54 protein-coding genes are annotated in these 56,481 nt (G+C 63.1%); 18 read left to right on the top strand and 36 right to left on the bottom strand.

What is annotated here, in order from left to right:
* The first annotated feature begins 8 nt into the window (after positions 1–8).
* Positions 9–2,414: a methyl-accepting chemotaxis protein gene (locus MKZ91_RS22170; protein WP_336173197.1), complete on the top strand. Its 2,406-nt coding sequence runs from the start codon at positions 9–11 to the stop codon at positions 2,412–2,414.
* 70 nt (positions 2,415–2,484) lie between these two features.
* Here the strand turns inward: MKZ91_RS22170 and MKZ91_RS22165 are convergent, their stop codons facing one another.
* A complete protein-coding gene (locus MKZ91_RS22165) occupies positions 2,485–3,429 on the bottom strand; it encodes a nucleoside hydrolase (protein ID WP_336173196.1) in 945 nt (314 codons plus the stop codon).
* Positions 3,430–3,692: 263 nt separating this feature from the next.
* On the opposite strand from MKZ91_RS22165, the gene MKZ91_RS22160 reads away from it, so the two are divergent.
* Positions 3,693–4,124, top strand: coding sequence for an Hsp20 family protein (locus MKZ91_RS22160; protein WP_336173195.1), 432 nt, complete (start codon positions 3,693–3,695; stop codon positions 4,122–4,124).
* A gap of 47 nt (positions 4,125–4,171) precedes the next feature.
* Complete coding sequence (locus MKZ91_RS22155) at positions 4,172–4,429, top strand: DUF1150 family protein (protein ID WP_336173194.1); 258 nt, start codon at positions 4,172–4,174, stop codon at positions 4,427–4,429.
* A gap of 165 nt (positions 4,430–4,594) precedes the next feature.
* Here the strand turns inward: MKZ91_RS22155 and trmB are convergent, their stop codons facing one another.
* The 18 genes from trmB to mutS form a co-directional block, all read right to left on the bottom strand.
* On the bottom strand, positions 4,595–5,293 hold the full coding sequence (trmB, locus tag MKZ91_RS22150; protein ID WP_336173193.1) for a tRNA (guanosine(46)-N7)-methyltransferase TrmB: 699 nt from the start codon (positions 5,291–5,293) through the stop codon (positions 4,595–4,597).
* A 261-nt stretch (positions 5,294–5,554) separates the two neighbouring features.
* On the bottom strand, positions 5,555–6,826 hold the full coding sequence (metK, locus tag MKZ91_RS22145) for a methionine adenosyltransferase (RefSeq protein ID WP_336173192.1): 1,272 nt from the start codon (positions 6,824–6,826) through the stop codon (positions 5,555–5,557).
* A 199-nt stretch (positions 6,827–7,025) separates the two neighbouring features.
* Complete coding sequence (locus MKZ91_RS22140) at positions 7,026–7,442, bottom strand: helix-turn-helix domain-containing protein (protein WP_336173191.1); 417 nt, start codon at positions 7,440–7,442, stop codon at positions 7,026–7,028.
* Between the two features lie 144 nt (positions 7,443–7,586).
* Positions 7,587–9,182: an apolipoprotein N-acyltransferase gene (gene lnt / locus MKZ91_RS22135; RefSeq protein ID WP_336173190.1), complete on the bottom strand. Its 1,596-nt coding sequence runs from the start codon at positions 9,180–9,182 to the stop codon at positions 7,587–7,589.
* 248 nt (positions 9,183–9,430) lie between these two features.
* Positions 9,431–10,594: a hemolysin family protein gene (locus tag MKZ91_RS22130; protein WP_336173189.1), complete on the bottom strand. Its 1,164-nt coding sequence runs from the start codon at positions 10,592–10,594 to the stop codon at positions 9,431–9,433.
* A 12-nt stretch (positions 10,595–10,606) separates the two neighbouring features.
* Complete coding sequence (gene ybeY, locus MKZ91_RS22125; RefSeq protein ID WP_336173188.1) at positions 10,607–11,113, bottom strand: rRNA maturation RNase YbeY; 507 nt, start codon at positions 11,111–11,113, stop codon at positions 10,607–10,609.
* Positions 11,114–11,131: 18 nt separating this feature from the next.
* Positions 11,132–12,187, bottom strand: a complete 1,056-nt coding sequence (locus tag MKZ91_RS22120) for a PhoH family protein (protein WP_336173187.1) — start codon at positions 12,185–12,187, stop codon at positions 11,132–11,134.
* 27 nt (positions 12,188–12,214) lie between these two features.
* A complete protein-coding gene (gene miaB / locus MKZ91_RS22115; RefSeq protein WP_336173186.1) occupies positions 12,215–13,615 on the bottom strand; it encodes a tRNA (N6-isopentenyl adenosine(37)-C2)-methylthiotransferase MiaB in 1,401 nt (466 codons plus the stop codon).
* A gap of 72 nt (positions 13,616–13,687) precedes the next feature.
* Positions 13,688–14,479 (bottom strand): lysophospholipid acyltransferase family protein, encoded by a 792-nt coding sequence (locus MKZ91_RS22110; RefSeq protein WP_336173185.1) that lies wholly within the window; start codon positions 14,477–14,479, stop codon positions 13,688–13,690.
* A 42-nt stretch (positions 14,480–14,521) separates the two neighbouring features.
* Entirely contained in the window at positions 14,522–15,019 is a 498-nt protein-coding gene (locus MKZ91_RS22105; RefSeq protein WP_336173184.1) for an N-acetyltransferase, read from the bottom strand.
* Between the two features lie 6 nt (positions 15,020–15,025).
* Positions 15,026–15,685, bottom strand: coding sequence for a tRNA (adenosine(37)-N6)-threonylcarbamoyltransferase complex dimerization subunit type 1 TsaB (tsaB, locus tag MKZ91_RS22100; protein WP_336173183.1), 660 nt, complete (start codon positions 15,683–15,685; stop codon positions 15,026–15,028).
* 125 nt (positions 15,686–15,810) lie between these two features.
* Positions 15,811–16,377, bottom strand: coding sequence for a NifU family protein (locus tag MKZ91_RS22095; RefSeq protein WP_336173182.1), 567 nt, complete (start codon positions 16,375–16,377; stop codon positions 15,811–15,813).
* A 106-nt stretch (positions 16,378–16,483) separates the two neighbouring features.
* Positions 16,484–16,975 carry a universal stress protein gene (locus MKZ91_RS22090; RefSeq protein ID WP_057248011.1) on the bottom strand — a complete coding sequence of 164 codons (492 nt, stop codon included), beginning with the start codon at positions 16,973–16,975 and terminating at the stop codon, positions 16,484–16,486.
* Positions 16,976–17,095: 120 nt separating this feature from the next.
* Positions 17,096–18,160: a tryptophan--tRNA ligase gene (gene trpS, locus MKZ91_RS22085; protein ID WP_336173181.1), complete on the bottom strand. Its 1,065-nt coding sequence runs from the start codon at positions 18,158–18,160 to the stop codon at positions 17,096–17,098.
* Between the two features lie 111 nt (positions 18,161–18,271).
* A complete protein-coding gene (locus tag MKZ91_RS22080) occupies positions 18,272–18,664 on the bottom strand; it encodes a VOC family protein (RefSeq protein ID WP_336173180.1) in 393 nt (130 codons plus the stop codon).
* On the bottom strand, positions 18,664–20,268 hold the full coding sequence (gene murJ, locus MKZ91_RS22075) for a murein biosynthesis integral membrane protein MurJ (protein ID WP_336173179.1): 1,605 nt from the start codon (positions 20,266–20,268) through the stop codon (positions 18,664–18,666). Before murJ ends, MKZ91_RS22080 begins: the two co-directional genes overlap by 1 nt.
* Positions 20,265–23,108 (bottom strand): [protein-PII] uridylyltransferase, encoded by a 2,844-nt coding sequence (locus MKZ91_RS22070; RefSeq protein WP_336173178.1) that lies wholly within the window; start codon positions 23,106–23,108, stop codon positions 20,265–20,267. Before MKZ91_RS22070 ends, murJ begins: the two co-directional genes overlap by 4 nt.
* Before the next feature lie 202 nt (positions 23,109–23,310).
* Entirely contained in the window at positions 23,311–26,055 is a 2,745-nt protein-coding gene (gene mutS / locus MKZ91_RS22065) for a DNA mismatch repair protein MutS (protein WP_336173177.1), read from the bottom strand.
* Positions 26,056–26,158: 103 nt separating this feature from the next.
* Here mutS and MKZ91_RS22060 point away from each other — a divergent pair, with 103 nt between their 5' ends.
* Positions 26,159–28,444, top strand: coding sequence for an NADP-dependent malic enzyme (locus MKZ91_RS22060; protein ID WP_336173176.1), 2,286 nt, complete (start codon positions 26,159–26,161; stop codon positions 28,442–28,444).
* Between the two features lie 338 nt (positions 28,445–28,782).
* On the opposite strand, the gene MKZ91_RS22055 is transcribed toward MKZ91_RS22060, so the two are convergent.
* The 5 genes from MKZ91_RS22055 to MKZ91_RS22035 form a co-directional block, all read right to left on the bottom strand.
* Complete coding sequence (locus MKZ91_RS22055) at positions 28,783–29,673, bottom strand: GNAT family N-acetyltransferase (protein ID WP_336173175.1); 891 nt, start codon at positions 29,671–29,673, stop codon at positions 28,783–28,785.
* 121 nt (positions 29,674–29,794) lie between these two features.
* Positions 29,795–32,068 carry a hybrid sensor histidine kinase/response regulator gene (locus tag MKZ91_RS22050; protein WP_336173174.1) on the bottom strand — a complete coding sequence of 758 codons (2,274 nt, stop codon included), beginning with the start codon at positions 32,066–32,068 and terminating at the stop codon, positions 29,795–29,797.
* Positions 32,069–32,123: 55 nt separating this feature from the next.
* Positions 32,124–32,615: a signal peptidase II gene (gene lspA, locus MKZ91_RS22045; RefSeq protein WP_336173173.1), complete on the bottom strand. Its 492-nt coding sequence runs from the start codon at positions 32,613–32,615 to the stop codon at positions 32,124–32,126.
* Positions 32,612–33,472 carry a TrmH family RNA methyltransferase gene (locus MKZ91_RS22040; RefSeq protein WP_336173172.1) on the bottom strand — a complete coding sequence of 287 codons (861 nt, stop codon included), beginning with the start codon at positions 33,470–33,472 and terminating at the stop codon, positions 32,612–32,614. The genes lspA and MKZ91_RS22040 overlap by 4 nt, the downstream gene beginning before the upstream one ends.
* Positions 33,469–34,623, bottom strand: coding sequence for a class I SAM-dependent rRNA methyltransferase (locus tag MKZ91_RS22035; RefSeq protein WP_336173171.1), 1,155 nt, complete (start codon positions 34,621–34,623; stop codon positions 33,469–33,471). The genes MKZ91_RS22040 and MKZ91_RS22035 overlap by 4 nt, the downstream gene beginning before the upstream one ends.
* A gap of 207 nt (positions 34,624–34,830) precedes the next feature.
* Between MKZ91_RS22035 and MKZ91_RS22030 the strand changes: the two genes are divergently transcribed.
* Entirely contained in the window at positions 34,831–35,289 is a 459-nt protein-coding gene (locus MKZ91_RS22030; RefSeq protein WP_336173170.1) for an SRPBCC family protein, read from the top strand.
* Between the two features lie 50 nt (positions 35,290–35,339).
* Here MKZ91_RS22030 and MKZ91_RS22025 read toward each other — a convergent pair whose 3' ends face one another.
* The 3 genes from MKZ91_RS22025 to sppA all read right to left on the bottom strand — a co-directional run bounded on the left by MKZ91_RS22025 (position 35,340) and on the right by sppA (position 37,170).
* Complete coding sequence (locus MKZ91_RS22025) at positions 35,340–35,684, bottom strand: DUF1049 domain-containing protein (protein ID WP_336173169.1); 345 nt, start codon at positions 35,682–35,684, stop codon at positions 35,340–35,342.
* Positions 35,685–35,777: 93 nt separating this feature from the next.
* Positions 35,778–36,080 carry an integration host factor subunit beta gene (locus tag MKZ91_RS22020; protein ID WP_057247998.1) on the bottom strand — a complete coding sequence of 101 codons (303 nt, stop codon included), beginning with the start codon at positions 36,078–36,080 and terminating at the stop codon, positions 35,778–35,780.
* Between the two features lie 130 nt (positions 36,081–36,210).
* Complete coding sequence (gene sppA / locus MKZ91_RS22015; protein WP_336173168.1) at positions 36,211–37,170, bottom strand: signal peptide peptidase SppA; 960 nt, start codon at positions 37,168–37,170, stop codon at positions 36,211–36,213.
* A 263-nt stretch (positions 37,171–37,433) separates the two neighbouring features.
* Between sppA and lptC the strand changes: the two genes are divergently transcribed.
* The 6 genes from lptC (at position 37,434) to ptsN (ending at position 42,642) form a co-directional block, all read left to right on the top strand.
* Positions 37,434–38,102, top strand: coding sequence for an LPS export ABC transporter periplasmic protein LptC (lptC, locus tag MKZ91_RS22010; protein ID WP_336173286.1), 669 nt, complete (start codon positions 37,434–37,436; stop codon positions 38,100–38,102).
* Between the two features lie 15 nt (positions 38,103–38,117).
* Entirely contained in the window at positions 38,118–38,678 is a 561-nt protein-coding gene (locus MKZ91_RS22005; protein WP_336173167.1) for an LptA/OstA family protein, read from the top strand.
* A 12-nt stretch (positions 38,679–38,690) separates the two neighbouring features.
* Entirely contained in the window at positions 38,691–39,509 is an 819-nt protein-coding gene (lptB, locus tag MKZ91_RS22000) for an LPS export ABC transporter ATP-binding protein (protein WP_336173166.1), read from the top strand.
* Positions 39,510–39,653: 144 nt separating this feature from the next.
* Complete coding sequence (gene rpoN / locus MKZ91_RS21995; RefSeq protein ID WP_336173165.1) at positions 39,654–41,195, top strand: RNA polymerase factor sigma-54; 1,542 nt, start codon at positions 39,654–39,656, stop codon at positions 41,193–41,195.
* Positions 41,196–41,432: 237 nt separating this feature from the next.
* The gene (gene hpf, locus MKZ91_RS21990; protein ID WP_336173164.1) at positions 41,433–42,005 is read left to right on the top strand and encodes a ribosome hibernation-promoting factor, HPF/YfiA family; all 573 of its coding nucleotides are present in this window, start codon (positions 41,433–41,435) and stop codon (positions 42,003–42,005) included.
* A 172-nt stretch (positions 42,006–42,177) separates the two neighbouring features.
* Positions 42,178–42,642, top strand: a complete 465-nt coding sequence (ptsN, locus tag MKZ91_RS21985; protein WP_336173163.1) for a PTS IIA-like nitrogen regulatory protein PtsN — start codon at positions 42,178–42,180, stop codon at positions 42,640–42,642.
* A gap of 51 nt (positions 42,643–42,693) precedes the next feature.
* On the opposite strand, the gene MKZ91_RS21980 is transcribed toward ptsN, so the two are convergent.
* A complete protein-coding gene (locus tag MKZ91_RS21980) occupies positions 42,694–43,506 on the bottom strand; it encodes a helix-turn-helix transcriptional regulator (protein WP_336173162.1) in 813 nt (270 codons plus the stop codon).
* A gap of 152 nt (positions 43,507–43,658) precedes the next feature.
* Between MKZ91_RS21980 and MKZ91_RS21975 the strand changes: the two genes are divergently transcribed.
* Both MKZ91_RS21975 and MKZ91_RS21970 read left to right on the top strand, forming a co-directional pair.
* A complete protein-coding gene (locus tag MKZ91_RS21975) occupies positions 43,659–44,426 on the top strand; it encodes an SDR family NAD(P)-dependent oxidoreductase (RefSeq protein WP_336173161.1) in 768 nt (255 codons plus the stop codon).
* Between the two features lie 11 nt (positions 44,427–44,437).
* Complete coding sequence (locus MKZ91_RS21970) at positions 44,438–45,673, top strand: D-arabinono-1,4-lactone oxidase (protein ID WP_336173160.1); 1,236 nt, start codon at positions 44,438–44,440, stop codon at positions 45,671–45,673.
* Positions 45,674–45,774: 101 nt separating this feature from the next.
* On the opposite strand, the gene grpE is transcribed toward MKZ91_RS21970, so the two are convergent.
* Both grpE and hrcA read right to left on the bottom strand, forming a co-directional pair.
* Positions 45,775–46,392, bottom strand: a complete 618-nt coding sequence (gene grpE, locus MKZ91_RS21965; RefSeq protein WP_336173159.1) for a nucleotide exchange factor GrpE — start codon at positions 46,390–46,392, stop codon at positions 45,775–45,777.
* Between the two features lie 176 nt (positions 46,393–46,568).
* The gene (hrcA, locus tag MKZ91_RS21960; RefSeq protein WP_336173158.1) at positions 46,569–47,648 is read right to left on the bottom strand and encodes a heat-inducible transcriptional repressor HrcA; all 1,080 of its coding nucleotides are present in this window, start codon (positions 47,646–47,648) and stop codon (positions 46,569–46,571) included.
* A gap of 161 nt (positions 47,649–47,809) precedes the next feature.
* Between hrcA and rph the strand changes: the two genes are divergently transcribed.
* From rph to hemW, 4 genes are all read left to right on the top strand, one after another.
* On the top strand, positions 47,810–48,529 hold the full coding sequence (rph, locus tag MKZ91_RS21955; RefSeq protein ID WP_336173157.1) for a ribonuclease PH: 720 nt from the start codon (positions 47,810–47,812) through the stop codon (positions 48,527–48,529).
* A gap of 15 nt (positions 48,530–48,544) precedes the next feature.
* The gene (locus MKZ91_RS21950) at positions 48,545–48,964 is read left to right on the top strand and encodes a VOC family protein (RefSeq protein WP_336173156.1); all 420 of its coding nucleotides are present in this window, start codon (positions 48,545–48,547) and stop codon (positions 48,962–48,964) included.
* 17 nt (positions 48,965–48,981) lie between these two features.
* Complete coding sequence (rdgB, locus tag MKZ91_RS21945) at positions 48,982–49,626, top strand: RdgB/HAM1 family non-canonical purine NTP pyrophosphatase (RefSeq protein ID WP_336173284.1); 645 nt, start codon at positions 48,982–48,984, stop codon at positions 49,624–49,626.
* A gap of 82 nt (positions 49,627–49,708) precedes the next feature.
* Positions 49,709–50,893 (top strand): radical SAM family heme chaperone HemW, encoded by a 1,185-nt coding sequence (gene hemW / locus MKZ91_RS21940; protein WP_336173155.1) that lies wholly within the window; start codon positions 49,709–49,711, stop codon positions 50,891–50,893.
* Positions 50,894–50,955: 62 nt separating this feature from the next.
* Here the strand turns inward: hemW and MKZ91_RS21935 are convergent, their stop codons facing one another.
* The 6 genes from MKZ91_RS21935 to MKZ91_RS21910 form a co-directional block, all read right to left on the bottom strand.
* Entirely contained in the window at positions 50,956–51,570 is a 615-nt protein-coding gene (locus tag MKZ91_RS21935) for a glutathione S-transferase family protein (protein WP_336173154.1), read from the bottom strand.
* Between the two features lie 112 nt (positions 51,571–51,682).
* Positions 51,683–52,048 carry a DUF1801 domain-containing protein gene (locus tag MKZ91_RS21930; protein ID WP_336173153.1) on the bottom strand — a complete coding sequence of 122 codons (366 nt, stop codon included), beginning with the start codon at positions 52,046–52,048 and terminating at the stop codon, positions 51,683–51,685.
* 30 nt (positions 52,049–52,078) lie between these two features.
* Complete coding sequence (locus MKZ91_RS21925; RefSeq protein ID WP_336173152.1) at positions 52,079–52,492, bottom strand: DoxX family protein; 414 nt, start codon at positions 52,490–52,492, stop codon at positions 52,079–52,081.
* 76 nt (positions 52,493–52,568) lie between these two features.
* Positions 52,569–53,843 carry an RNA polymerase sigma factor gene (locus tag MKZ91_RS21920; RefSeq protein ID WP_336173151.1) on the bottom strand — a complete coding sequence of 425 codons (1,275 nt, stop codon included), beginning with the start codon at positions 53,841–53,843 and terminating at the stop codon, positions 52,569–52,571.
* Positions 53,840–54,214 (bottom strand): YciI family protein, encoded by a 375-nt coding sequence (locus MKZ91_RS21915; RefSeq protein ID WP_336173150.1) that lies wholly within the window; start codon positions 54,212–54,214, stop codon positions 53,840–53,842. Before MKZ91_RS21915 ends, MKZ91_RS21920 begins: the two co-directional genes overlap by 4 nt.
* A 122-nt stretch (positions 54,215–54,336) precedes the next feature.
* Positions 54,337–55,296, bottom strand: coding sequence for a DMT family transporter (locus tag MKZ91_RS21910; RefSeq protein WP_336173149.1), 960 nt, complete (start codon positions 55,294–55,296; stop codon positions 54,337–54,339).
* A gap of 131 nt (positions 55,297–55,427) precedes the next feature.
* Here MKZ91_RS21910 and gcvA point away from each other — a divergent pair, with 131 nt between their 5' ends.
* Entirely contained in the window at positions 55,428–56,372 is a 945-nt protein-coding gene (gene gcvA / locus MKZ91_RS21905) for a transcriptional regulator GcvA (protein ID WP_336173148.1), read from the top strand.
* The last annotated feature ends 109 nt before the right edge of the window (positions 56,373–56,481 follow it).

The raw sequence follows: 56,481 nt of genomic DNA, 5'->3' as shown, positions 1-56,481 counted from the left end.
AGGATTTCATGTTCAAGTTCCAAGCCAAATCGCTGGCGACCAAATTGATCGCGGTGACAGGCGGCACGATTGCGCTTGTGCTGCTCGCCTCGAATTTCGTTCTCATCTCCCAGACCCAGGATCGCGTCGAAACGCTGGTCCTCGAACAGGCCAACGGCGAAGCCCGTGCGATCGCCTCCGACATCGCCGGAGACGTCGGCGAGCTTGCGAGTGCCGCCCGCTCGATGGCCGGCGTCATCGGCCGGGCGCACGCCGAAAAGTCGATGGAGCGCACCGGGGTGATCAACGTTCTCAGGGCGAACCTGGAGCAGAACCCCTTCGCCTTCGGCAGCTGGTTCGCCGAAGAGCCCAAGGCCTTCGACGGTCGCAAGGACGATGTGATCAACAACAAGGAACTGGGCGGCAACGAAGAGGGTGTCTTCACACCCTACTGGTCGAAGACCCGCAACAACGACATCCAGTACTCCACCTTCCGTGCCGATTATCCGGCCGAGTGGTATGCGCTCGCAGCAAAGAGCGGCAAGGGCGCGATCACCCAGCCCTATACCGCTGAAGGCACCGACGTTCCGACCGCAATGAGCTCGATCGCCTATCCGGTCATGTCGGGCGGCAAGCTGATCGGCGTCTCTGGTGTCGACATTTCGCTCGCGTCGCTCGCCGAAGGCCTTTCGAAGCTGAAGCCGTTCGAGACCGGCCGCGTCTACCTGCTGTCGCAGAGCGGCAAGTGGCTGGTCGCGCCGATCCCGGAACTTTTGCTCAAGGACTATGACGGCATCGGCAACGAGGTCATCAAGGACGCGCTCTCCTCCGGCAAGCCCGGCATCATTTCCAACCTTTCCTATGACGGCAACGAGCCCTTCGACCGCCTCGTCTATCCCTTCGCGCTTTCGGGTGTGAACACGAGCTGGATCGTGCTGGTCGACGTGCCGCGCACGGCGATCAATGCGCCGGTCAAGGACCAGACCTATATGATGATCATCGGCGGCCTCGTGGTGCTCGCCGCTGTGCTGATCGGCCTTTACCTCGCCGTCCGCCGCTTCGTTCAGAAGCCGCTCGCCGCTCTCGTCAAGGACGTCAACAACCTCAGCCAGGGCGACTACACCAACGCGATCACGGGCCAGGAGCGCTCCGACGAAACCGGTGAAGTCGCCAAGGCGCTTGAAGGCTTCCGCCACCAGCTGGCCGACACCAAGCGGCTGGAAGGCGAAGCCCGCCATGAGCGCGAACAGGCCGAACGCGAACGCGGTCGCTCGGAAACCGAACGCGCCGAATCCAGCGCGCTGCAGCGCGACATCGTCGCGCGGCTCGGCAAGGGCCTGTCGCACCTGTCGTCCGGCGACCTTGCCTACCGCATCACCGACGAGTTCCCGGGCGAATACGCCCAGCTGAAGCGCGACTTCAACGCGACGATGGAAAGCCTCGAAGAGACGATCCGCACCGTCAACCACTCGGTCGTCAACATCGGCAACGGCACCAGCGAAATCAGCAGTGCCGCCAACGACCTGTCGCACCGGACCGAACAGCAGGCCGCAAGCCTCGAGGAAACGGCTGCAGCACTCGACGAGCTGACCTCGCAGGTCAACGCCAGCGCCGAAAACGCCAAGGTTGCCGCCAAGTCGGTGGAAGTGGCCAGCAGCGATGCCGGGCAGTCGGGTGAAGTGGTGCAGAAGGCAATTGCCGCGATGAAGGGCATCGAGCAGTCCTCGCACGAGGTCAGCCGCATCATCGGCGTCATCGACGAGATCGCCTTCCAGACCAACCTCTTGGCGCTCAACGCCGGCGTCGAGGCGGCGCGTGCCGGTGATGCCGGCAAGGGCTTCGCCGTCGTCGCCCAGGAAGTGCGCGAACTTGCCCAGCGCTCCGCCAATGCCGCCAAGGAGATCAAGACGCTGATCAACACCTCGGCAGGCCAGGTGCGCGAAGGCGTCGATCTCGTCGGCAAGGCTGGCGGTGCTCTCGAAAAGATCGCCGAGCAGGTGGTGCAGATCAACGGCCTCATCCGCCAGATCTCGAGTTCGGCCTCCGAACAGGCGGTCGGCCTCAAGGAGATCAACTCGGCCGTCAACCAGATGGACCAGGTGACCCAGCAGAACGCCGCGATGGTCGAAGAGACGACGGCTGCCGGCATGGCGCTCAACGAAGAGGCGCGTACGCTCAGCACGCTCGTCTCGCGCTTCCGCGTGGCCCAGGCTTCCGGCACGGCCAAGCCGTCCTCGGCGGACATGCTGCGCGGCACGGCGGAGCGGATGCGCGCCGCAGAGCGCCCGGCCCCTCAGCCGGCGCCCGCCCGCGACGTACGCCCCGCTCCGGCAGCAAGCCCAGCGCGCGCCGGCTACTCCGCCTCGACGCAGCGGGTTCTCGCCCAGACCTCCGGCGCCAATGCGCTCGCCCAGGACAACTGGGAAGAGTTCTGATCGCAGCTTGACCCAATAGAAACGGCGCCTTTCGAGGCGCCGTTTTTTGTTTGTCGCTTCAGCCGAATGGTCAGATGCGCGCCAGGCGCTCCGTCAGGAGATCAAAGAAGCCCTGGTCATCGATGAAGCGCATGACCTTGGCGTTGTGCGGCCGGCCGGTAACCTGCCACCAGTCGACCACCGTCATTCCGGCCGTAAGCTCCGACTTGGTTTCGATCTCGACATTGCAGTCGCGTCCGGTGAAAAGCTCCGGGCGCAAGAGATAGGCAATGACCGTCGGGTCGTGCAGCGGGCCACCGTCGGTGCCGTATTTCTCGATGTCGAAGCGCTCGAAGAACTCTAGCATCTCGGCCATGGCGATCGCCGGGCGGCTGCCGATCTCGCGGATTTTCTGCACACGCGCCTTGTGCGTGAGTACCCGATGGGTGACGTCGAGGGGCATCATGACGATCGGGATGCCCGAACGGAAGACGACATCGGCAGCCTCCGGATCGACATAGACGTTGAACTCGGCCGCCGGCGTGATGTTGCCGCCCTCGAAGAAGCCACCGCCCATCATCACCAGTTCCTTGACGCGCGGCGCGATGTCGGGCGCCTTCTCAAGTGCAAGGGCGATGTTGGTGAGCGGGCCGAGCGTGCAGAGCGTCACCGTTCCTGCCGCTTCATGGCGCAGGGTTTCGACGATGAAATCGACCGCGTGCTGCGCTTCGAGCTGCATCTTCGGCTCATCGAGCGCGGGACCGTCAAGGCCGGTCTTGCCGTGCACATGTTCGGCGGTCACGAGCGCGCGGGCGATCGGCTTGTCGGCGCCGGCGAAGACCCGGACCTTCGGCCGGTCGCAAAGCTCGCAGAGGATGCGGGCATTGCGCGCGGTGAGCGCCAGCGGCACATTGCCGGCGACAGCGGTGATGCCGAGAACATCGATCTCTTCGGGGCTACCGAAGGCAAGCATGATGGCGGCGGCATCGTCCTGCCCGGGATCGGTGTCTATGATTATCTTTCTCGGCGCGGGCACTCTCTCGTCCTCCCTGGATCACGGTGATCTGGACCGATCCGACCCCATCCCGGGCGTGATCGTTTCCAATGCGCTGGAGCAGGTACGGCGAAGGTTTGCTACCTTTTCTCGTCCCGTTCTCGGATTCTGCGCTGCGGACTATGATTTGCGTGCACGCCAGAGGCAAGCCGCTTGCACTCATTGCGCACAGCTACCATATTGAAAAATGGATGCTGCGTGGCAGGTCCGCACAACGGTCGCTTGATCTCACAAGGACTTGATGAATGAGCCGAATTACGCCTTTTACGAGCCCGCTTCTGCTGGGTTTCGACACGATGGAAAAGACCCTTGAGCGCATTGCCAAGGGCAATGACGGATACCCGCCCTACAATATCGAACGCGTGCGCGGCGACGCCTCGACGGATGAACCGGAGCGGCTGCGGATAACGCTGGCGGTCGCCGGCTTTTCCGAAGAAGACCTCGAAGTCACCACGGAAGAAAACCAGCTCGTCATTCGCGGCCGGCAGGTCGAAACCGGTGATCGCGATTATTTGCACCGCGGCATCGCCGCACGCCAGTTCCAGCGTACTTTCGTTCTTGCCGACGGCATGAAGGTGCTGGGTGCGGAATTGCGCAACGGCCTTTTGTCCGTCGATCTCGTACGCCCCGAACCGGTGCGCATGGTAAAGAAAATTAACATTTCAGTCCCAGAGTAGGATAACCGGCGGGATTCTCCCCTTGCCGGCGACCACGGAGTATCACCATGGGACTGAAAGCCATCAGCTCGTCACTGTCGAAGAACGACCTTGCTCATCTGGGCGAAGGCGAAATCGGCTATATCCGGAAGATGCGTTCGGAGGAAGTGTCCCGCTGCTTCCCGGAAGCGCCGGAGATGGGTCCGGGCATCGATCTGTGGGCACTGTTCGGCGCCGACGGCACACCGATCCTTCTGACCGACAACCGTTCGAGCACCTTCTTCAAGGCAGCAGAAGACGACCTGAAGACGGTCACCCTGCATTGATCAGGCTGCCGCCGCTGGCGGCGGCAGCGTGATGTCGCACTGAAGCCGCTGCGGTCTTGGCCGACGCAATTCCGGACGGAAAACCGCTTCGCACTTTTCCTGGAATTGAGTTTGTGGATCGCAATTCCGGACGGAAAACCGCTTCGCACTTTTCCTGGAATTGCTTTAGACGCGGCGAAAGATGAGATAGGCGGAACTGCGTCCTTCACGGCGTGCCTTGGCCTCGTAGCGTGTGCTCGGCCAGCCTTCATAGGGCGTCAGCCAATCGGCGGCATTCTTGGCCGTCCACTCGAAGGCCGCGTGATCGCGGCAATGCAACAGCGTCCAGTTGACATAGGTGTCGATATCCGAGGCGAAGCAGAACAGCCCGCCCGGCTTCAGCACGCGCGCGAAACGGTCGAGATTGACCTTGGAGACGAAGCGACGCTTCCAGTGTTTGCGCTTCGGCCACGGGTCCGGATAAAGCAGGTCGATCTGATCGACGGAGGCGGCCGGCAGCCAGTCGAGAACCTGGGTTGCGTCATCATCGTAGAGGCGGATGTTGCTGACGCCGCGATCCTCGATGTGCCCCACCAGCTTGGCCATGGAGTTGACGAAGGGTTCGACGCCGATGAAACCCGTCGACGGCGCCTCGGCCGCACGATGGATCAGGTGCTCGCCGCCGCCAAAACCGATTTCCAGGCGGATGCGCCCCACGCCCTCAGGATACATCGCCTTCAGGTCGGCCGGCGCCTTCGCTGAAAGATCGAGCTTCAACGTCGGCAGAACGGTCTCCAGATGCGTCGCCTGCCGCTCGCGCAGCGGCTTGCCCTTGCGGCGGCCGAAGAAGGCCTCTGTTGCTCTGGCGCGGCGCGGTTCGGTCATATCTCGTTCTTCCCTTGATCCAAGATGATCCCGATCGAGCGATCCGAAATCAAAATGAACGAAGCGGACGCTCCTCGCCGGAGCGCCCGCCCTGATTATCGCTGCGCCTGATAGCAGGCGGCTGCGTTATCTTCAATGCACCGCTTACAGCGCCGCGCGTCTCATAAGACGCGCAAAGACCGCTGTAACACTTTGAAGCGCTGCATGTTTTTGTCCTTAAATCGAATTAGGAACTAAGGAAACATGCAGTGGCGCGCAGCCTTAGGCGGCTGCGCGGCCGTTGATCGCGCCGGCGTCTTCTTCGATCGCAGCCTTCAGCGGCTTTACCAGATCGACCTTCTCCCAGGAGAAGGAGCCGTCGCGGCCTGCCTTGCGGCCAAAGTGGCCGTAAGCGGAGGTCTTGGCGTAGATCGGCTTGTTGAGGTCGAGGTGACGGCGAATACCGGTCGGCGACAGGTCCATCGTCTTGCGGATGGCGCGTTCGACCTGGTCTTCCGAAACCTTGCCGGTGCCATGCAGGTCGACATAGATCGACAGCGGCTGGGCAACGCCGATGGCGTAGGACAGCTGGATTGTGCAACGGTCGGAAAGACCGGCGGCAACGACGTTCTTTGCCAGGTAGCGTGCGGCATAGGCGGCCGAACGGTCAACCTTGGTCGTGTCCTTGCCCGAGAAGGCGCCGCCGCCATGGGGTGCTGCACCGCCGTAGGTGTCGACGATGATCTTGCGGCCGGTGAGGCCGGCGTCACCATCCGGACCACCGATGACGAACTTGCCGGTCGGGTTGATGTACCAGGTGCAATCGTCGGCGATCTTCAGGTCGTCGAGGGCTTCGCGGATATAGGGCTCGACGACCGAGCGGACCTTGGCCGAATCCCAGCTGTCATCGAGATGCTGGGTCGACAACACGATCGAGGTAACCTCGGACGGCTTGCCGTCGACGTAGCGTACGGTAACCTGGCTCTTGGCGTCCGGGCCGAGCTTGGCAACTTCGCCTTCGCCCTTCTTGCGGGCGGCGGCGAGGAGGTTGAGGATGCGGTGCGAGTAGTAGATCGGCGCCGGCATGAGCTCGGCGGTCTCGCGGCAGGCGTAACCGAACATGATGCCCTGGTCGCCGGCACCCTCTTCACCCTGCTTGTCGGCAGCGCTGTCGACGCCCTGGGCAATGTGGGCGGACTGGAAGTGCAGGAGAACGTCGATCTTGGCCGTCTTCCAGTGGAAACCGTCCTGTTCGTATCCGATCTCGCGGATCGCCTTGCGGGCGGCCGACTTGAACTTCGAAGGGTTGATGACGTCGTTGCCGTCCTTGTCCTTCTTCAGAAGGCTCGGCGGCAGACGCACTTCGCCGGCGATGACCACGCGGTTGGTCGTTGCCAGCGTTTCGCAGGCGATGCGGACGCCCCAGGGATCGACGCCGGTCTTGGCAGCTTCGCGGTAGACCAGGTCGACGATCTCGTCGGAGATACGGTCACACACCTTGTCCGGATGACCTTCGGCTACGGATTCACTCGTGAACAGGTAGTTTGCACGCATGCGGGAAGTCCCCTCAATGAAGAAAAAGCGCTGGCATGGTGTTAGTGGTTTTGCGACCGAAAAACAAGCGCACAACGACATAAATATATCTTTATATCGATATCGCAATCGATCGCATCGAGCGTTCCGAAGGAAACCGGGCATGAAAAAAGCGGCACTGAGGCCGCTTTGTTTTCAAGTCCCGACGGGAACGCTGGAACTATTCGCTTTCTGCTTCCGCAGCGAGTGCCTTGACCAGATCGACGAGCCGGCGGCGAACTTTCGGATCGGTGATTTTGACGAAAGCGCGGTTGAGTTGCAGTCCTTCGGAAGACGAGAGGAAATCGACGACGTAGTTGGAGCTGGAGGCTTCTGCCATGCCCGGCTGACCGGCGCTCTCACCCGGCGCGTCCTCGAAGAAGAAGGAAACCGGAACGTTCAGGATGCCCGAAATGTTCTGCAACCGGCTGGCGCCGACGCGGTTCGTGCCCTTCTCGTACTTTTGAATCTGCTGAAATGTGATCCCCAGACTTTCGCCGAGCTTCTCCTGGCTCATGCCAAGCATCGTGCGGCGAAGACGAATCCGGCTGCCGACATGGATGTCGATCGGGTTCGGCTTCTTTTTGTTTTCGATCATATCTGCGTTCCCAAACACGCTGTTTCGTTGATCCATCGCCCAACATGGCGGCACCACTCACCGGGACGAACCCACGATGATTGGACAAAGCCGCCACAACAAGGACGATGGTGCGGATCACTATGCAATTTTAGGGGTTTTAGGTCAATTCTTCCTAATATTAAAACCAACACGCGAAAACACTGCAACCAGAAGGAGGAAGAGTGCGCACAACCAAAAGACCCGACTGCGCATGGCGTCGTCCAAGGGCGTAGGCATCTTTCCCGGCAGAAGTGTGTCGACCACTCCCCTATAATTGTAGGACAATCCTACCATTAAAACCCCACGTGCATCAACAATTGCTGATATACCGCTGTTGGCCGCGCGGATAAGTGGAGTTCCGGTCTCGACGGCGCGCAGTTGCGCCTGGTGGAAATGCTGGCGCGGACCGGGCGTGTCACCGAACCAGGCATCGTTGGTGACATTGAGAAGCGCATCGGCCCGGCGCGCATCTCCATCGATTTCATCCGGGAAGATCGCCTCGTAACAGACCAGCGGATAAAGCGTCTTGCCGCCGGACAGCGTCAGCAAGCTGCGTTTTTTCGCTGCAGAGAACCCACCGGGCATCGAGGCGGCGACCGAGCTCAGGCCCCAGGACGACAGAAGATCCTCGAACGGCAGATACTCGCCGAAGGGCACGAGATGCACCTTGTCGGCCGCCCCGATGATCTGGCCACGACCGTCGATGACATAAATCGAGTTGTAGTAGCGCGGTGGAAGGCCGGCACCCGCATCCTCCGCCCGCACGGCGCCGGCAATCAGCACCTGGTCGTCGTCGAGCACCTCGGCGATGCGGGCCAGCGCATCCGGGTTGTCGGTGAGGATGAAGGGGATCGAGGTTTCGGGCCAGACGACGATGTCGGGCCGTTTGCCGCCGTTTTCGGGAGCAGCGCCGGTCAGCGTAAGGTGTTCCTCGAAGACCGCCGCCCGTTCATTGTCGTCGAGCTTCTTTGCCTGGTCGATCACCGGCTGGACAAGGCGCAAGGCTATCGGCGGCTCGGGGGCAGCCGGCGCCGGTTGTGCAAGCCGATAAAAGCCGTAGCCGACATGGGCGGTGAAAAGCATCAGAGCAATCGTCATGCCGATCCGGCTGCCCCTGCCCGTCGCGATGAGTGCCGGAGCCGCAAAGACAAACACCGCCAGCATGTTGATGGTGGCGAGATTGACGACGCTTGCCGACTGCATCATCAGCGGCATCGGCATCATCGCGTAGCCGACGGCATTCCAGGGAAAGCCGGTAAACAGGAAGCTGCGCAGCCATTCGCAAAGGCCGAAGGCAAGGGCAAGTGCTGCGATCCGCCCGACCCCATCTGACCAGAAGATGCGGGCGATCACCGTTGCCAACGCGTAAAAGAGCGCCAGAAAGGCCGGGAGGCCGACGACGGCGAGCGGTAAGGCCCAGGCGAATTCGTCTGCCTCGACCAGCAGCGCATTGCCGAGCCACCAGAGGCCGCCGAGAAAATAGCCGAAGCCGAACCACCAGCCGACGGCAGCAGCCGGCCAGAGCCGCCGCACGATGCCGCCCTCGGGATTTCCCGTGGCACCATCGATGAGCCAGACCAGAACCGGGAAAGAGATGAAGGCAAAGGCAAAGATGCCGAAGGGCGGCTGCGCCAGGACCGCCACCAGCCCGGCGATGAACGCCACCAACGCCCTGGGCAATCCGGACAAGAGCATCACCCTGCCAGCCATTTTTACCATGCAGCCTCCAGTCGGCGCGGGCCGTTCGCAACGGCGCGCACGCGGAAAAACAACCGAATCAATCGGCGTCAGTGTTCCAAAAAACGGACTGCTTGTCCCCTTCATGAGGGCTTTGGCGGGCAGGACCGCGCACGCGGCTGCCATGCGCGATCTTGATCGGACTGCCGGCCCGTCTCGATGGCGGTTCAATAGGGACGATTGACTGCCGGCAAAGCCCCGCGCTCAAAGAGGCGGGACCATGGGAAGGATTATGGTTCGTCCGTGACCGACTCAGGCGGCGGAGCGCCGTTGGCACGGCCAGAAAGCACTACGTCGCTCGCAACCTCGCCGTCCGGGCGCAGCACGCGCCGGCGTGCCGGTGGCCGTTTGCGCATGATGCGAACGCGTTTGACGCGGCGTGGGTCGGCATCGAGGATCTGGAATTCGAAGCCGGGCAAGGCCTGCACCACTTCGCCGCGCACCGGGATGCGGCCAAGCGAGGCGAAGATCAGACCGCCGAGCGTATCGACGTCCTCGAGTTGCTCGCGCACATCAAAGTCCGGCCCGATCGCCTCGGCGATCTCCTCGAGCTCGACACGCGCATCGGCAACAAAGATGTCGTCGGAAGTGCTTGCGAACATCACTTCCTCGTCGTCGTGCTCGTCCTCGATGTCGCCGACCACCATCTCGACGATGTCCTCGAGCGAAACGAGGCCATCCGTGCCGCCGTATTCGTCGATGACGAGGGCCATCTGGATGCGGGCGGCCTGCATGCGCTGCATCAGGTCCGAAGCCAGCATCGACGGCGGCACAAACAGGAGCTGGCGGATAATGCCCGCCTCTTCCAGCGACTTGCCGAGATCGACGCGAGAGAGATCGAAGCTCGCCTTTGGCGAGCGCGGCGTCTTCTCCGCCGGCGCAGTGGTGGTTGCCACCTGCACCTTGCCGCCGCGGCGGCGGTTGCGCGCCTGCTTGGTAACATAGGAGAGCAGGTCGCGGATATGCACCATGCCGCGCGGGTCGTCGAGCCCATCGCTGTAGACAGGCATGCGCGAGCGGCCGGACTCCTCGAAGATCACCATCAGCTCGCCGATGGTGATGCTCTGGTCGACCGCCTCGATATCGGCGCGCGGCACCATGACGTCTTCGACACGAACCTCACGGAAGCGCAGGATGTTGTTGAGCATCGCCCGCTCTTCGGGCGAAAAGGCCGTATTGCTATCGGCATCGGTCTGAAGCGCGTCGGCGAGATCCTCGCGCAGGCTCGATGGATTTGCGCCACGCAGCAGGCGCGCGGCCCGGCTCCAAAAGGATGAAGTGGATCTGTTGCCCTCGTGTCGAGTAGCGGTGCTACTACTGCCCGCCTCCGCCTCTCCGGAGGCTTCGGCCTCCTCGGTCGCCAGCGCGACGGGCTGTGTCTTATAATCGCTCATCGGTCCAAACTGTTAATCCGGGGTACGGTCCCCGTAGGGGTCAGATAGGCCAAGACGCGCCAAAATGCGAGTCTCGAGGCCTTCCATTCTTTCGGCTTCGTCATCTTCCATATGATCATAACCGAAAAGATGCAGGAATCCATGCACCAAGAGATGCGTCAGGTGGGCATCGAAACTCTTGTCGAGTTCCACCGCTTCGCGCTCGAGCGTTTCCCGGGCGACGATGATGTCGCCAAGCATCGGCCCGGGCATCGCACCCGGCGTTACCGGGAAGGCCGGAAAGGACAGCACATTGGTCGGCTTGTCCTGGTTGCGCCACTCGGCGTTGATCGCCCGGATCGAGGCGTCGTCGGTAAAGACGAGCGAGAGTTCAGGAGGCATCGTCGGCAGCGGCTGCCCTTCCTCCTTGGAAAGAAACGCCACTGCCGCTTCGAGAACGGGTGACGAAAAGGCAAACAGCGCCTCTTCGTCCGGCCAGTTGCCTTCCTCGACGCTGATCTGGATATCCAATGCCGTCATGATCGCAACGACCGCCGATCAGCGGTCGCTCTGCTCGCTTTCGTCATGGACGGCCGTATGGGACTCGTAGGCCCGGACGATGCGCGCGACCATCGGATGGCGGACGACGTCGGCATCCTTGAAGCGCACCACGGAGACGCCCTCGACCCCTCTGAGGATCTGCAGCGCTTCCACCAGGCCCGACTTGACGCCACGCGGCAGGTCCACCTGGCTCGGATCGCCCGTCACGATCATGCGGCCGTTTTCGCCGAGGCGGGTCAGGAACATCTTCATCTGCATCGATGTGGTGTTCTGCGCCTCGTCGAGGATGACGGCCGCATTGGCAAGGGTACGGCCGCGCATGAAGGCGAGCGGCGCGATTTCGATGACGCCGGCGGTGATCGCACGCTCGACCTTGTCGCCGGGCATCATGTCATAGAGCGCGTCATAGAGCGGCCGCAGATAGGGGTCGACCTTCTCCTTCATGTCGCCGGGCAGGAAGCCCAGGCGCTCGCCCGCTTCAACGGCGGGACGCGACAGCACGATGCGGTCGACCGCGCCGCGCTCCAGCAGTTGGGCGGCATGGGCAACGGCCAGATAAGTCTTGCCGGTGCCGGCGGGCCCCACGCCGAAGACCAGCTCGGAACGCTCGAGCGCGCGGATATAGGCATCCTGCGTCGGAGTGCGTGCCGCAATCGTCTTCTTGCGGGTCGAAATCTGCGCCATCGTCAATTTGGCTTTACGCTCCATGGTCGGCAATTGTAGCTGATCGTCGGCCGCGACCGCCATGCGGATGGCGCCCTCCACATCCGAAGCATCGATCGATGCGCCACTCTGCAACCGTCCATAGAGATAGTCGAGAGCGCGTCGTGCCTGATTGGTGGCAACGACATCACCGGAAATCGCGACGGAATTGCCGCGCGGCCTGGCGTCGATGCGCAGGCGTTCCTCAAGAAGCTTCAGGTTCTGATCGAACTGCCCGAAGAGCTCGCTGGCGAACCGATTGTTCTCGAATGTCAGCACGAAGTGATTGGCGTCTGTCGCAGTGGTTTTCGACTGGCGCGTGGATGAAGAGATCAATTCGTGTCCGTTCAAGCGGTTCAGGCTCCTTGCTTTCGGTCCTTACCCGATCATCTCCGCAAACAGGCTGTTCGGCCCGGCCTTGATGATTCGCACCCTGATAATGTCACCGATTTGCGATGCTTTTGCATCAACATTCACCGGCTGCAGCCAAGGCGAACGCCCCACGAGCTGGCCCGGCATGCGTCCCGGCTTCTCCAAAAGCAGGTCGATTTCACGGCCGACGCAGGATTGGGCAAAGGCACGCTGCTGCGAAAACAGCAAAGCCTGCAGTTTTTCCAAGCGCTTGGCCTTTACGTCCTCCGGGACCTGGTCGCCGAGCTCGGCGCCGGGCGTTCCCGGGCGCGTCGAATATTTGAACGAAAATGCCTGTGCATAACCCACGGCCTCGACAAGGCGCATGGTGTCTTCGAAGTCCTCGTCGGTCTCGCCGGGGAAGCCGACGATGAAATCTCCCGACAATGCGAGGTCCGGCTGGACCGCACGGATACGCTCGATCAGCGCCAGGTATTCGGCGGCCGTGTGCCGACGGTTCATCGCCTTCAGGATGCGGTCGGAGCCGGACTGTACCGGAAGGTGCAGGTAGGGCATCAGCTTTGCCATCGAGCGATGCGCTTCAACCAGGCTGTCGTCCATGTCGCGCGGGTGGCTGGTCGTATAGCGCAGCCGAGCGAGGCCCTCGATTTCGCCGAGGCGCGTCAGCAGGTCGCCAAGCCCCCACTCCCGGCCATCGGGGCCGACGCCATGCCAGGCGTTGACGTTCTGGCCAAGCAGGGTGATTTCACGCACACCACCCTCGACGAGCTTTTCGGCTTCCGAAACGATCTGGGCGACCGGACGCGAGACTTCCGACCCGCGGGTATAGGGCACGACGCAGAAGGTGCAGAACTTGTCGCAGCCTTCCTGTACCGTCAGGAAGGCGGTGACGCCGCGCTGGCGAGTCTTTGCCTTGTCGGGCGCCGGCAGGTGCTCGAACTTGTCCTCGACGGCATAGTCGGTCTGGACGACGCGCTCGCCGCTGCGGGCCCGCTTCAAGGCTTCCGGCAGGCGATGATAGGTCGTCGGGCCGATCACCAGATCGACCGCGGGCGCACGCCTGAGGATCTCGTTGCCCTCGGCCTGCGCGACGCAACCGGCGACGCCGATCATCATCTCGCGGCCCTGCTTGGCCTTTTCCTTCTTCAGATCGCGCAGGCGGCCGAGCTCGGAATAGACCTTCTCTGCCGCCTTCTCGCGAATATGACAGGTGTTGAGGAGCACGAAATCGGCATCTTCCAGCACATCGGTCGAGACGTAGCCGTCACGCGACAAGGCATCCGACATGCGGTCGGAATCATAGACGTTCATCTGGCAGCCGTAGGTCTTGACGAAGACCTTGCGGGCCGGCACGCGCTCGTCGCCCATGGCGGGCGTTGTCGACAGAAGGGCAGTTTCCTGGGTCATGCCGGGTTCTTTAGTGCAAAGTCGCCCGGAATTGAAGCATTTTCGGCATGCCGCCTCTTGCCTTGAGCGGCGTCAGGCGCGACCACGCAGGCGGTCCGACAGCATGCTGCGGATGCTCAGCTCGACCTTGCGGCTTACTTCCTTGCGATTGGTGTGCCGGTCGTAGTCGATGGCCTCGCCGAAATCGACATCGACCTCGATGGCACCTTCCCGCAAAATGCCAAGCAGATGCGGCACCAGTTCAGTGTCGCCAGGCCAGGCGGCGATCGGCCGGTTGTAGCGGCCCATCGGCATGCCGTGGATACCGGTATAGGAGATCGCCACCGGCTGGACATGGACAAGCCCAGTTGGTGAATGCGGCACGGCGGAAGCGGCAGCACCGAAGAGCGAGGTCTTGATCTCCAAGAGCCGGTTACCGTCCGATGTGGTTCCCTCGGGAAAGAGCACGACGATCTCGCCCGACGCCATGCGCCGGCCCATTTCGTTGACCTGCTTGCCGGTCGAGCGTTTCTGCTCGCGTTCGACGAAGATCGATGCCTGCAGCCGGGAAAGCAAGCCGAACACCGGCCAGCCCTTGACCTCCGACTTGGCGACGAAGACGACGTCCGCCACTGTCGAAAGGACAAGGATGTCCTTCCAGGAGGCATGGTTGGCACAGATCAGCAGCGGTCGCCGGTGATCCACTTCGCCGTGCGTGCGCACCTTGATGCCAAGAAGATAGCAGGCGAGCCTGTGCCAATAGCGCGGCAACCGGCGGCGCAGTTTCAGATCAAGCCAGAGGCAGATGACCTGGATCGGCATCAAGACGAGCGAGATCAGCGCGAGAAGCGCTGCGAAAATCGCAATCCGTAGCCAGTTGATCATATCTGGAATAGAGTTCCCGCGCGCGACCTGCCCGGCTTGGGACTAGCGAAGATCGAGCCGCATGACAAGCGCAGCCGTCCGCTGGCCGGCCTTGTCCTGATAGTAGGCGCGGCGTTCGCCGACCTTGTTGAAGCCGAGCTTACGATAAAGCCCGATCGCCGGCTGGTTGGTCTCGTCCACTTCCAGGAAGAGGGCTTCGGAGCCCTTGACCAGAGCCTCGCGCATCGCCGCCTGCATCAGCCGCCAGCCGAGACCGGAGCGCGCGTAGCGCGGATCGACACCGATCGTCAGGATTTCCGCCTCGCCGGCCACAGCGCGCGACAGCACGAAGCCGCCGAAGGCCGGGCGGTAGGAGCCATTGGTCTGGCGGGCAACGAAACCGAAGACGGTTTCCTGAACCAGAAGCGCATGGATCTCACCATCGCTCCAAGGCGACGCAAACCGCTGGCGATGCAGCGCCGCCGCCGCGATGAGATCGGCTTCCTCCAACGGGAAGATGTCGAATTCGGTGCGGCGGGCGAAGTAGTCGGTGAAGCTCATCTCGGTCTATGCTCGGGCAATCGCGAAGCCCGCCTGCGGCTTGGCGTCGGGGCCTCTGAGATATAGCGGCCGCGGCTTGGCCGAGGCTGGATCGGCCAGGGCGCCGAGCTCGGCAACGATGGCGACGTCAATGAGTTCGGGGGGCTTCGGCTCGATGTTCGCGGCGACCAGGTGCGCTCCCGAACCGCCGACTATGCCTTCAAAACCGGAGAACCGCTCGCGCGCCGCCTCGACCGATAGCGCGTCCGGCTCGCCGAGCGCGACGCCGGAACCGTCGAAAGCCTGGAGGTAGATCTCTTCGCGCTTGGCGTCGATGGCAACGAGCACGGGCTTGCCGGGGGCTGCTGCCCGCAGGCCCTCCGCCAGAACCAAAAGCGTGGAAACGCCGACTGCGGGCTTGCCGAGGGCAAGTGCCAGGCCGCGGGCGGCAGCAACGCCAACCCGGATTCCGGTGAAGGATCCCGGACCGACGGTGACGGCGATACGATCGATATCGCCGAGCGTGCGGCCGGCAGCTGCCAGCGCCTCGTCGACGAATTCCATCAGCCGCTCGGCGTGGCCCTTGCCAAGATCAGCGCCGGAACGGCCAAGCACGACCGCCGCTTCGCTGTCATAGACGGCGGCGGAGCAGCCGGTACCGGACGTGTCGAGCGCAAGTACAATCATTTCAACGCTGTGATCTTATGAGACGCCACAAGCCGCAAGGCCAACAGCGCCTTGCGGTCAAACTCACCGATATCCGTCGAACGTCGTCAACGGGGCCATGGGTCCCGCCGGCGACCATCGCCCGGTCAGACGGCCTCGACGGCTTCCACTTCCGGGACGAAGTGGCGAAGCAGGTTCTGCACGCCATGCTTCAGCGTCGCCGTCGACGACGGGCAACCGGAGCAGGCGCCCTTCATGTTCAGGAACACGGTGCCATCCTTGAAACCGCGGAAGGTGATGTCGCCGCCGTCCTGGGCAACCGCCGGGCGGACACGCGTTTCGAGCAATTCCTTGATGGTGGCGACGATCGTCTCGTCACCCTCATCGAAAAACTCGTCCTCGGCGTCATCCTGCTCGGCACGGCCGCTGCCGGCCATGATCGGCTGGCCCGACATGAAATGCTCCATGATCGAACCGAGGATCGCCGGCTTCAGGTGCTGCCATTCCTGGTTTTCCTTGCTGACGGTGATGAAATCGTAGCCGAAATAGACACCAGTGACGCCCGGGATCGAAAACAGCCGTGCGGCAAGCGGAGAACCGGCACGGGCTTCCTCCTCGTCGCGGAATTCAGCAGTGCCGTTTTCCAGAACAACCTTGCCCGGCAGAAACTTCAGCGTGGCCGGGTTCGGCGTGGCTTCGGTCTGAATGAACATGTCTGTCTCCGTTTCGCCGGAAGCGGCATTCGCCCAGCTCTTTAGAATAATTCAAAAGAATATAGGGGCCCAAGACTTGGGCCGCAAGAGCGCATAGCGACGCAGGTCAGCTGAGCGCGTCAATCTCCTCATCGGTCAACGCATCCGGGATGACCGTGACGGGAATGGGAAAGGCCGCAGCCTTGCCCGCGATCGACGACACCAGGGGGCCCGGGCCTTCCTTTGCCGACCCGGCGGCGAGCACCAGAATGGCGATGTCGCGATCCTCTTCGATGGCCGCATGGATCTGCTCGGTCGCCGTCCCCTCGCGGATGACGATCTCCGGCTCGATGCCGATCCGCTCGCGCACGGACTGGGCCACCTTGGCCAGCGTCGCCTCGGCCTCCTCGCGCGCCTCTGCACGCATGATTTCCTCAACCCCCAGCCATTGCTGGAAGTCGCCGTCGGCGATCACATAGAGCAGGACGAGACCGCCATTGGAGTTCTTGGCGCGCATGCCCGCATAATGGACAGCGCGGCCGCATTCCGGGGTATCGTCAATCACCGCCATGAATTTGCGGCGGTGACCTTCAAGTCGAGAGAGTCGGGTCGAGACCATAGGGTGAACATTACATCCCGCGCGAGCGGCTGCAAGGTCTCATTTTCGCCTTTGGAGCGGGACGAGGAAAAGTGCCTGCGGTTTTCCGCCCGCGTCCCGCTCCGATCCACGAGGATCGATTTATTGCAGAAAGCCGATGATCTCGCGAACCTCGCTCATCGTCTTTTCCGCCCGCGCCCGCGCCCGCTCGCCACCATCGCGCAGGATGGCGTCGATATGGGCGGTATCGCCCATCAGGCGACGCATCTCGCCGGTGATCGGCGAAAGAACGCTGACGGCGAGGTCAACGAGCGCCGGCTTGAACACCGAGAACTGCTGCCCGCCAAACTCGGCAAGCACCTCTTCCTTGGTCTTGTCCGAGAGCGCGGCATAGATCCCGACGAGGTTGTCGGCCTCCGGACGACCCTTGAGGCCGTCGAGCTCGCTCGGCAATGCGTCCGGATCGGTCTTGGCCTTGCGGATCTTCTTCGAGATCGTCTCGGCGTCGTCCATCAGGTTGATGCGCGAGAGGTCGGACGGATCGGACTTCGACATCTTCTTGGTACCGTCGCGCAGCGACATGACGCGCGTCGTGGCGCCACCGATCAGCGGCTCGACCGGTGGGAAATAGGCGTGAATCGGTTCTTCCCCGACGACGATGTCGACGCCGTAGCCGCCGCGGCGGATATGCTCCATGAAGTCGATGTTGAACTTCTGGGCAATGTCACGCGTCAGTTCGAGGTGCTGCTTCTGGTCGTCACCGACAGGCACATGGGTGGCGCGATAGACGAGGATGTCGGCCGCCATCAGGCTCGGATAGGCAAGCAGGCCGAGCGATGCGTTCTCGCGGTCCTTGCCGGCCTTGTCCTTGAACTGCGTCATGCGATTCATCCAGCCGATGCGGGCGACGCAGTTGAAGATCCAGGCGAGTTCCGCATGCTGCGGCACGGCCGACTGGTTGAAGACGATATGTTTCTTCGGATCGATGCCCGAAGCGATGAAGGCGGCGGCGATCGAACGGATCTGCCCCTTCAGGTCCTCGTGCACGAGCTGCGCGGTGATCGAGTGCAGGTCGACGACGCAGTAGATGCAGTCGTTGTTTTCCTGCAGCGCCACGAACTTGCGGATCGCGCCGAGATAATTGCCAAGGTGGAGGTTGCCCGTCGGCTGGACGCCGGAAAATACGAGCGGCTTGAATTCGTTCATGTCGTCCTCAATAGGCTGGTGGAGGGCCCCAGGGCCGGCTGGCCCATGTAGCTAACGGATGCGCTTATGCACGGCGGACGAAGGGCAATCAAGAGGCCGGCTACGACCCGCTCATCCCGCCGGTTGCAACAGATCCCAGTGATTGCCGAACGGGTCGCTGAAGACGGCGACCGTACCGTAGGGTTCGTGGCGCGGCTCCTCCAGGAAGACAACGCCTTCAGCCAGCATCGCCGCATGATCGCGGGCAAAATCGTCGGTGAAGAGGAAGAAACCGACACGGCCGCCGGTCTGGTTGCCGATCGCCGCCTGCTGGCGCTCGCCGTCAGCCTTGGCCAGAAGAAGCGCGGTCTCGACCGCGCCCTTCGGACGGACAACGACCCAGCGCTTGCTTTCGTCGAGAATGGTGTCTTCCAGGAGGTCGAAGCCGAGCTTGCCACAGTAAAAGGTGATGCCGGCGTCGTAATCCGGCACGACCAGTGCAATGCGGGCGATCGTCTGGCGCATCAGTCGTTTGCCTCCGGGGTTGCTGCAGGCTCCGCCGGCGCTTTTGCCTTGCGCTTGACGCTGCGGCGGATCATGCCGAGGCTGGCGCCGCCGAGGCCGAAGGCGAGCGCGAAATAGATCACCATGGCCGCGGCGACCAGACCGAACACGGTCGTTGCCCGGGTGACGAGCGACGCTGCGGACGAAAGCTCGAAGGCGAACCAGCCGATGGCAAAATAGAGTGCGACAGCCATGCCGGCTGCCGCGATGACGAGCCGCGGGATGCGGGTAAGCAACGGGATATCCCGGCCCCAATGGCCGCGCCAGACAAGCGTCGCAAACAAGAGCACGGCGTTCACCCAGCCGGCGACGATTTCGGCCGTTGCAATGCCGCTTGCCCCGAGCCTTGGAAACAGCGTGAGCGCCAGGGACACGTTCACGACGACGGAAATCGCCGCAAAGATCATCGGCGTGCGGGTATCCTCGCGCGCGAAAAAGCCTGGAATGAAGGCCTTGATCAGCACGAAGGCCGGCAGACCGAGGCCATAGATCGCCAGGATATGGCCGACGATGACGGTCGAGTCCGGCGAGAACTTGCCGCGCTCGAATAAGAGGCGAACGATCGGCTCGGACATCACGAGTAGCGCTGCCGCCGCCGGCAGCGTCAGGAACAGCGTGAACTCGACCGAGCGGTTCTGCAGGTTCGACGCCTCGTTGAGATTGCCGGAGCGAAGTGCGCGGGCCAGTTCCGGCAAAAGCACGGTCGCCACCGCGATGCCGACAACGCCGAGCGGAAGCTGGTAGATACGGTCAGCATAGACCAGCGACGAAACCGCGCCTTCGCTGCCCGAGGCGATGTTGGTGTTGATCAAGAGGTTGATCTGGGTGATGCCGCCGGTGATCGCTGCCGGCAGGGCGAGCACCAGCAGGCGCTTGACGCTCGCCGTCAGCCTCGGGCGGCGCAGGCCGATCTTGATGCCGGCGTCGCGCACGGCAATCCAGACGATCGCCAGCTGCACCAGGCCGGCCGCCATGACACCCCAGGAAAGCGCGTAGCCAACCGCGACCGGATCCTGGCCCGCATACCAGGCATAGGCCAGCACGCCGATCAGGATGACGTTGAGGAAGACAGGCGCAATCGCTGCCGCGAAGAAGCGGTGCAGCGAGTTCAGCATGCCGCCCATCATCGCTGCCAGCGACATGCAGGCGAGATAGGGGAACATGATGCCTGCAAAGACGATGGTATTGCCGAGCTTTTCCGGATCGTCGGCAAAACCGGGCGCGATCAGGTTGCTGACGATGAAGGGCATCGTCAGTTCCATTGCGATCGTCAGGAACAGAAGCACGGTGAAGAGGACGCCGAAGACTTCCTCGGAAAAACGCCGAGCGCCCTCCATGCCGTTCGCCTCGATCTCCTTGGCGAACAGCGGCACGAAGGCAGAGTTGAACGCCCCTTCTGCGAACAGCCGGCGGAAGGTGTTGGGCAGGCGAAAGGCGGTATTGAAAGCATCGGCGACCGGACCTGTGCCGAGCGCTGCCGCCATGAAGGTTTCACGGATGAAGCCGAACAGGCGGCTCCCGAGCGTGGCGCCGCCGACGGTTGCAAATTTCTTGACCAGACTCATGTTTCGGCTTTTGTGGTTTTTTGAGCAGAGGATGCGCCTGTTGCCGGCGCTATGATGCCGGAAGGCATGCGATCGCGAGCCTCGTCGCTCTCGCCGGCCATGACGGCCTTCAGGCGGGCGACGGTGTTCATCTGCCGGTTTTCACTCGTCACCTTCTGGCCGACGAGATCAGTGACGTAAAAGGTATCGATGACCTTTTCGCCGAAGGTGGTGATGTGGGCTGAAGCGATGTCGAGCGAGAGGTCGGACAGCACCGCGGTGATCTCGGACAACAGGCCCGGACGGTCGAGACCCTCGACCTCGATGACCGTGAACTTGTTGGACAGCGAGTTGCTGATCGTGACTTCCGGCGTCACGGTGAAGGCCTTGGTGCGCTTCTTCACCTTCGTGCGGCTGGCGATCACTTCGGGCAGGCGCTTGCGGCCTGCGAGCACGTCCTCGATCAGCTTGCCGATGCTGGCGGCCCGGCGCGTCTCGTCACCGTCGACCGCGAATTCGCGGTTGATCAGGATCGTGTCCAGCGCGCGACCGTCGGAGGTGGTGAAGATCTGCGCGTCGACGATGTTGGCGCCGGCGGCCGCACAGGCGCCGGCGATCACGGTCAGAAGTCGCGGATGGTCGGGCGAAAGCACCGTGATTTCGGTAATCGCGTGGAACTGGTGCGTGCGCACCATCGTCGCCAGCGCCTTGCCGGCGGCATCGGCCTCGCGGATGAAGCGGGCATGGCGCACCTGGTCTTCCAGCGCCACGGTCAGCAGATAGGGCTGGTAGTGGAGGCGCACGTAGGCGTCACGTTCCTTTTCCGGCCAGTCGGTCAGTGCCTCGCCCAGCATGGTTGCAGCATGGGCGGCGCGTTCCTTGCGCGACAGCTCGGAGAAGCCGCCCGACAACAGGAGTTCGGTCTCGTAGTAGAGGGTGCGCAGCAACTGACCCTTCCAGCCGTTCCAGACGCCCGGACCAACCGCGCGGATATCGCAGACCGTCAGCACCAGCAGCATCTTCAACCGGTCGAGCGACTGCACCCGCTCGGCGAAATCGACGATCGTCTTGCGGTCGTTGAGGTCGCGGGTCTGGGCGACCATCGACATCAGCAGGTGCTCCTCGATCAGCCAGGCGACGAGCTCCGTCTGCTTCGGCGACAGGCCGAAGCGCGGGCAGAGCTTGCGCGCCACCTTGGCGCCGGCGATCGAGTGGTCCTCCGGTCGGCCCTTGGCGATATCGTGCAAGAGCACGGCGACATAGAGCGCCTCGCGCTCCTCGATCCCCGGCATCAGCTTGGCGACCAGCGGATGCGCCTCTTCCTCGATGCCGCCCTCGATGCGCGAGAGCACGTCGACGGTGCGCAAGAGGTGCTCGTCAACGGTGTAGTGATGATACATGTTGAACTGCATCATCGAGACGATCTTGCCGAAATCCGGGATGAAGCGGCCAAGCACGCCCGCCTCATTCATGCGCCTGAGGATCAGTTCCGGCTTGCGGCGCGAGGTCAGGATCGACAGGAAGAGACGGTTCGCCTCCTCGTTCTCGCGAAGAGCCGGCGTGATGAGGCTCAGCGACCGCGTCAGCTGGCGCAGTGCCGCCGGATGGAATTCGAGGCCGTTGATGTCGGCGATGTGGAAGAAGCGGATCAGGTTGACCGGGTCGCGCTTGAAGACGTCGGGGCTCGCAAGCGCGATGCGGCCGCCGTCGTCGACGAAATCCAGCGTGCCGGCGATCTTGCGGCTGCGGTGGGTGAAGCGGCCGATCAGGCCGGAAATGCCCGGCGCATCCTTCGCCTGCTGGTCCTCAAGCGCGGCGCAGAAAATGCGGGTGAGGTCGCCGACGTCTTTCGCTACCAGGAAGAAATGCTTCATGAAGCGTTCGACGGCGGAGAGGCCGGGGTGGTCGTGGTAGCCGAGCGCCTCGGCGATCTCGCGCTGGATGTCGAAGGAGAGCCGTTCCTCAGCCTTGCCGGTCAAGAAATGCATGTGGCAGCGCACGGCCCAAAGGAAATCCTCGGCCTTCTGGAAGAGCTTGTATTCCCTGCGCGACAGGACGCCAAGCTTGACCAGGTCGGCCGTGTCCTTGAGCCTGTAGAAGTACTTGGCGATCCAGAACAGCGTGTGCAGGTCGCGAAGACCGCCCTTGCCTTCCTTGACGTTGGGCTCGACGAGATAACGCGTGTCGCCGGCCTTGCGGTGGCGCTCGTCGCGCTCGGCAAGCTTGGCGGCGATGAAATCCGGGCCGGTGTTGCGGACGATTTCGTGGTCGAAGCGCGTCTCCAGTTCGGCGCAGAGCGTCTGCGAGCCGTAGATGTAGCGGGTCTCGAGGATGGCGGTGCGGATCGTCATGTCGGCGCGCGACAGGCGAATGCACTCGTCGATGGTACGGGTGGCATGGCCGACCTTGAAGCCGAGGTCCCACAGGATGTAGAGCATGAACTCGATCGCCGGCTCGGCCCAGACGGCCTTCTTGACCGGCAACAGGAACAGAAGGTCGATGTCGGAACCCGGCGCCAGTGTGCCGCGACCGTAACCACCGACCGCCGTGATGGCGATGCGGGACGCCGGCAGCGCATTGGCCGCATCGAAGATCTCGTTCAGCACGAAATCATGCAGCACGGTGATCAGCTGATCCTGCAGCCAGGAAATACGCTCGGCGCAGAGAATGCCGGCGCCGTCGGCGTAAAACAGCTCGCGCGCCTTGGCGCGACCGGCGATGTTCGCCTGCTTGAACGCGGCAAGCAGCGCCTGGCGCATCGGCTCACGCTGCTCGGCATGGGCCGAGGCGATGAAGTCGCATTTCGCCCGGAGCGCTGCGACGTCGAGGATTTCGGGATAGAAGGTTTCGTGTCTGCCCATGAAGTGCCGAGGGGCGTCCTGTCCGACTGGTTGCGTGGTCCGCTCAATGAAGAGCGCTCCTGCATGCTCCCATCCGATCAAGGCCGAACCGGGACCGTGCAGCATTTCAAGTTACTACCGGCTCATCGCCGCGCCCTGAGGAAGGCGCGCGGCGCTGTATAGCCTTTTTCACCGACACATGCACAGCAAAAACCGAAAGCCGCTACCGGGCGTTCAGTTCCTTTTTCAAGGCGTAGAGCGCGTCGAGCGCCTCGCGCGGCGTCATGTCGTCGGGGTTGAGCGCCTTCAGCGCCTCGTCAACCCTGGAGTTGCCGGCGGGCTTTGCCTCTTCACGGCGGATCGCCACCTGGAACAGCGGCAGATCGTCGATCAGCTGGCTTGCCGGGTTCTTGCGGTCGGCGTCCTCGAGCTTGGCGAGCACATCCTTGGCCCGGGCGACCACCGAAGCGGGAAGACCAGCCAGACGGGCGACCTGGATGCCATAGGACCGGTCGGCAGCACCGGGGCCGACTTCGTGCAGGAAGATCACGTCGCCATGCCATTCCTTGACGCGCATCGTTGCGTTCGAGAGGCGCGCGAGCTTTTCCGAAAGCACGGTCAGCTCATGGAAGTGGGTGGCAAACAGGCCGCGGCAGCGATTGGCCTCGTGCAGATGCTCGACGGCCGCCCAGGCGATCGACAGACCGTCGAAGGTGGCGGTGCCGCGGCCAATCTCGTCGAGGATCACCAGCGAACGGTCGGTTGCCTGGTTGAGGATCGCCGCGGTCTCGACCATCTCGACCATGAAGGTCGAGCGGCCGCGCGCCAGGTCGTCCGAGGCGCCGACGCGGGAAAAGAGCCGATCGACGATGCCGATATGGGCGCTCGTCGCCGGCACGAAGGTGCCCATCTGCGCCATGATCGCAATCAGTGCATTCTGGCGCAAGAAGGTCGACTTACCGCCCATGTTCGGACCGGTGAGCAGCCAGATCGCCCCGCCCTCCTCGCCTTCCGGCGGCGAGAGATCGCAACCATTGGCGACAAAGGCATTGGCGGCCTGGCGCTTCAGCGCCTGTTCGACCACCGGATGGCGGCCGCCATCGATCGCAAACATGCGCGAGCGGTCGACGGTGGGCCTTGCATAGGCCTGCTCCTCGGCAAGCACGGCAAGGCCGACCGAGACGTCGACGGTCGCCAGCGCGAGCGCCGCCGCCTTCAGCACCTCCGCCGAGGCTACGACCTCCGCCGTCATCGCGTCGAAGGCCTCGAGCTCGATCGACAGCGCCCGGTCGGCGGCATTGGCGATCTTGCTTTCGAGTTCTGCCAGTTCCGTCGTGGTGAAGCGCATCGCGTTCGCCATGGTCTGGCGATGGATGAAGCGGGCGCGGCCGGTATCGGTGTCCGTCATCGAGCCGGCATTGCCGGCGGTCACTTCGATGAAGTAGCCGAGCACGTTGTTGTGCTTGATCTTCAGCGACTTGATGCCGGTCTCTTCGGAATACTGCAGCTGCAGCCCGGCGATCACCCGGCGCGACTGGTCGCGCAGCCCTCGGACTTCGTCAAGCTCGGCGTTCGCGCCTTCGCATACGAAGCCGCCATCGCGCTTCAGAAGTGGCAGTTCCTCGCCAAGTGTGGCGTCAAGCAGGCCAAGCAGGCCCGCCGGCAGCGCATCGATCGCGCCTCGCGCTTCCTTCAGCTCATCCGATAGCGTACCGGCCGCCATCAGCCGCGAGATCGAGGCAGACGCATGCAAGCCCGCCTGGATGGCACCAAGGTCGCGGGGGCCACCGCGGCCGAGCGCCAGCCGCGACAGCGCACGCGGCATATCCGGCGCGCGTCGGAGCGCGTCGCGGAGATCACCGCTGAACGACGGCTGGTCCGCCAGGATCTCGATCGAATCGAGACGCTGGTTGATGCGATCCGGGTCGGTCAACGGCGACATCAGCCGCTCGGCCAGAAGCCGGGCGCCGCCGCTCGTCACCGTGCGGTCAAGCGCCTTCAAGAGGGTTCCTTCGCGCGCACCGGAGAGCGTCTTGACGAGCTCCAGATTGCCGCGGGTCGCCGGATCGATGAACAGCGTCGAAGCGGCACTTTCGCGCTCGGGCGTACCAAGCGCCGGGCGCTCGGCAAGCTGGGTCTTTTCGACATAGGAGATCGCCGCGGACGCTGCCGCAAGCTCAGCGCGCGAAAAGGTGCCGAAGCCGTCGAGCGTCTTGACGCCGAAATAGCGGGCAATGCGCCCCTCGGCCGTCGCGCTGTCGAAGAGCACTGCCGGCTGCGGCACGGCGACGCGACCGAGAACGTCGAAGACAGGCCTTAATTCAGGGTCGTGAAACACCGTGTCGGCGAGGATCAGCTCGCGCGGCTCGATGCGCAGGATATCGGCAAGCAGCCGGCTTTCGGCGGTCTCGGCGAGCCGGAAGATGCCGGTGGAAATGTCGATCCAGGCAAGCGCATAGGCGGGCTCCGAGCCGCTTTTGATCCGCGCCAGCGCCATCAGGTAATTGGTCTCGGACGGAGAGAGCAGTTTCTCCTCGGTGATCGTTCCGGGGGTGACCAGACGCACGACGTCGCGGCGGACGACCGACTTGCTGCCGCGCTTCTTGGCCTCTGCGGGGTCTTCCACCTGCTCGCAGACGGCAACGCGGAAGCCGAGCCCAATCAGCTTCTGCAGGTAATCGTCGGCGGCATGCACCGGCACGCCGCACATCGGGATTTCCTGACCCATGTGCTGGCCGCGCTTGGTCAACGTGATGCCGAGTGCGCGAGACGCTTCGACCGCGTCCTGGAAGAACAGCTCGTAGAAATCGCCCATGCGATAGAACAGCAGCGAATCCGGGTTGTTCGCTTTGATTTCGATAAACTGTTCCATCATCGGCGTCGCGGTGGAACGGCTTTCCTCGCTCGCCAGTTCGGCTGCGGATAGAACCTCCCCGGCGCGGGTCGAATAGTCTGTCACGAAATTCATGATTGTTCCGAAAAAAGAGATGGCACACTATCGCCAAGCAATTGTAGACGACAACCATAAAGAGGCGCGCCGCAAGGCTCGCCCACAGGAGGATAGAGGAAACATGCCGGCCACCGACAAGACCGATCGCACAATGACGAGCGTCACCGCGCAGGAAGCGCTTGATTTTCACTCGCAGGGTCGTCCCGGAAAGCTGGAGATCTCTCCCACCAAGGCGATGGCCACCCAGCGCGACCTGTCGCTCGCCTACTCGCCGGGCGTTGCCGTACCGGTAAAGGCAATCGCCGAGGACCCGAACACCGCCTATGACTATACCACGCGCGGCAACATGGTCGCCGTGATCTCGAACGGCACCGCCATTCTCGGCCTCGGCAATCTCGGAGCGCTTGCCTCCAAGCCGGTCATGGAAGGCAAGTCGGTGCTGTTCAAGCGCTTCGCCGACGTCGATTCGATCGACCTTGAGGTCGATACCGAGAACGTCGACGAGTTCATCAACTGCGTGCGCTTCCTCGGCCCCTCTTTCGGCGGCATCAACCTTGAAGATATCAAGGCGCCGGACTGTTTCATCATCGAGCAGAAGCTGCGCGAGGTCATGGACATCCCGGTGTTCCACGACGACCAGCACGGCACGGCGATCATCGCGGCTGCCGGCCTCATCAATGCGCTGGCGCTGACCGGTCGCGACTTCAAGACGACAAAGCTCGTCTGCAACGGCGCAGGCGCTGCCGCCATCGCCTGTATCGAGCTCATCAAGTCGATGGGCTTCGCCTCGGAAAACATCATCCTGTGTGACACCAAGGGCGTGATCTTTGAAGGTCGCACCGAGGGCATGAACCAATGGAAGTCGGCGCATGCGGTCAAGACCGACCGCCGCACGCTCGCCGAAGCGATGGACGGCGCCGACGTGGTCTTCGGCCTCTCGGCCAAGGGGGCGCTGTCGGAAGACATGGTGCGCTCGATGGCACCGCGGCCGATCATCTTCGCCATGGCCAACCCGGACCCGGAAATCACCCCGGAAGAAGTGGCCCGCATCCGTGACGACGCGATCGTTGCCACGGGCCGTTCGGACTATCCGAACCAGGTCAACAACGTGCTCGGCTTCCCCTATATCTTCCGTGGCGCGCTCGACGTGCGCGCGACGACGATCAACGACGAGATGAAGATCGCGGCGGCACAAGCGCTGGCAAGCCTTGCCAAGGAAGACGTGCCTGATGACGTCGCCGCCGCCTACCAGGGCAACCGGCCGCGCTTCGGGCCGCAATACATCATTCCGGTTCCCTTCGATCCGCGCCTGATCTCGGCGATCCCGATGGCGGTCGCCAAGGCGGCGATCGAAAGCGGCGTCGCCCGCAAGCCGATCACCGATCTTGAAGCCTACGGCCGCCAGCTTTCCGCCCGGCGCGACCCGATCGCCTCGACGCTGCAGCGCATCTACGAGCGCGTCCGGCGTCAGCCGAAGCGCATCGTCTTTGCCGAAGGCGAAGAGGTGCAGGTCATGCGCTCGGCGATCGCCTATGCCAACCAGCAGCTCGGCACCGCCATCCTGCTTGGCCGCGAGGAGCGCATGCGCGAGACGGCGGAGCGCGAAGGCATCGACCTCGACCGGCCGGGCATCCAGATCGTCAATGCGCGGCTGTCGAAGCGCGTCAGCGCCTATACCGACTATCTCTACGCCCGCCTGCAGCGGAAGGGGTTCCTATTCCGCGACGCCCAGCGCCTGATCAACAACGACCGCAACCACTTCGCCGCCTGCATGGTGGCGCTCGGTGACGCCGACGGCATGGTCACGGGTCTCACCCGTAACTACTCGACGGCGCTCGAGGACGTGCGCCGCTGCATCGATCCGAAGCCCGGCCATCGCGTCATCGGCGTGTCGATCGCGCTCTGCCGCGGTCGCACCGTGCTCGTCGCCGACACCGCCGTGCATGACATGCCAACGGCGGAAGAACTGGCAGAAATCGCCGAGGAAGCCGCAGGCCTCGCGAAACGGCTTGGCTATGTGCCGCGCGTGGCGATGCTTGCCTATTCCACCTTCGGCCACCCCTCGGGCGAACGGTCCGAGCGTGTGCGCGAAGCGGTCAACATCCTCGACAAGCGCCGCGTCGATTTCGAATATGACGGCGAAATGGCCGCCGACGTGGCTCTCAATCCGAAGGTGATGGAGCAGTATCCGTTCTGCCGTCTTTCGGGCACGGCGAACGTGCTCGTCATGCCGGCGTTCCACTCGGCATCGATCTCGACCAAGATGCTGCAGGAACTCGGCGGCTCGACCGTGATCGGTCCCCTGCTCGTGGGCCTCGACAAATCGGTTCAGATCGTCTCGATGTCGGCGAAGGATTCCGACATCGTCAACATGGCGGCGATCGCGGCCTACAACGCCGGCATGTAACCTCGATACATGTGCCAATTTGGCGCACATCCGGATCCAAACTGAACCGGATGTGCGCCACTAGTAACGTTTCGGGACAATTCGTAAAAGAAGAGCTCGCATCTCCTGGGAAGGAAGGGGCGAGCTCAGCATTAGGCAACAGATCTACGTCTTAGGTAATGAAAGACGGAGGGTTTAGGACTTTATGCCGGCCGATCCCCGGAAAAGATCGGCCATTCCTCCGTATTTTATTTATTTTCTCGTCATGAAATTAGAGAAGAACTTGACAATACAAGTCTCTCTTTCGACGCCGAAAGTCAAACTCGTCATTAATATTTGGTTAACCCGACAGTCGCCTGTCAGGAGACGGAGCCCGCGAACCGCCCCGCATCGGCGCCGTAATAGTTGAGGTAGCGGCCGGAAATATTACTGATCGGCAGTACGATCAGAACGTCGGTCGTGCGGAAGGCATGATCGACCACGGCACCGTCACCCACCATGGCGCCCAGGCGCATGTAGCCCTTGATCAGCGGCGGCAGGGCGGCGAGCGCCTTCTTGGCATTGATCGCTTCGGACGGCATAAGGTCCATGGTGCGGTAGAGTTCCGGACGGGCACTGACGGCCCACTCGTCGCGCGCACGGATATTGTGGTGCAGGAAGGAAAGCGCCAGCGCATGCTCGGCCGGGACCACGCCCGGGAACGAGCCGCAGCCGAACATGGCATCCATGCCGTATTTGAGGGCGTAGGCCCAGTTTCCCTGCCAGAGCAGTTCGACCGTTCTCTTGGTGCGGTACTCCGGCAGGACGCAGGAGCGACCCAGCTCCATGAAACGCTTGGTTGGGTGGCGGGCGAGAAGCGCGTCGATCGCAAATTCGGACGCGGAATAGAAACCGCCGGAGCGCTCCGCCACGTCCTGGCGCAGCAGCCGGTAGGTGCCGACGATCTGATCTTCGGCGTCGCCCTCGATCGAGGTATCCAGAACCAGGAGGTGATCGCAGATCGCGTCCCAGCTGTCGACGTCGCGCTTGCGACGGTCGGCCTCGGGCGCCACCTGCGCCTTCATCTCTTCAACAAAGACCTTGTAGCGAACAGCCTGCGCTGCATCGATCTCCGACGCGGTGCGGGCAAGGCGCGTTTCAAGGTTGGCTATCCGGCCAAGGACGTCGGTTGCCGGTGCGGCAGCCTTCTTGCCGATACAAGCCTGAGAAGTGTCAACCACGTTCGCCGAATCCAGTAGCTCGATGGTCATCCGCGTCATCCCGAATCAAATTCTGTCTGCCGGGCTTAGACCACGTTTCTGCAACAACATAGTGACATGAAAGCCGTGTACAACCCCCGCTCCGGCATAGATACCGTTAGCGTCGCCGGCGTTACCGTTTGCGCAGCAGGCGCGCGATTTCGGACGTCAGCAGTTGCGGGTCGGCCGGCTTCGGCAGGACGGCATCTGCGCCGGCTGCCATCAGCTTCTCGTGCATGTCGGCGCGCGCGTCGGAGGTCAGCACGATCACCGGCAGCCGTGCCTTCGACCGCGCCGCTTCGTCGGCCCTCAACTCATGGAGCATCGAGAGGCCGTCGCCGCCCGGCATGTTGAGATCGGTGACGAGCAGTTCCGGCAGCGGATGCGCACCGGACCCGCGCAGCGCCTCGCCAACCAGGCCAAAATCACTGACCAGGCGGACCGAATGCCCCGAGCGCTGGAGCACCGTGCGGACGATCAGCGCATTGACCGGATCGTCCTCGGCCAGGAGGATTCCACTGGCCTCACTACGGACGGGAGCGGTGGTTGGCTCCTCCCGCAGGACCGGACGGTTGTCGTTGATGGCATCGCGTTTTTCGATGCCCTTCAAGCGACCGAGCAGCACTTCGACCAGGGACTTTTCGCGCAAGGGGCGGATCAACCAGGCCTCATAGCCATCCATCTGATTGACTGGGTGGCTGTTGCGTTCCTCGGGATTGATCAGATAGGTGCGCCGCACGTCCAGCCGGGCTATCGTCGGCTGCAGGGACACGAGCTGTTTGTAGAGCTGGGCATGGCGGTGGTCGACGATCACGTCGGTAAGGGACGGACCTCCCGCGAGCGCATCCGACAACACATGCTGCGCTGCGGCCAGTGTTGTTGCGCGGTGGCACCGACCGCCGAGTGTGGCGATGGTGGCCGCAAGTGCCGCTGAGGCCGGTCCTTCGGGGGCCATGACCAGAACGTGCGAACCGGCAAGGCAGGATCGGCGCTCCGGGGCGACGGCTTCGATCTCAGCAAAGGGCAAGCGGATCTCGAAGCGGCTGCCGCGGCCCGGCGCGCTCGCAGCCGTCAGGCTGCCGCCGCAGGCCTGCATGATCCGCCGGGAGATGGCGAGGCCGAGGCCGGTACCCTTGGCGCGCTGCTCCTCGTTTCCGGCCTGCTCGAACTCCTCGAAGATGCGCTTCAGATCCTCAGGCGACATGCCCGGGCCGGTGTCGTCGATACGGATGCGCACGCTGTCGTCGACCGTATCGGCACTGACCATGACGCCGCCGACCTCGGTAAACTTCACCGCATTGCCGATGACGTTGAAAAGCACCTGACGCAGCCGCGCGGCATCGAACGCCATCAGCGCCGGCACATCGACGCTGACGGTGGCGCCAATTTCGATGCCCTTTTCATGGGCGCGGTTGGACAGCATTTCCACCACGCTCTCGATGACGCCGCGCGGATCCTGGTGGCTCGGGCGAAACTGGAAGCGACCGACCGACAACGACGAGAAATCGATCAGATCCTCGACCAGCTGCACCAGCGCATGGCCGGACTGCTGCATGCCGGCAAGATAGTTCTTCTGCTCGCTCGACAGCCGGGTCTGACCGAGCAGATGGCTCATGCCGAGAATGCCTGATAGCGGCGTGCGAACCTCATGGCTGACAGTGGCAAGCAGCCGCGACTTTGCCTGGCTCGCTTCTTCGGCACGCCTGCGCGCCGCTTCGCGCTCGCGCGCCGCCCTCGCCTCTTCGGTGATGTCGCGGGCGATGCTGTGGCGCATCAGCTTACCGCTTGCCGGGTCGCGGGCGATCACGTCGTGCCAGTCATAAAGCCGGATACCGTCCGCGGCTGCGATCCGCACCAGGTAATGATTGGGAGCCACCTTCGGTTCGAAACTCAGCCCCAGGGCCGCACAGGTCAGGCCGCGAACATCGGCATGGCCACAGGCCTGATGAAAAACCTGGTTGGCGTGGACGATCTTTCCATCCATGCCGCGCATGATTGCAAGGTCCCCGAGGGCATCATGGATGGTCGACAAAAGCGCCGAGGTTTCGGAGCGGTGCCAATCCTTGTCCCGGTTGATTTCGTCGCCTGGGTGGCCGCCATCGAACGACCGCATGGCTTCGACGGCAAGCAGGAGCGCGCCGACGACGCCGGCCGCGGCGATCGCTGCGGAAAACAGGTAGAAGCCGGCGCTGATGCCGATCACAAGGATAAGGACCGAGGCGGTGAGGCCGAGCAGGGCGAGGGAAGCCCGGTTCACGACCCGACGCTTGGAAGCGACGGGCGCTTCAGCTGGCCGCTCGGCCAAGATCTCGGCCCGGCGCGGGGGCTGCGGCGACACGTCAGCCGTCCCGGCTTCCTTTCCGAAGCCGGATTCGATCCGCTCTAGCAGTCGTGACGGTTCGCTCATGCCAACCGGCTAACACGGCAAGCCTTCCGAATGGCTTCAACGCATCGGTAAAAACTTAACGATCGGCCTTTTTCGCGTGCAGCAGTTCGTCAAGGATGATGGCGCCGGCCCCGAGGGTGATGAATGTATCGGCGAGGTTGAAGACGGCGAAGGACCACGTCTCGGTGTAGAAGAGAATGTAGTCGATGACGTAACCGAAGAGCAGCCGGTCAACGAGGTTGCCGAGCGCGCCGGCGATGATCAGCGCATAGCCGAAATGGGCGAAGAACCGGTCCTTCGGCGTGCGCTTCCACAGCCAGAGCACGAAGGCGACGACGGTGAGCCGCATGCCGACGATGAACCAGCCCTCCATGCCCGACAGCATCGAGAAGGCGACGCCGTAGTTGTAAGTGCGGTAGAGTGCCAGCATCGGCACGACATGAACCGCCTGATTGAACGGCAGGTAGATCTCGACCAGATACTTGATCACCTGGTCCGCAACGAGGGCGAGAAGGATGAAGACCGCGATCGGGACCGGTCGGGAAAACAGGACCTGCTTCTCGCTCATGCGCGCGCATCCAGTGTCAGCAGGTGGCGGCGCGCTTCAAACAGCATGATGCCGGTGGCGATCGCGAGATTGAGCGAATCTGCAAGACCCGCCTGGGGAATGCGCGCAAGCGCCCCCGCTTCGCGGGCAAGCTCTTCGGGCAGGCCGGCCTGCTCGTTGCCCATCAAGAGCACCACGGGCTTGGACTTGTAATCGATCGTGCGGTAGTCGACCGCACCGGCCAGGTGGGTCGCGACCACCTTCACGCCAGCGGATTTCTGCCAGCGGACAAAGTCCTCGACGCTCGCGCGCGCAACCGGCATCGCAAAGACCGAGCCCATGGTGGCGCGCACGGTCTCGAGCGAGAACGGATCAGTGGTTTCGCCGACAAGAATGATGCCGGAGGCGCCGGCAGCGTCGGCGGTTCGGATGATCGTGCCGAGATTGCCGGGATCGCGAACCCGGTCGAGCGCCACAAAGGTCTGTCCCAATTGCGGATGCAGCTCTTTCAGCGACTGGTAGCGCTGCTCGAAGATGCCAACGACCATTTGCGGATTGTCGCGCCGAGTGATCGTCGAGAGCACCTTCTCGCTGACTTCCAGCACCAGGCCGCCCTTGGCGACGGTCTTGGCGGCTACCTGCTCTACATGCGGCTTGCCCTTGGCCGCCTTGGCATAAATCAGCGTCCTGATCTTCCAGCCGAGTTCGAGCGCATCGATCACCAGCTTCAGGCCCTCGGCCATGAAGGACCGCGTCTCGTCGCGGTGCTTCTTCTGCGCCAGCGCGCGGATGTCCTTGATGATCGGATTGGTGAGGCTCGTGACCTCCTTCACCTGTCCGACACGGCCGGCGCCGTGTTCGCTTCTGTTGTTCGTCATTGCGGTACCCAGCGGCTGAAGAGAGAGGTCGAAAGCGCCCTGCCCGGCTCGCGGCCGTCAAGCCCGCCCTCGCGGATGATGAGCTCGCCCGATTCCACTCGACCGCCGCGGCCGCGCATCGTCTCGCGCATCAGTTCATGGATGGAATAGAAGCTCGCCCGAATGGAATAGGCGGTCAGCACCAGGCCGCGCGCCTCCGGCGAGAGGATTTCGCGGCAGATGTCGAGCATTGCCGCCAGGTGGTCGAAGAGCTGCCAGACCTCGCCGTTCGGCCCGCGGCCGAATTTCGGCGGATCGGTGAGGATGATGTCGTAGCGGCTGCCGCGGCGCTCCTCGCGCTGGATGAACTTCATCGCGTCGTCGCAGATCCAGCGGATCGGCAGTTTGTCCGCTCGTGCGAGCTGCTGGTTCTCGCGCGCCCAGCCGATCGCCTTTTTCGAAGCGTCGACATGGGTCACCTCGGCGCCGGCCCTGGCGGCGATCAGCGAGGCGACGCCGGTGTAGCCAAAGAGGTTCAGCACCTTGAGCGGCCGCCCGGCAACCTCAACCTGCTCCTTGACCCAGTTCCAGTGCGCAAGCTGCTCCGGAAAAACGCCGACATGGCGGAACGAAGTGAAGCGGCCGTGAAAATCGGTTCCGAGAAGCTGCATCGGCCAGGTTTCGCCGAGCACGGCGCCCGGAAAGCGCCAACGGCCCATGCCGTCTTCGTCGGTGTCACCGGTGAAGATCGCATCGGCCTTTTCCCAGACGCTGTCCGGCAGGCTGCGCGGCCACAGCGCCTGCGCCTCGGGACGCACGATGCGATAGGGACCGTATTGTTCGAGCTTCTCGCCGGCGCCGCTGTCAATCAGATGATAGCCGGAGGCGCCTGATGTCTCCAGAATGAGTGGCACGCGTTCGGCCGGCTTCTCACCGGTTCGCCGTACGATCACGCGCGTGGGCACCTCCTGCACGGGCTGCTGCCTGGCCGGTTTTTCGCGTTGTTCCGCGCGAAGCGCCGCTGACGGACGCGCAGGCTGTTCCTTGAAGCCTCCGCCCTTGGCCGCGCCCGGACGCTTCTGCTCGTGGCGACCGCCGCCACGCGCCTCGGCGCCGCGACCCTTGGCCGTCGTCACGGAGGCATTTTTCGACCGCCGGTCCTTTTCCTTCACGCTGATATCCCTGGGCTTGCTCGACCATGCGGCGCCTGCCCCCCGAGGATGTCGGATGGGAACGAACGGCCGCCATGACACATGTCGCCGCAGCCCTGCTTGAGCCGCGGCATCTACTGCAGGTGCAAATAGCACCGCTGATGCTCTTGGCAAAGCCGTTTCCGTTTTGCCAAGATCAGTCGTTGAGAAAGTGAGGGAGGAAGGCGCATGGACATGACCGGCGAAGAGCGGATTGCGGCTGGGCGCGACGCGGTTTGGCGCGGCCTCAACGATCCGGATATCCTCAGACGCTGCATCCCCGGATGCCAATCGCTGGAGATGAACTCTCCGACGGAGCTGACCGCCCGGGTCAAGATCAAGATCGGCCCGGTCTCGGCCTCGTTTAGCGGCAACGTGGTCCTGTCAAACCTCAATCCGCCTGAGAGCTACACGATCGCGGGCGAAGGCAAGGGCGGCATTGCCGGCTTTGCCAAGGGCGGTGCCGACGTGACTTTGGCGGAGGACGGCGCGGACACGATCCTGCGCTACGACGTCAAGGCGGAGATCGGCGGCAAGCTCGCCCAGCTCGGCTCGCGGCTCGTCGATTCGACTGCAAAAAAACTGGCGCAACAGTTCTTTGCCGATTTCAGCGCCGCCGTCGGCGGCGGAGCGCAAGCGGCAAGCTGAACGGATGGGCACCGCGCAGACGCTATGCAAGCGGTGGGCGATGTCCAGGCTCAGTTCTGTGGAGCGGCAAGCGTGGCCTGGGTTGCGAGCTTTTCGGCCTGGCTGCGGTGCTTTTCCGCCTCGCGGTGCCATTTCAAAGCTTCGTTTGCTTCATTGCGCGCCCGGCGGCGATACTTGCCCTGGCTGAACCAGGTCGCAGCCGCCCCCAGGATCACGCCGACGATGACGGCGAGGAACAGGAACACGAAGAACGGCGCGCTGACGGAAAGTACACTGTCTTCCGGGCGGAACGGATTGAGCGCCAGCGTCACGCTCTGGCGATTGGCGACGCTGAGCACGATCAGGATCACGCCGACCGGAATGAGAACAACGATGTTGATCAGTTTCTTGAACATTCAATCGCTCCATCTTGGCGGCAACCATCGGCTGTCCGGTGTCCACAAGCGACAACGGGCGCCAATTGCGTCAAAATGCTGACGCGGCGAGGGTCAGTCCTCGTCGTCGCCATTCATGCCGGGATTGAGCCGCTCGCGCAATTCCTTGCCGGTCTTGAAGAACGGCACCCACTTTTCCTCGACGAAAACGGAATCGCCGGTGCGTGGGTTGCGGCCGGAGCGCGAGGGCCGGTTCTTAACGGAGAAGGCGCCGAAGCCGCGCAGTTCAACTCGGTTGCCTGACGCCAGCGCGTCTGTGATCTCATCGAGGACCGCATTGACGATATTCTCGACGTCGCGGTGGTAGAGATGCGGATTGCGAGCTGCAACAATCTGCACCAGTTCTGACTTGATCACTGTCGCCCCCTCATATTCTTGTTTGTTTTGCTTTTTTCGGTCTGCATGGTGACTACCGCAAGGCTGTGGCAGACGCTGCGACGGCGCCGCTACTCCCCCTGCGGTTCAGGCTGGGCATATGTCGCCTTCCTCATTGACCATCAACCTGCCAAACCGAAACAAGACCGTCAAGAAACAACTTGTCGCCCGCAATTTTTTCGAACCCGCTCATCGCCGGAAAAGCGTCATATCCCAACATCTTGATCCAGGTGGCGACCGCTGAGCCGAGGCCGAAAGGCAAGGTTTTGCGTGGCGCTTCCCAGTCGACGATCTGCAGGTCCTTCGACACCTTTTTCTCAACCAGAAAGGCACGAATTTCGTCCTCGCCGCCGAGCGTGTCGACAAGCTTCAACTTCAATGCCTGGCGCCCGGTAAAAATGCGGCCGTCGGCCAGGAGCAGGGCGTCGTCACGCGACAGCTTGCGGCGCTCGGCCACCAGATCGACAAACCAGCCATAGCTGTCGTCGATCATCGCCTGGATCATTGCCTTGGCTTCGTCGCTTGCCGGATGGAAGGGCGACGGCTCCGCCTTGAGCGGCCGTGACTTGATCGATTCCAGCGAAACGCCGATCTTGTCCATCAGGTCCTTGACCTGCGGATACTGGAAAATGACGCCGATCGAGCCGGTGATCGAGCTCTCGCCGGCGACGATCGTGTCGCCGGCAAGCGCGATCATATAGCCGGCGGAAGCGGCAAGCGTGCGGACATCGGAAACGACAGGCTTCTTTGCGGCCACTTTGCGGATGGCCTTGTACAGAACCTCGCCGCCATAGGTGGTGCCGCCCGGGGACGAAATCGTCACCACCAGCGCCTTGACGCTGTCGTTGTCAGCAATCTTCTGCAGGCGCTCGAGGAGCTCGCGGTCGTCCTGGATCAGGCCGGTGATCGTCACGCGCGCCACATGCTGCCGGCTGCGGCCGACATCGTCGGCTGCACCGGACCAGACAAAGACCGCAAGCGCAGCAACAAGAAGCAGGCCGGCCACCACCCAGCGCCAGAAACTCAGCTTGCGTCGCAGACTACGGCGATCGGCAATGGCGAGGTCGTCCATGTGACTTTCTCCCGAAAAGTTGGCGCAGCTTCTGTCAGTTTCCGTGGGAACATGGTATCTGCGCGCGCAGAGGCATATTCCATAAACGCGCTTGGCAACGGTTGAAAGCCGCTGCGGGCGTTTTCGTGCCTCACCCGAGTTTTTTTGCAGCGCCATTGTGCAGCAGCAAAAAATATCCATATTTGCGACGACTTACACCATTGTATGTATATGATCCTTTTGCCGGGTCAGCGATAAGACAGCAAGAAACTGACGGACCATCCATGTTGAATCACGCGCCAGCCCCGGGCATCTTTGCCGATACGGGTGCGAGCTCTGCCGACGCCTATGCGCTCGCCGCGCGGCATTCAGTGCGCGTGCGCCGGCTGAAGGTCATCCTGCCCGTCGTAGCCGGGATCATTGCCGCCGTTTTCGCTGCCGTGTCCTTCGTGAGAGCATTTTTGCCGGACGAACTGCAGCTCGAGGCCGCCACGATCGAGGACGGCAAGATCGTGATGCAGAAACCGGCAATTTCCGGCCGCAACAAGCAGGGCATCAGCTACTCGATGAAAGCGCAGCGCGCGCTCCAGGATATCGCCAATCCCGACATCATCACCCTGCAGACGATCCACGCGGAAATGCCGATGAAGGATCAGCTGATCGCCACCGTGGATGCCACCAACGGCATTTACGACCGCGGCGCAAATACGCTCGACATGAACGCCCCGTTCACCATTTCCGTCAATAATGGCATCAACGCCGACTTTCAGTCGGCCTATCTGGACATCAATGCCGGCGAGATGGAAACGAAGCACCCCGTTGCGATCAGCATGAAGGGCGGTTCGATCATTGCGCAGACGCTGCGAATGACGGATAAGGGACGTATTGTAATATTTGAGGGTATGGTGCGGGTGAACGTCGAGCCTGCCGCCATCCGCAAGAACGCGAAATAGAAACCGGTGCACTCCATGTCGGTCACAACCGCCTCTTTTTTCAAGATTTCCGCCAGCCTGGCCATTGCCGGCGTCGGCGCTTTGATCATTGCTTCCGGCGCTTTTGCGCAAGCCACATCCAGCAAGATGCAGGGCCTTCAACTGTCGAACGACAAGCCGATCCAGATCGAGAGCGACAAGCTCGAAATCAAGGACCCGGAAAGCAAGGCGATCTTCACCGGCAACGTCAAGGTCGTGCAGGGCACGACGACGCTCCAGGCCGGCAACATGGTGGTCTTCTACAAGTCCGGCGGCGGCTCGGTCTCAAGCGGTGACGCCGACATCGACCGTATCGAGGTCAGCGACAAGGTTTTCCTGAGTTCCGGCACCCAGCAGGCCACCGCCGATAGCGGCTCCTTCGACATGACCAAGCAGGTCTTCGTGCTCAAGGGCGAAAAGGTCGTTCTGTCGGAAGGCAAGAACGTTTTCGTCGGTTGCCAACTCAATGTCCAGATGGAGACCGGCGAAGCCCAGCTCGAAGCCTGTGGCGGTCGCGTGCAGATCCAGCTCGACCCGCAGTCCCGCAAGACGAACTGACGCAGACCGCTCGTGCAGTTTCCTTTTCTCCACAAGCGCAAACGGGTCCGCAAGCCGTCGGCGGCCGCCGCGCCCGTTTCCGGGCACACGGTCGACAAGGCACGTTACGACGGCACGCTGATCGCGCGCGGCCTGACGAAGGCCTACCGCGAACGCCGGGTCGTCAACGGCGTTTCGCTGGTGGTGCGCCGCGGCGAAGCCGTGGGCCTGCTCGGGCCGAACGGTGCCGGCAAGACCACCTGCTTCTATATGATCACCGGCCTCGTTCCGGTCGATGAAGGCTCGATCGAAATCAACGGCAACGACGTCACGACGATGCCGATGTACAGGCGTGCGCGCCTCGGCGTCGGCTACCTGCCGCAGGAAGCGTCGATCTTCCGCGGACTGACGGTCGAGGAAAATATCCGCGCCGTGCTCGAGGTTCACGACAAGAACCATGACCGGCGCGAGAGCAAGCTCAACGACCTGCTCGGCGAGTTCAACATCACCCATCTGCGCAAGTCGCCGGCAATCGCACTCTCCGGTGGCGAGCGGCGGCGCCTGGAGATTGCGCGTGCGCTTGCGACCGACCCGACCTTCATGCTGCTCGACGAGCCCTTCGCCGGCGTTGACCCGATCTCGGTTGCCGATATCCAGGCGCTTGTGCGACACCTGACATCGCGCGGCATCGGCGTTCTCATCACCGATCACAACGTCCGCGAGACGCTTGGCCTGATCGACCGCGCCTATATCATCCATGCCGGCGAGGTGCTGACCCATGGTCGCGCCAACGACATCATCACCAATCCTGACGTGCGCAGGCTGTATCTCGGCGACAATTTCAGCCTCTGAGGTGGCGGCGCGGGCGATTCCGGCCGCGACGACGCTTGACCAAACCTTCTCGATAAGCAATTTTTGGGCCAATTGATCAGGGCCCGTCCGGCGACAGGAGAACCACCGCGGACCCAAGCGTTTTCTCGGGAGTTTCGCGTCAGCATGGCACTGTCCGCCAGCCTTCATCTGCGCCAATCCCAGTCCCTGGTGATGACGCCGCAGCTCATGCAGTCGATCCAGTTGCTGCAGATGACGCATTTCGAGCTCACGCAGTTCATCGCCCAGGAAGTCGAGAAGAACCCTCTGCTCGAATTTCAGGCGAATGACGATCTTGGCGGCAGCCCGGAACGCGCCGAGATGATGCCGGGCGACGAGCCGCGTGCAAGCGAGGAGAGCGGCGGCCAGGCCGACCTCTACGACAGCGCCACATCCACCACCGGTGAACGGCTTGGCGAACAGCTCGATGCCGACTTCGCCAATGTCTTCCAGGACGACACGACGCCGCAGCGCGCCGATGCGCCTGAACTTCTCGGCCAATGGAAGTCGATGCCCGGCGGTGGCGAGGGCGAAGACTACGATCTCGACGACTTCGTCGCCGGCCGCAAGAGCCTGCGCGACACTCTGACGGAGCAGCTACCCTTCGCCCTTCCCGACGCCTCCGATCGGCTGATTGCCCAGCACCTGATCGACCAGCTCGACGACGCTGGCTACCTCCAGGCCGACCTCAGAGAAGTCGCCGACCGCCATGGCGCAGCGCAAGACGATGTCCTGCGCGTCCTCCTGACACTGCAGCAATTCGATCCGCCCGGCATCTTCGCGCGCTCGCTCGGTGAATGCCTGGCAATCCAGCTGCGCGCGCGCGACCGGCTCGACCCGGCGATGGAGGCACTGGTCGCCAACCTCGAACTGCTGGCGCGGCGCGACTTTGCCAGCCTCAAGAAGATCTGCGGCGTCGATGAAGAGGACCTCATCGACATGCTGGCGGAAATCCGCAAGCTCGACCCGAAGCCGGGAACGAGCTTCGAGACGAGCGTCACCGAGGCCATCGTCCCCGACATCGTCGTGCGCGCCGCACCCGACGGCAGCTGGCTGGTCGAACTCAACCCCGATGCCCTGCCCCGCGTGCTCGTCAACCAGGACTATTTCGCGAAGGTCTCGCGCGGCACGCAGAAGAACAGCGCCGACCAGGCCTTCCTCAACGAATGCCTGCAGAACGCCAACTGGTTGACACGCAGCCTCGATCAGCGCGCCAGGACGATCATGAAGGTCGCGACCGAGATCGTTCGCCAACAGGACGCCTTCCTCGTCAACGGCATCGGCCACCTGAGGCCTTTGAACCTCAAGACGGTCGCCGACGCGATCAAGATGCATGAGTCGACGGTCAGCCGCGTGACGTCCAACAAGTACATGCTGACGCCGCGCGGACTGTTCGAACTCAAATACTTCTTCACCGTCTCGATCAGCTCGGCCGAAGGTGGCGACAGCCATTCGGCGGAAGCGGTGCGCCACCGCATCCGCACGCTGATCCAGGAAGAGAGCGCCGATGCGGTGCTCTCGGACGACGATATCGTCGACAGCCTCAAGAAGGCCGGCATCGACATTGCACGGCGCACCGTCGCCAAGTATCGCGAGGCGATGAACATTCCCTCCTCCGTCCAGAGGCGGCGGGAAAAGCGGGCGCTCGCCAAGGCGACCGCGTCCTGACGGCCGGGATACGCCTCCGAATATTAAGCCGCGTTAACTTTTTTGCGACCTCCGATTGACTCTCTCCGACACAGGCGATATGAGCCCGCCGCAATTGCCGGGGACATGCTCGCCCCGGAAGCCTGCCGGTACGACCGGTGGCTGCGACAGAGGCGTCCCGCAAGTCTGGAAGGCTTGGATGACGGGACCGCTTGGAATAGACTGGCTGCGCAAATCACGAACGAGAGAGGAAACTCCATGAGTGTGCGTGTATCCGGTAAACAGATGGAAATCGGCGATTCGTTCCGCGCCCGCATTGGCGAGCAGATCGAGCAGGCCGTTACCAAATATTTCGACGGAGGATATTCAAGCCAGGTCACTGTGGAAAAGTCCGGGCCGCGCTTCAGCGCCGACTGCAAGCTTCATCTCGATACGGGCGTGGTTATGCAGGCGAATGGTCAGGCGAACGATCCACAGGCTGCCTTTGACGCGGCGTCTGAGCGCATCGAAAAGCGCCTTCGCCGCTACAAGCGCAAGCTCAAGGATCACCATAACGGCAACGGCCAAAGCGCTGCCGAAGTGGCTTACACAGTGATGGATTCGGTGCCCTTCGAGGACGACGAAGTCCCCGAGGATTATGCACCGACCATCGTCGCCGAGAGCACGAAACAATTGAGGACGATGTCTGTGGCCAGCGCCGTGATGGCGCTCGACATGACCGACGAACCCGTCCTGATGTTCCGTAGCCCCGGCAACGACGAATTGAATATCGTCTACAGGCGCAACGATGGAAATATTGGCTGGATCGACGCCGCCAATATCAAAGCATGAGCGGACAGGGGGATGCCGGGCAGCCGGCATCCCCCGCGCCCCTAATCAGCGGGCAGGCCGGAAAATGTGACTTTTCTGTGCATGGAACCCGCCATGACAAAGATGGTTAAAGCCATTGCGACGCATTTGTGATGATGTTGTCCGGCTCTAACCGGCGAACGAGGACAAAAGAATGGCATTGGCAGGTCTGCTGCATCAAAATGCGATCATCCCGGCCATGAGGGCCAACTCGAAAAAACAGCTCCTCCAGGAATTGGCGGCCAAGGCATCAAAGATCACCGGGCTTCCCGAGCGTGAAATCTTCGACGTAATCCTGCAGCGTGAGCGCCTTGGCTCCACCGGCGTCGGCAACGGGATCGCCATCCCCCACGGCAAGCTCAACAACCTCCCCTCGATCATTGGCATCTTTGCGCGGCTGGAAACGCCCGTGGACTTCGAGGCGCTCGACGACCAGCCGGTTGACCTCGTCTTCCTTCTGCTCGCCCCGGAGGGTGCAGGCGCTGACCACCTCAAGGCCCTTTCGCGCATCGCCCGCGTGCTGCGCGACCACGACATGGTTGCCAAGATTCGCTCGAGCGATTCCGCCAGTGCGATCTATACGCTGCTCGACGACGACGCGACGTCGCACGCGGCCTGAGCATCCACGCGGCCGCGTCCCATGGACGCGCGCAGCCTCCACGATGCTGCGTCAGTAGAGCTGACGACCGTTCAAGTGATCGATGAAAATCCGGAACAAGGCGCCCTGGCCGGAAATCCCGAGCCTGCGATAGATGTTCTTGCGGTGGATGCGGACCGTTCCCTCGGCAATGTTCATCACCTTGCCGATCGACAGGTTGCTGTGCCCCCTGAGGATCAGGCGCACGATGTTGCGCTGCTGCTTGGTCAGCCGATCCGAACACAGGCTCTCGAACGCCGCCTCCATCACATCGTCGCCGTCGTGTGATGGCGGCGGGGCGACGCTGTGGCCCCGCTGGCGCCAGTTCGAGCGGACGGCTTCGCGCACGATCGGCTCGTAGACCCGCAGCCGTCCCAGTTCCTCCTCGCTGAAGGGCTCGCCACCGCGGCCGCGCATCAGCGAGTAGGTTGCCTGCAGGCCGCCGTCGAGCGGGATGACGAACCCCACCTCCTCTACCAGCACGCCCGTCTCCATGGACACGCATGGGTGGACTTCTGCGGAGGACGAGAAGTCGGACTGGAAGAACCGGTCCGGCGCCAGTTCGCGCATGCGCCAGAGCCCCGCCGGCTGGCCGGCGCAGCAGGCGACGTAGAAGGGATCGAGCAGATAGGCACCGCCGAGATAGGCGGCAAGCGCGCTTGCGGAGACCTTGGCGGTATAGCCGTCATGCAGCACGATCGGTCGGGCGTCATAGGGATAGGCGAAGACGACGGAGAGGTCGAAGGTGGCGACGGATCTCAGCATCCGGTCGAGCGCCGGGCCGAAATCCTGCGTGCCGATCAGACCGATCAACGCCGATATGTCGGCGGACTCCCTTGCCAGCATTCCCTTGTCATCCCCCACCCCACGTATCCCCCATGGGATATCGACAGCCCCTGCTTCGTCAACAATAATTCCCGGGGAGAGAGAAACCGGGTCCGTTGCACGATGGGTTACCATCAGCGCTCCGCAACCAGGGACCATGAGGGAGAACACGGATGGCAGGCAGGCTTTCAGGCAAGGTGGCGCTGATCAGCGGTGGCGCGGGCGGTTGCGGCCTTGCCGCATCCGAACTTTTTGCGCGCGAAGGCGCCAAGGTCGGCATTGTCGACCTGCCGCGCAGCAAGGGCGAGGAGGTCGCGGCCGCGATCCGCGCCAATGGCGGCGAGGCGATTTTTGCGCCCGCCGACGTCTCCGTGTCCTCGGAGGTGACGTCGGCCGTCAAGGCGGTCGAGGCGGCCTTCGGCGCCGTCACCGCGCTCTTCAACCATGCCGGCATCCTGGCCGTCGGCCCGTTCCTCGAAACCGAGGAGGACGAGTGGGACAGGCTGATGGCGGTCAATGTGCGCAGCATGTTCCTGATGACCAAGGCGGTGCTGCCCGGCATGCTTGCAGCCGGCGGCGGCAGCATCGTCTGCACCTCGTCGATCTCGGCCGTGGCGGCAACGCCGATGGAGGTGCTCTACGACACCACCAAGGGCGCCTGCCATATGTTCGCGCGCGCCATCGCGGTCGAGTTTCGTGACCGCGGCATCCGCTGCAACGCCGTCTGCCCCGGATTCATCGCCACCGATCACGGCAAACGCGAACTCGTCGGCCTCAGCAAATACGGCGTCGACGTCTCGGAAGCGGCCATCGCCGCGCAGCAGGGCCGCATGTGCGACCCCAAGGAAGTGGCGAACGCGGCACTGTTTCTGGTCAGCGACGAAGCGAGCTTTATCAACGGCACGCATCTGTTCGTCGACAATTGCTTCACGGCGGTTTGAGGGAGGGGAAAATGCTTCAGGCAGGTGGTCATTGGCGCAACTGGGTTGGAAACCAATCATGCATCGTGCGCCATCGCGGCGCGCCCGACAGCGAGGCAGCGCTCGCGCAAATGGTCCGCGAAGCGACATCGCAGGGGCTCAACGTGCGCTGCGTCGGCTCCGGCCATTCCTTCACGCCTGTCGCCCTGACCAGCGGGCTGCAGCTGACGCTGTCGGCCATGCAGGGAGTCGTCAACATCGACCAGGCGCGCAAGCGTGTGGCGGTCAGGGCCGGCACCACCATCAACCAGCTCGGCAAGGTGTTGAAATCCAGCGGCCTCTCGCTGATCAACCAGGGCGATATCGATAGCCAGGCGCTCGCCGGGGCGCTAACGACGGGCACCCACGGCACCGGCGCCAGGCTCGGCAACATGGCCTCACAGATCGTCGGCATGCGGCTGGTGCAGCCCGATGGCAGCATCCTTGTCGTCGATGAGACGACGCCGGACCTGCTCGAAGCGGCACGCGTATCGGTCGGCATGCTCGGGGTGATCTCGGAAATCACCTTGCAGGCGATGGAGAGCTACAATCTGCATGAAAAGCTCTGGCGCTGCACCTTCGACGAGATGATCGAGCAGCACGACGAGCTGGCAGCCACGCACCGGCATTTCGGGTTCTTCTGGTGCCCTGTCCCTGAGAGCCGCCACTGCTACTGCCTGCCGGACACGGCCTCGGTCTCGACCACGGACTGGACGTCCGATGTTTGCGAGATGAAGGTGATCGACATCACCGACGAAGCGCCGATGGAGCGCGGCTTCGAGAAGATCGCCTATTCCTCCGAAATCTATCCGATCGAATACGTGCCGAACTTCCACGAACTCGAATATGCCGTGCCGGTTGCTCACGGCAAGGACGCGGTCAAGGCGGTGCGCAAGCTGATGCTCGAAAAGCATCCGACCTGCATCTACCCGATCGAATACCGCTTCACCGCCGGCGATACCGGCTGGATCAGCCCGTTCTATGAGCAGGACTCGATCACCCTTTCGGTCTCGGGCGAACCGGGCACCGATTATTGGGAGTATCTGAAGGACGTCGATACGATCCTGCGCCAGTACGGGTCGCGGCCGCACTGGGGCAAGCTTCACTTCCTCGGCGCCGAGGATGTGACCGCGCTCTACCCGCGCGCCGGCGAATTCCGCGCCCTCAGGGCAAGGATCGATCCGGAAGGCCGCTTCCTCAACGACCACCTGCGCCAGCTTTTCGGATAGCTGCCGCAAGGACCGTCGCCATGTCCGACGTGCCGCCCAATCAAACAAAAAAGCCGCGCGAAACTCGCGCGGCTTTTTTGTTATGGGGTCAATCACCCGGATCAGACGGTCGGCGCGTCGCCGTTTTCGCCAGCCACGACCTTCGGGCCGCCCTTGGAAACACCGACCATGGCCGGACGCAGGACGCGGTCGCCGATGACGTAGCCGGCCTGGACCACCTGCAGCACGGTGTTGTTGGGCACCTCTGCGTTCGGAATTTCGAACATCGCCTGGTGGAAGTTCGGATCGAACTTCTGGCCTTCGGGCTCCAGCTTCTTGACGCCGTGGCGCTCGAGCGCCGAGAGCATCGAGCGCTCGGTCATTTCCACGCCCTCGATCAGCGCGTTGAGGCCAGCCTCGCCGGCTTCCTTGGCTTCAGCCGGAATGGCATCGAGCGCGCGGCGCAGGTTGTCCGATACGGCCAGCATATCGCGGGCAAAGCCTGCGACGGAGTAGGACTTGGCGTCCTTGACGTCGCGCTCGGTGCGGCGACGCAGATTGTCCATCTCGGCGGCAAGCCGAAGGTACTTGTCGCGCAACTCGGCGCTCTCGGCTCTCGCGAGCTCCAGCGGATCGGGCTCGGTGGCCGGCGCGGCTTCAGCAGCGTCGGCAACGTCCGGTGCGGTATAGATAGCCTCGTCGGTGGCCTCGGGTCCGTGCTTGTTCGTATCGTCGGTCATGACGTTCTCCGCAGTGTCGTCTGTGTCGTCTTTAACATTTCCACGCTCCGCAAGCCTATGCTTGCGTCTCAGCAAAATGCCCAGTGACTGGATTTGCAGCCGATATCGAGGTTTGGGGCCGAAAAATCAAGGGTTCAATCGCGCACGCGGCGACCCGCGTGGCCAAAAGCGCGACTTTATCGGGAAAGCCGCGACATCAGCTGCGCGGTGTAGTCGACCATCGGCACGATACGCGAGTAGTTGAGCCTAGTTGGTCCGATCACGCCGACGGCGCCAACGATGCGGTCCTCGCCATCGCGATAGGGCGCAACGATCAGCGAAGAACCGGACAGCGAGAACAGCTTGTTTTCCGAGCCGATAAAGATCCGCACCCCCGGCCCGCTTTCGGCTAGATCGAGCAGTTCGATCATGCTGTCTTTCTTTTCGAGATCGTCGAAGAGCATGCGCAAGCGGTCGATGTCCTCGGCGCCCTCAAGCCCTTCGAGCAGATTGGCGCGGCCGCGCACGATCAGTCGCGCCGGTTTCTCGTCACCTTCGTTGCCCGACCAGATGGCAAGACCGCGTTCGACAAGATCCTGCGACAAAGCATCGAGCTCGCCGCGCACCGTCTGCTTCACCCTCTCGAGCTGGACGCGCACCTCGGCGATCGTCTGGCCGGCGAGATGGGCGTTGAGGAAGTTGGCGGCTTCCGTCAACTGCGAGCTGGTGACACCGGCCGGCAGCTCGATGATGCGGTTTTCAACCTGGTCATGTTCACCGACGAGAACGGCAAGCGCCTTCGTCGGCGCCAGGCGAATGAACTCGACATGCTTGAGAATCGGATCGGCCTTGGCGGTGATGACGAGGCCTGCGCCGCGCGACATGCCCGAGAGCATCTGGCTCGCTTCGGTGAGCAGCGCATCCACGGGCTGGGTGTGGTCGTCGCGTCGCACGTGGCGGTCGATCGAGGCACGATCCTCGGCCGACAGATTGCCGACCTGCATGAAGGCATCGACGAAGAAGCGCAGGCCGGTCTGGGTCGGCAGGCGGCCGGCGCTGACATGCGGCGAGTAGATGAGGCCAAGATCCTCAAGGTCGCTCATCACGTTGCGCACGGAGGCGGGAGAGAGCGACATCGGCAACAACCGCGACAGATTGCGTGAGCCGAGCGGCTCGCCGCTCGTCAGATAGGTTTCCACGATGCGGCGGAAAATCTCGCCCGAGCGCTCGTCCAGCGCCGCGGCGATTTCCTTTGCTCCGGGATTGCGCAGTACCATGTCACTCCACATTTGCAGGCACATCCTGCCGTGCCGGGAATATAGTGATCCCGCCGCCCAATGGCAAAAGGGAAAAAACGGCTGCGTCCCCGGCTATCCACTGGTTCCCTTTGCGTCTGCCATGCTCTAGAAGGCTGTCGAGATACGATAGGAGTTTGACGATGCGGCCATCCGGCAGAAAAACCGATCAAATGCGCAAGGTTTCCTTCGAGCGCAATTTTTCCAAGCACGCGGAAGGCTCCTGTCTGGTGCGGTTCGGCGACACGCACGTCCTGTGCACCGCGAGCCTGGAAGAAAAGGTTCCGGCCTGGCTGCGCAACGGCGGCAAGGGCTGGGTGACGGCCGAATACGGCATGCTGCCGCGCGCCACCGGCGAGCGGATGAAGCGTGAGGCCGCCAACGGCAAGCAGAGCGGCCGCACCCAGGAAATCCAGCGGCTGATCGGCCGGTCGCTGCGCGCCATCGTCGATCTGCCGGCGCTCGGCGAGCGCCAGATCTCGATCGACTGCGACGTCATCCAGGCGGATGGCGGCACCCGCACGGCCTCGATCACCGGCGCCTGGGTCGCGCTCTACGACTGCCTGAAGTGGATGGAAGCCCGCAACATGGTCAAGGTCGAGAAGGTGCTCAAGGACCATGTCGCCGCCATCTCCTGCGGCATCTTTGCCAACCAGTCGGTGATCGACCTCGACTACCTCGAAGACTCCGCTGCCGAGACCGATGCCAACTTCGTCATGACCGGCTCGGGCGGGATCGTCGAGATCCAGGGCACCGCCGAAGGCAAGCCGTTCTCGGAAGAGGAATTTGCAAGCCTGATGGGCCTTGCCAAATCGGGCATTGCCGAGCTGGTTGCGCTGCAGAAGCAGGCGATCGCCGGCTGAGGGAAGGAACCGAAGATGGCCCCGGCGCTGGAAGGCATTCTCGAGACCGCGCTCTATGCAGCAGATCTCGATGCCGCCGAGGCCTTCTATGGCGGAATGCTCGGTCTTCAACGCATCACCCGCGCCGGAAACCGGCATGTGTTCTTTCGCTGCGGACCAGGCGTGCTGTTGATCTTCAATCCGGCTGAAACGGTGAAGCCACCGGCGCCGGATGCGGCGTTGCCGGTCCCGCCCCATGGCGCCACCGGCCAGGGCCACATGTGTTTCCGGGTTGCAGCCGAAGCGCTGGACGCCTGGAAGGCAAAGCTTGAAGCGGGCGGTGTGACGATTGAAAGTGACCTTCGCTGGCCGAACGGCGCGCGGTCCTTCTATTTCCGCGATCCGGCCGGCAACAGCCTCGAATGTGCGGAGCCGGGCCTCTGGTCCATCGAATGAATACGAAGCGAGACACCATGCGCAAACTCGACAACAAGACGCTGATCGTCGCCAGCCACAATGCCGGCAAGATCCGCGAAATCCGCGATCTCATCGGCCCGCTCGGCTTTGAGGCGAAGTCAGCGGCGGACCTGAATTTCATCGAGCCGGATGAAACCGGCACCACGTTCGAAGAAAACGCGACGATCAAGGCGCTCGCCTCGGCCAAGGCCTCCGGCCTGCCGGCGCTTTCGGATGACTCCGGCCTCGTGATCGACGCGCTTGGCGGCGCCCCCGGCGTCTATACCGCCAACTGGGCCGAGCGCGAGGATGGCAGCCGCGACTTCGCGATGGCGATGGACAAGGTCGAAAAGGCGCTGCAGGACAAGGGCGCTGCGGCGCCTTCCGAGCGCACAGCGCGTTTCGTCTCGGTTCTCTGCCTTGCCTGGCCGGACGGTCATGTCGAGCTTTTCCGCGGCGAGGTCGAAGGCTTCGTCGTCTGGCCGCCACGCGGCAGCCAGGGTTTCGGCTATGATCCGGTTTTCCAGCCGAAGGGCTACGAGACCACCTTCGGCGAAATGAGTGCCGACGAGAAGCACGGCTGGAAGCCGGGTGATGCCGAGGCCCTGTCGCACCGCGCCCGCGCCTTCAAGATTTTTGCCGAGACCTGCCTCGGAGCCTGATCGGAGCGGGATGAGGAAAACTGTGTGCGGTATTCCGCCCGCAGCCCGCTCCCTGTAAGAAGCGACCATGAGAGACGCAATAATGCAGACTGCCACGCTATCGGCGATCGGTGACGGCATGGATCCCGGTTTCGGGGTCTATGTGCATTGGCCGTTCTGCGCGGCCAAATGCCCCTATTGCGACTTCAACAGCCATGTGCGCCACCAGCCGGTGGACCAGCCGCGTTTCGTCGCGGCGTTCCTCAAGGAGATGGAAGAGGTTCGCGAGCTTTCAGGCCCGCGCACGGTCACCAGCATCTTCATGGGCGGCGGCACGCCGTCCTTGATGGAGCCGGCAACGGTCGATGCGATCCTTCAGGGCATCGCCCGCCACTGGCACGTGCCTGATGGCATCGAGATCACCATGGAGGCGAACCCTTCGAGCGTCGAGGCAACCCGCTTCCACGGCTACCGCGCCGCCGGGGTCAATCGCGTCTCGCTCGGCGTCCAGGCTCTGAACGACCGGGATCTCAAATTCCTTGGGCGACTGCACAATGTCGAGGATGCGCTGAAGGCGATCCGTCTCGCGCGCGAAATCTTCCCGCGCATGTCCTTCGACCTGATCTATGCCCGTCCCAACCAGACGGTCGAGGAATGGGAGCGCGAACTGAAGGAAGCGGTCTCCTACGCCGTCGACCACCTGTCGCTCTACCAGCTGACGATCGAGGAAGGCACGCCCTTCTACGGCCTGCATAAGGCCGGCAAGCTCATCGTTCCCGATGGCGAACAATCGGCCGTGCTCTACGAGGCAACGCAGGAGATCACCGCGTCGATCGGCATGCCGGCCTATGAGGTTTCCAACCACGCCCGACCGGGTGCCGAAAGCCGCCACAACCTCACCTACTGGCGCTATGGCGACTATGCCGGCATCGGCCCCGGCGCCCATGGCCGCCTCGGCATCGGCAGCGGCAAGATCGCGACCTCGACAGAGCGCAAGCCGGAGGACTGGCTTCACCTCGTCGAGACCTACGGCCATGGCATGATCGAGCGGGAGGCCCTTGATCTGGAGGCGCAGTCCGACGAGTTGCTACTGATGGGCCTGCGCCTGAAAGAAGGCGTCGACCTCGCCCGCTGGCAGACGCTTTCCGGTCGCGATCCGGACCCGGAGCGCGAGCAGTTCCTGATCGACCATGGTTTCATCGAGCGGCTCGGCAATTCGCGCCTGCGCTGCACGCCGGCCGGCATGCTGATCCTCGACGCGGTCGTCGCCGATCTCGCCTGCCCCTGAGGCGACAGGACGCAAGTGCGGGCGGAAAACCGCGTACAAGGCGGTCTTTGCCGGCTACGGTTTCAATCGAACGTTTCACCTGACAGCGGCGTTGCCCGCATCGACGGCCGTTCTTCGAAGGCATCGAACCAGCGTGTCAAAGACGACCGGTTGCGGAAGGACGGCAGGTTGCGGAAGGCCATCCAGGAGAGCGCCGTGGCAAGCGCGATCTGGCCGATGTCGACAGGGGCGTCCGGCTGCAGCGTCCGTTCCAGCCAATCGTACGTTGCCTCGATCTTCTCCTCGTACCCATCGGCAAGCGCTGGATAACGCAGGTGCTCCGGCCGGCGTTCCCACTCCCAGCGAAGGCCGATGCCGGTCTGGGCCAGCACCTGGGCCACGGACTGCATGCGCAGCGCCCGCCACCGCCGCTCGCCCGCCTCGGGGACCAGTTTGCGGCCTCCGTGCAGGGTATCGAGATAGGCGCAGATGACATCGCTGTCGAAGATCGGCTCCTCACCCTCGCGCAAAAGCACCGGCACCTTGCCGAGCGGATTTTCGGCATAGACCTCGTCGTTGCGCCGGGTCGGGCTGGTCTCGTGATGGATGACCTCCAGCCGCTCGGCAAGGCCGATCTCATGGGCAAAAACGAGCGCCTTGCGGGCGAAGGGGGAATGGGTCTGATAGTAGAGGATCATGGCAGCCTCGCGGGATCGGATGGAATTCCTTGTCCCGCGAAGAGATATTGCATGTGAGGCGATAAAGGCGCTCTGATTTACTTGGCCCGTTGCAAGTTTGTTTCGCCAGAGGCTACTTCATCGGATCACCTTTCAGGCGATTGAGCTCGATGCCTTTCGCGACGAGCCGCACCACCTGCGCGTCGTCGATGTCATCGGTGCTTCGCAGGCGAATATAGGCCATGTCGCCCTTGCCGCCGCCCTTCTCGAAACGCGGATCGAGATCGAGCATGTCGACGCCACGCCAGAAGCCGAAGGTGACGTGATCCTTGGCGCCCTTGAGAAGGCAGACGGCGCCGCCCGCCTCGTAGATGGGGTGCCCCCACTTGACGATGTCCGTCAGCCCGCCGGCGGCAACCAGGGCTCCATGCAGGCGTTTCGCCACCTCGGCCGGGACACCGGAAAGACCGGCAATGTAGTCGTTGACTGTCTTGGTCATGGGTCGTCTTTCAATCGTTCGGTTGGAGGATCAGTTCTTGAACGGGATCAGGCTGCGTACCCGCGGATCGCGCAGCCAAAGCCCGCCCCAGGCGATGACGCCGAGATAAAAGCCGAAGAGCAGGTGGGTGAAGAGCGGGCTGCCGGCCCGCAGATGGATCGCCATCGCGCCACCGAGATAGCCGGTGAGCAGGATGGCACCGAGGATGGAGGTCCGCGGGATCAGGTAAAGCAGCGTGCACAGCAAGGTCAGCACGCCAAGCAGGCGGGCCAGGCTCTGATCTGCGGGGTAGCCGAGCGCCACCATGGTGTCGGTGACGACCTGAAGCGGCACGAGCTTGATCGCCGCATCGAAGACCAGGAAGGCGACGAGCACGCCGCTCAGGACGCGGCCGAGGATGACGGACTTCGCCGTCGGGGCGGGGATTGCAAGGCTGGTGTTCACGGGAGTTCTCCTTGGATCTCGTTTTCAGTCCAAGGACGAAGACGCGCGAACGATCCCGACAGCCGCCTCCGATATTTTATCTTTTTTCGGCGAGACCGCTGGTGGTGCCGGCCGCCTCGTCGAGCTTGTCGAGCTGCATGCGAATATAGGCGCATTCGGCGGCATTGGTCGCAAGCGCGATGGCGTGATCGTAGGCGACACGCGCCTCGCGCACCTTGCCGAGCTGTTTCAGCAGATGCCCGCTCAAGCCGTGGAAATAGAAATAGCCCGACAGCTTGTCGGCCAGAGGCTCGATCATCGCCAGCGCCGCCTCCGGCCCCTGCCGTTTCGAGACCGCGACCGCCCGGTTGAGGGTGATCACCGGCGAGGGCTGCAGCCGTTCGAGCGCCTGGTAGAGAAGGTCGATCTGCGCCCAGTCCGTGTCCTCGGGCCGTTCGGCACGGGCGTGCAAAGCGGCGATTGCCGCCTGGATCTGATAGGCGCCGGGCTGGCGGTAGCGCATCGCCTTGTCGATCAGGGCAAGCGCCTCGTCGATCAGCGGCCGGCTCCACAAGGATCGGTCCTGGTCTTCAAGCAGGATGACGGCGCCATCTGCATCGAAGCGGGCACGGGCGCGCGAGTGCTGGATCATCATCAGCGCTGTCAGCCCCAGGATCTCCGGCTCCGCCGGGAAGAGCTCCAACAGCAGGCGCCCGAGCCGGATCGCCTCGTGGCAGAGATCGGCGGAGACGCTTTCAGGCCCGTTCATCGCCGAATAGCCCTCGTTGAAGACGAGGTAGATCATCGTGGCCACGGCCGCGAGCCGGTCGGCACGATCGGCCGCATCAGGTGTCTCAAAGGCGAGCCCCGCGGCAGCAACGCGGGACTTGGCGCGGGTGATGCGCTGCTCCATCGCCGCCTCGCTGACGAGGAAGGCGCGGGCGATCTGCTTGACCGAAAGGCCCGAGACGATGCGCAGCGCCAACGCGATCTGCTGTGTCGCCGGCAGGGCGGGATTGCTGCAGACGAACAGCAGGCGAAGGATATCGTCGCGATACTGGGAGCCATCCAGCCGATCGGCGAGATTGCTCTCCTGATCCTCGAGATCGGAGAGCATTTCCTCCGGCGGCAGCGCCGTCTCGCGTGACTGGCGGCGGACCTTGTCGATGCCGCTGTTGCGGCCGACGAAGATCAGCCAGGCGGCCGGATCGCGCGGCGGCCCACTCTTCGGCCAGGCCTTCAATGCCCGGATACAGGCCTCCTGAAACGCTTCCTCGGCCGTGTCGAGATTGCGGAAATAGCGCAGCAAGGCGCCCACCGCCTGCGGCCGGGCGGAAACGAGTGCGAGGTCTATCCAGGCGGTGTCTGTCATGAAGCAAGCTCACTGGGTTTGTAGATGGCAAGAGGACGGATTTCGTAGGAGCCGGCAGCCGGGTTGGCAGAACTGAGATCACGGGCAAAATCGAGGGCCTCGTCGACAGACGCGCAATCGATGACGTAGAAGCCGAGCAATTGCTCCTTGGTCTCGGCGAAAGGACCATCGATGACGATCGTGTCGCTGTGACTATGCCGAAGCGTCGTCGCCGTTGTCGTCGGCATCAGCCGCGCCACCGGTCCAAGCCTTCCGGCTTCGGCATATTTGCTCTGGACGGCTGCCAGGTCGCGCATGACTTTTTCATCCTGCTCCTTGCTCCAGTCATTGGTGACATTTTCGTTGTTGTAGCAAAACACGGCGTAAAGCATCGGAACTCCAGCTCCTCAAATCAAAGACGGTGGCGGCAAGGAATAGCCGACAACAGAGGCGAAAAAAACAGGGCCGGTGGTGCTTTCGCCCACCGGCCCGCAATGCGTGTGAAATGGAACGTTCAACCGTTTTCGCGGCACTTTAACGTGGGGTCGACTGCCGGCCGGGAAAAGAGGCGCAACAACCGCCCGTCGATTGCCGCAAGACCGGCGGCGATCAACGCCATGCCGAGGAAGTGCTTGGCCTCCAGCGTTTCGCCAAGAAACATGGCGCCGAGAAGAATGGCACTGACCGGGATCAAGAAGGTGACCAGCATCAGGTTGGTGACACCTGCCGTTTCAAGGATGCGGAAGAACAGGACATAGGCGAGCGCTGTCGAGATCAGGGCGATGCCGACGATCGCCGCCCAGACCTCCAGTCCAGGCATGGGCAGCGTCCAGGGGTGATCGACCACCAGCGACAGCGGCACGAGCATGACGCTGGAGGCGGAGACCTGGCCGGTCGCCGTCACGATCGGCGCGACACCCATGCGCTTGAAACGGCGAGCAAAGACGCCGGCGAGCGAATAGGAAAGCGCGGCGCCAAGAATGGCAAGCTGGGCCAGCAGGTTGGAACCCAGGCCGCCAAGCGCTGCCGGTCCGATCATCATCGCGACGCCGAGGAAACCGACGACCACGCCGGCAAGACGGTTGGCGGTCAGCTTTTCGTCATCGGTCAGGAGATGCGCCACGATCACGCCGAAGAGCGGCGTCGTGGCATTGAGGATCGAGGCAAGGCCGCTGGCGATGTGCGTCTGCCCCCAGACGATCAGCGAGAAGGGGATGAGATTGTTGAGCAACCCCATGCCGAAGAATGCCAGCCAGACGCGACGGTCCCGCGGCATCTTCAGGCCAGTGAAACGGAGGAAGACGAGCAGCGCGAGTGCCGCGAGACTGACCCTCAACGCCACGATGGTAACCGGGGGTAACGCCTTGACGGCAATACCGATGAAAAAGAAGGAACCGCCCCACAGGAGAGACAGGGTGATCAACATGCCCCATTCCCGGGCGCCCATGACCTTGGCCTTTGTTGCCTGCACCATTGCCGAATTCCTCATGTTTTATCTGATTAAACAATGACGGCGTGCCGTCTTGACTTTGATCCATTATTCTCAGGATATTAGACTGGCGACAAACGATCATTTCTCGACAGACGATTGAGTTTGGCTAAACCATGTCAACATCCCTCCCCTCTCTCGTTTCCCTTCGCGCCTTCGAGGCGACGGCGCGCCATTCGAGCGTGACCAAGGCTGCGCGCGAACTCAATGTCACCCCCGGGGCTGTCAGCCTGCAGATCAGGGAACTGGAGCAAACGCTCGGCGTGACACTGTTTGAGCGGCGACCGCGGCAACTCGTGTTGACCGAGGATGGCAGCAGCTATTTCGCGACGCTGCGGCGCGCGTTCCGCATGATGCGCGAGGCTACCGAGGAATTGACGGCGCGCAGGCGCGCGCCGGTGCTGACGGTGAGTTGCACGCCCACCTTCGCCGCGCAATGGCTGGTGCCGCGCATCGGCGCCTTCGAGCAGCAGGTGCCCGGCATCGACGTGCGCATCAGCACCACGAACCGGCTGACGGACTTCCAGGCCGACGGGGTCGACGTCGCCATCCGGCACGGGCTCGGCCGCTATGACGGGCTCATCAGCGAACGGCTGATCGATGACGATCCGGTGCCGGTGATCCATCCGGCTCTCAGGGCCAGGCGTCCGCTCGACACACCCAATGATCTCGCCGCCCATGTGCTTCTGCACGACGTTCACCGTCAGGACTGGAGGTTATGGCTGGACGCAGCGGGCGTCGAAGGCGTCGATGCGGCGCGCGGGCCGGTCTTCGTCAACAGCAACGGCGCGATCGAGGCCGCCAAGGCCGGCGACGGCGTCGCGCTGGTGCGGCTGTCACTGGTGACGCGCGAACGGGCTGAAGGCGTACTGGAGGCCCCCTTCCCGGAGGGGGTGATGACCGGACTCGCCTATCATCTCGTCTACCCGCCGGCCGCGCTCGACCGGCCACCGGTTACAGCCTTCCGTGCCTGGATCATCGAGGAGGCGCGGGGCGAACAGGACTTTGCGGCTTCGACCGAGATTGGCGCGGGGCGACCGATGCTGAAGGTGGTTCCCTGAACCAAAAAGGAGGGCCCGGTAAACCGGGCCCTTCAGACTGCTGACAAACCCCTGGCGAGAGCTGGGGGTTTGTGATTCAGTGGGCCATGTTGAAGAAACCCGGCCCCGA

The sequence above is a fragment of the Ensifer sp. MJa1 genome, assembly GCF_037026475.1.
Lineage (GTDB): Bacteria > Pseudomonadota > Alphaproteobacteria > Rhizobiales > Rhizobiaceae > Ensifer.
Note: the sequence above shows the minus strand (reverse complement) of the source record. Positions and strands in the feature narration are given on the sequence as shown.

Bases quoted from the DNA above. Each gene is read 5' to 3' on its own strand.
- MKZ91_RS22170 (WP_336173197.1), top strand. From the start codon at position 9: ATGTTCAAGTTCCAAGCCAAATCGCTGGCGACCAAATTGATCGCGGTG.
- MKZ91_RS22160 (WP_336173195.1), top strand. From the start codon at position 3,693: ATGAGCCGAATTACGCCTTTTACGAGCCCGCTTCTGCTGGGTTTCGAC.
- MKZ91_RS22155 (WP_336173194.1), top strand. From the start codon at position 4,172: ATGGGACTGAAAGCCATCAGCTCGTCACTGTCGAAGAACGACCTTGCT.
- trmB (WP_336173193.1), bottom strand. From the start codon at position 5,293: ATGACCGAACCGCGCCGCGCCAGAGCAACAGAGGCCTTCTTCGGCCGC.
- metK (WP_336173192.1), bottom strand. From the start codon at position 6,826: ATGCGTGCAAACTACCTGTTCACGAGTGAATCCGTAGCCGAAGGTCAT.
- MKZ91_RS22140 (WP_336173191.1), bottom strand. From the start codon at position 7,442: ATGATCGAAAACAAAAAGAAGCCGAACCCGATCGACATCCATGTCGGC.
- lnt (WP_336173190.1), bottom strand. From the start codon at position 9,182: ATGGTAAAAATGGCTGGCAGGGTGATGCTCTTGTCCGGATTGCCCAGG.
- MKZ91_RS22130 (WP_336173189.1), bottom strand. From the start codon at position 10,594: ATGAGCGATTATAAGACACAGCCCGTCGCGCTGGCGACCGAGGAGGCC.
- ybeY (WP_336173188.1), bottom strand. From the start codon at position 11,113: ATGACGGCATTGGATATCCAGATCAGCGTCGAGGAAGGCAACTGGCCG.
- miaB (WP_336173186.1), bottom strand. From the start codon at position 13,615: ATGACCCAGGAAACTGCCCTTCTGTCGACAACGCCCGCCATGGGCGAC.
- MKZ91_RS22110 (WP_336173185.1), bottom strand. From the start codon at position 14,479: ATGATCAACTGGCTACGGATTGCGATTTTCGCAGCGCTTCTCGCGCTG.
- MKZ91_RS22105 (WP_336173184.1), bottom strand. From the start codon at position 15,019: ATGAGCTTCACCGACTACTTCGCCCGCCGCACCGAATTCGACATCTTC.
- tsaB (WP_336173183.1), bottom strand. From the start codon at position 15,685: ATGATTGTACTTGCGCTCGACACGTCCGGTACCGGCTGCTCCGCCGCC.
- MKZ91_RS22095 (WP_336173182.1), bottom strand. From the start codon at position 16,377: ATGTTCATTCAGACCGAAGCCACGCCGAACCCGGCCACGCTGAAGTTT.
- MKZ91_RS22090 (WP_057248011.1), bottom strand. From the start codon at position 16,975: ATGGTCTCGACCCGACTCTCTCGACTTGAAGGTCACCGCCGCAAATTC.
- trpS (WP_336173181.1), bottom strand. From the start codon at position 18,160: ATGAACGAATTCAAGCCGCTCGTATTTTCCGGCGTCCAGCCGACGGGC.
- MKZ91_RS22080 (WP_336173180.1), bottom strand. From the start codon at position 18,664: ATGCGCCAGACGATCGCCCGCATTGCACTGGTCGTGCCGGATTACGAC.
- murJ (WP_336173179.1), bottom strand. From the start codon at position 20,268: ATGAGTCTGGTCAAGAAATTTGCAACCGTCGGCGGCGCCACGCTCGGG.
- MKZ91_RS22070 (WP_336173178.1), bottom strand. From the start codon at position 23,108: ATGGGCAGACACGAAACCTTCTATCCCGAAATCCTCGACGTCGCAGCG.
- mutS (WP_336173177.1), bottom strand. From the start codon at position 26,055: ATGAATTTCGTGACAGACTATTCGACCCGCGCCGGGGAGGTTCTATCC.
- MKZ91_RS22060 (WP_336173176.1), top strand. From the start codon at position 26,159: ATGCCGGCCACCGACAAGACCGATCGCACAATGACGAGCGTCACCGCG.
- MKZ91_RS22055 (WP_336173175.1), bottom strand. From the start codon at position 29,673: ATGACCATCGAGCTACTGGATTCGGCGAACGTGGTTGACACTTCTCAG.
- MKZ91_RS22050 (WP_336173174.1), bottom strand. From the start codon at position 32,068: ATGAGCGAACCGTCACGACTGCTAGAGCGGATCGAATCCGGCTTCGGA.
- lspA (WP_336173173.1), bottom strand. From the start codon at position 32,615: ATGAGCGAGAAGCAGGTCCTGTTTTCCCGACCGGTCCCGATCGCGGTC.
- MKZ91_RS22040 (WP_336173172.1), bottom strand. From the start codon at position 33,472: ATGACGAACAACAGAAGCGAACACGGCGCCGGCCGTGTCGGACAGGTG.
- MKZ91_RS22030 (WP_336173170.1), top strand. From the start codon at position 34,831: ATGGACATGACCGGCGAAGAGCGGATTGCGGCTGGGCGCGACGCGGTT.
- MKZ91_RS22025 (WP_336173169.1), bottom strand. From the start codon at position 35,684: ATGTTCAAGAAACTGATCAACATCGTTGTTCTCATTCCGGTCGGCGTG.
- sppA (WP_336173168.1), bottom strand. From the start codon at position 37,170: ATGGACGACCTCGCCATTGCCGATCGCCGTAGTCTGCGACGCAAGCTG.
- lptC (WP_336173286.1), top strand. From the start codon at position 37,434: ATGTTGAATCACGCGCCAGCCCCGGGCATCTTTGCCGATACGGGTGCG.
- MKZ91_RS22005 (WP_336173167.1), top strand. From the start codon at position 38,118: ATGTCGGTCACAACCGCCTCTTTTTTCAAGATTTCCGCCAGCCTGGCC.
- rpoN (WP_336173165.1), top strand. From the start codon at position 39,654: ATGGCACTGTCCGCCAGCCTTCATCTGCGCCAATCCCAGTCCCTGGTG.
- hpf (WP_336173164.1), top strand. From the start codon at position 41,433: ATGAGTGTGCGTGTATCCGGTAAACAGATGGAAATCGGCGATTCGTTC.
- ptsN (WP_336173163.1), top strand. From the start codon at position 42,178: ATGGCATTGGCAGGTCTGCTGCATCAAAATGCGATCATCCCGGCCATG.
- MKZ91_RS21980 (WP_336173162.1), bottom strand. From the start codon at position 43,506: ATGCTGGCAAGGGAGTCCGCCGACATATCGGCGTTGATCGGTCTGATC.
- MKZ91_RS21975 (WP_336173161.1), top strand. From the start codon at position 43,659: ATGGCAGGCAGGCTTTCAGGCAAGGTGGCGCTGATCAGCGGTGGCGCG.
- MKZ91_RS21970 (WP_336173160.1), top strand. From the start codon at position 44,438: ATGCTTCAGGCAGGTGGTCATTGGCGCAACTGGGTTGGAAACCAATCA.
- grpE (WP_336173159.1), bottom strand. From the start codon at position 46,392: ATGACCGACGATACGAACAAGCACGGACCCGAGGCCACCGACGAGGCT.
- hrcA (WP_336173158.1), bottom strand. From the start codon at position 47,648: ATGGTACTGCGCAATCCCGGAGCAAAGGAAATCGCCGCGGCGCTGGAC.
- rph (WP_336173157.1), top strand. From the start codon at position 47,810: ATGCGGCCATCCGGCAGAAAAACCGATCAAATGCGCAAGGTTTCCTTC.
- MKZ91_RS21950 (WP_336173156.1), top strand. From the start codon at position 48,545: ATGGCCCCGGCGCTGGAAGGCATTCTCGAGACCGCGCTCTATGCAGCA.
- rdgB (WP_336173284.1), top strand. From the start codon at position 48,982: ATGCGCAAACTCGACAACAAGACGCTGATCGTCGCCAGCCACAATGCC.
- hemW (WP_336173155.1), top strand. From the start codon at position 49,709: ATGCAGACTGCCACGCTATCGGCGATCGGTGACGGCATGGATCCCGGT.
- MKZ91_RS21935 (WP_336173154.1), bottom strand. From the start codon at position 51,570: ATGATCCTCTACTATCAGACCCATTCCCCCTTCGCCCGCAAGGCGCTC.
- MKZ91_RS21930 (WP_336173153.1), bottom strand. From the start codon at position 52,048: ATGACCAAGACAGTCAACGACTACATTGCCGGTCTTTCCGGTGTCCCG.
- MKZ91_RS21920 (WP_336173151.1), bottom strand. From the start codon at position 53,843: ATGACAGACACCGCCTGGATAGACCTCGCACTCGTTTCCGCCCGGCCG.
- MKZ91_RS21915 (WP_336173150.1), bottom strand. From the start codon at position 54,214: ATGCTTTACGCCGTGTTTTGCTACAACAACGAAAATGTCACCAATGAC.
- MKZ91_RS21910 (WP_336173149.1), bottom strand. From the start codon at position 55,296: ATGGTGCAGGCAACAAAGGCCAAGGTCATGGGCGCCCGGGAATGGGGC.
- gcvA (WP_336173148.1), top strand. From the start codon at position 55,428: ATGTCAACATCCCTCCCCTCTCTCGTTTCCCTTCGCGCCTTCGAGGCG.